52 protein-coding genes and 3 pseudogenes (1 of these 55 running past the window's edge) are annotated in these 57,671 nt (G+C 64.5%); 23 read left to right on the top strand and 32 right to left on the bottom strand.

What is annotated here, in order from left to right; translation table 11 throughout:
• The 5 genes from pyk to JWS13_RS04870 all read right to left on the bottom strand — a co-directional run.
• A protein-coding gene (gene pyk, locus JWS13_RS04890) for a pyruvate kinase (protein ID WP_241032092.1) crosses the window boundary here: on the bottom strand, positions 1-1,238 show its 5' portion. Its footprint begins 271 nt before the window's first position; 1,238 of the gene's 1,509 nt are visible here — the first part of the coding sequence; its start codon is at positions 1,236-1,238; the stop codon falls past the left edge of the window.
• Positions 1,235-1,510, bottom strand: coding sequence for a DUF3263 domain-containing protein (locus JWS13_RS04885; protein ID WP_206004764.1), 276 nt, complete (start codon positions 1,508-1,510; stop codon positions 1,235-1,237). Before JWS13_RS04885 ends, pyk begins: the two co-directional genes overlap by 4 nt.
• Positions 1,511-1,731: 221 nt before the next feature.
• Positions 1,732-3,534, bottom strand: coding sequence for a glyoxylate carboligase (gene gcl, locus JWS13_RS04880; protein WP_206004763.1), 1,803 nt, complete (start codon positions 3,532-3,534; stop codon positions 1,732-1,734).
• A 36-nt stretch (positions 3,535-3,570) separates the two neighbouring features.
• Entirely contained in the window at positions 3,571-4,455 is an 885-nt protein-coding gene (locus tag JWS13_RS04875; protein ID WP_206004762.1) for a 2-hydroxy-3-oxopropionate reductase, read from the bottom strand.
• Positions 4,456-4,489: 34 nt separating this feature from the next.
• Entirely contained in the window at positions 4,490-5,311 is an 822-nt protein-coding gene (locus JWS13_RS04870; protein ID WP_206004761.1) for a hydroxypyruvate isomerase family protein, read from the bottom strand.
• A gap of 732 nt (positions 5,312-6,043) precedes the next feature.
• On the opposite strand from JWS13_RS04870, the gene JWS13_RS04865 reads away from it, so the two are divergent.
• A complete protein-coding gene (locus tag JWS13_RS04865) occupies positions 6,044-7,417 on the top strand; it encodes an FAD-binding oxidoreductase (protein ID WP_206004843.1) in 1,374 nt (457 codons plus the stop codon).
• 99 nt (positions 7,418-7,516) lie between these two features.
• Positions 7,517-8,656: a glycerate kinase gene (locus JWS13_RS04860; RefSeq protein ID WP_206004760.1), complete on the top strand. Its 1,140-nt coding sequence runs from the start codon at positions 7,517-7,519 to the stop codon at positions 8,654-8,656.
• 1,095 nt (positions 8,657-9,751) lie between these two features.
• Here the strand turns inward: JWS13_RS04860 and JWS13_RS04855 are convergent.
• Complete coding sequence (locus JWS13_RS04855) at positions 9,752-10,387, bottom strand: GntR family transcriptional regulator (RefSeq protein ID WP_206004759.1); 636 nt, start codon at positions 10,385-10,387, stop codon at positions 9,752-9,754.
• 716 nt (positions 10,388-11,103) lie between these two features.
• Positions 11,104-12,480, bottom strand: a complete 1,377-nt coding sequence (locus JWS13_RS04850) for an NADP-dependent succinic semialdehyde dehydrogenase (protein WP_206004758.1) — start codon at positions 12,478-12,480, stop codon at positions 11,104-11,106.
• A 1,026-nt stretch (positions 12,481-13,506) separates the two neighbouring features.
• On the opposite strand from JWS13_RS04850, the gene JWS13_RS04845 reads away from it, so the two are divergent.
• The 4 genes and pseudogenes from JWS13_RS04845 (at position 13,507) to JWS13_RS04830 (ending at position 17,340) form a co-directional block, all read left to right on the top strand.
• Entirely contained in the window at positions 13,507-14,853 is a 1,347-nt protein-coding gene (locus tag JWS13_RS04845) for an MFS transporter (RefSeq protein ID WP_206004757.1), read from the top strand.
• Between the two features lie 67 nt (positions 14,854-14,920).
• Positions 14,921-16,219, top strand: coding sequence for a hydroxyacid-oxoacid transhydrogenase (locus JWS13_RS04840; protein ID WP_206004756.1), 1,299 nt, complete (start codon positions 14,921-14,923; stop codon positions 16,217-16,219).
• Positions 16,220-16,600: 381 nt separating this feature from the next.
• Positions 16,601-16,907, top strand: a pseudogene (locus JWS13_RS04835) (FAD-binding oxidoreductase); the annotation flags it as partial.
• Between the two features lie 133 nt (positions 16,908-17,040).
• Positions 17,041-17,340, top strand: a complete 300-nt coding sequence (locus tag JWS13_RS04830) for a hypothetical protein (RefSeq protein ID WP_206004755.1) — start codon at positions 17,041-17,043, stop codon at positions 17,338-17,340.
• A 205-nt stretch (positions 17,341-17,545) separates the two neighbouring features.
• Here JWS13_RS04830 and JWS13_RS04825 read toward each other — a convergent pair whose 3' ends face one another.
• From JWS13_RS04825 to JWS13_RS04810, 4 genes are all read right to left on the bottom strand, one after another.
• Positions 17,546-18,316, bottom strand: coding sequence for an IclR family transcriptional regulator (locus JWS13_RS04825; RefSeq protein WP_259375207.1), 771 nt, complete (start codon positions 18,314-18,316; stop codon positions 17,546-17,548).
• A 335-nt stretch (positions 18,317-18,651) separates the two neighbouring features.
• Entirely contained in the window at positions 18,652-18,855 is a 204-nt protein-coding gene (locus JWS13_RS46390; protein WP_476748551.1) for a glycerate kinase, read from the bottom strand.
• Between the two features lie 24 nt (positions 18,856-18,879).
• The gene (locus JWS13_RS04815) at positions 18,880-20,592 is read right to left on the bottom strand and encodes a class I adenylate-forming enzyme family protein (protein WP_241032091.1); all 1,713 of its coding nucleotides are present in this window, start codon (positions 20,590-20,592) and stop codon (positions 18,880-18,882) included.
• A 753-nt stretch (positions 20,593-21,345) separates the two neighbouring features.
• Positions 21,346-22,971: an FAD-binding oxidoreductase gene (locus JWS13_RS04810; protein WP_206004752.1), complete on the bottom strand. Its 1,626-nt coding sequence runs from the start codon at positions 22,969-22,971 to the stop codon at positions 21,346-21,348.
• A gap of 1,971 nt (positions 22,972-24,942) precedes the next feature.
• Between JWS13_RS04810 and JWS13_RS04805 the strand changes: the two genes are divergently transcribed.
• Positions 24,943-26,262: an Nramp family divalent metal transporter gene (locus tag JWS13_RS04805; protein ID WP_206004751.1), complete on the top strand. Its 1,320-nt coding sequence runs from the start codon at positions 24,943-24,945 to the stop codon at positions 26,260-26,262.
• A gap of 692 nt (positions 26,263-26,954) precedes the next feature.
• On the opposite strand, the gene JWS13_RS04800 is transcribed toward JWS13_RS04805, so the two are convergent.
• From JWS13_RS04800 to JWS13_RS04770, 7 genes are all read right to left on the bottom strand, one after another.
• Positions 26,955-27,155 carry a hypothetical protein gene (locus JWS13_RS04800; RefSeq protein ID WP_206004750.1) on the bottom strand — a complete coding sequence of 67 codons (201 nt, stop codon included), beginning with the start codon at positions 27,153-27,155 and terminating at the stop codon, positions 26,955-26,957.
• 526 nt (positions 27,156-27,681) lie between these two features.
• Positions 27,682-27,909, bottom strand: coding sequence for a hypothetical protein (locus JWS13_RS04795; protein WP_206004749.1), 228 nt, complete (start codon positions 27,907-27,909; stop codon positions 27,682-27,684).
• 35 nt (positions 27,910-27,944) lie between these two features.
• Positions 27,945-28,169, bottom strand: a complete 225-nt coding sequence (locus JWS13_RS04790) for a hypothetical protein (protein WP_206004748.1) — start codon at positions 28,167-28,169, stop codon at positions 27,945-27,947.
• 588 nt (positions 28,170-28,757) lie between these two features.
• The gene (locus tag JWS13_RS04785) at positions 28,758-29,414 is read right to left on the bottom strand and encodes an RES family NAD+ phosphorylase (RefSeq protein WP_206004747.1); all 657 of its coding nucleotides are present in this window, start codon (positions 29,412-29,414) and stop codon (positions 28,758-28,760) included.
• The gene (locus JWS13_RS04780; RefSeq protein WP_206004746.1) at positions 29,414-30,124 is read right to left on the bottom strand and encodes a hypothetical protein; all 711 of its coding nucleotides are present in this window, start codon (positions 30,122-30,124) and stop codon (positions 29,414-29,416) included. Before JWS13_RS04780 ends, JWS13_RS04785 begins: the two co-directional genes overlap by 1 nt.
• Positions 30,125-30,308: 184 nt before the next feature.
• Positions 30,309-30,503 (bottom strand): hypothetical protein, encoded by a 195-nt coding sequence (locus JWS13_RS04775; RefSeq protein WP_206004854.1) that lies wholly within the window; start codon positions 30,501-30,503, stop codon positions 30,309-30,311.
• A gap of 309 nt (positions 30,504-30,812) precedes the next feature.
• Complete coding sequence (locus tag JWS13_RS04770) at positions 30,813-31,088, bottom strand: hypothetical protein (RefSeq protein WP_206004745.1); 276 nt, start codon at positions 31,086-31,088, stop codon at positions 30,813-30,815.
• A gap of 1,151 nt (positions 31,089-32,239) precedes the next feature.
• Here JWS13_RS04770 and JWS13_RS04765 point away from each other — a divergent pair.
• The 3 genes from JWS13_RS04765 to JWS13_RS04755 all read left to right on the top strand — a co-directional run bounded on the left by JWS13_RS04765 (position 32,240) and on the right by JWS13_RS04755 (position 33,039).
• Positions 32,240-32,422 (top strand): hypothetical protein, encoded by a 183-nt coding sequence (locus tag JWS13_RS04765; RefSeq protein WP_206004744.1) that lies wholly within the window; start codon positions 32,240-32,242, stop codon positions 32,420-32,422.
• Between the two features lie 177 nt (positions 32,423-32,599).
• Complete coding sequence (locus JWS13_RS04760) at positions 32,600-32,809, top strand: hypothetical protein (protein ID WP_206004743.1); 210 nt, start codon at positions 32,600-32,602, stop codon at positions 32,807-32,809.
• Entirely contained in the window at positions 32,806-33,039 is a 234-nt protein-coding gene (locus JWS13_RS04755) for a hypothetical protein (RefSeq protein WP_206004742.1), read from the top strand. The genes JWS13_RS04760 and JWS13_RS04755 overlap by 4 nt, the downstream gene beginning before the upstream one ends.
• Positions 33,040-33,169: 130 nt before the next feature.
• Here JWS13_RS04755 and JWS13_RS04750 read toward each other — a convergent pair whose 3' ends face one another.
• Positions 33,170-33,526 (bottom strand): helix-turn-helix domain-containing protein, encoded by a 357-nt coding sequence (locus tag JWS13_RS04750; protein WP_206004741.1) that lies wholly within the window; start codon positions 33,524-33,526, stop codon positions 33,170-33,172.
• Positions 33,523-33,924 (bottom strand): hypothetical protein, encoded by a 402-nt coding sequence (locus JWS13_RS04745; protein ID WP_206004740.1) that lies wholly within the window; start codon positions 33,922-33,924, stop codon positions 33,523-33,525. The genes JWS13_RS04750 and JWS13_RS04745 overlap by 4 nt, the downstream gene beginning before the upstream one ends.
• A gap of 61 nt (positions 33,925-33,985) precedes the next feature.
• Here JWS13_RS04745 and JWS13_RS04740 point away from each other — a divergent pair, with 61 nt between their 5' ends.
• From JWS13_RS04740 to JWS13_RS45415, 5 genes are all read left to right on the top strand, one after another.
• Positions 33,986-34,519 (top strand): TIR domain-containing protein, encoded by a 534-nt coding sequence (locus JWS13_RS04740; protein WP_206004739.1) that lies wholly within the window; start codon positions 33,986-33,988, stop codon positions 34,517-34,519.
• Positions 34,520-34,664: 145 nt separating this feature from the next.
• Positions 34,665-35,381, top strand: coding sequence for a hypothetical protein (locus JWS13_RS04735; RefSeq protein ID WP_206004738.1), 717 nt, complete (start codon positions 34,665-34,667; stop codon positions 35,379-35,381).
• A gap of 489 nt (positions 35,382-35,870) precedes the next feature.
• The gene (locus JWS13_RS04730) at positions 35,871-36,881 is read left to right on the top strand and encodes a hypothetical protein (RefSeq protein ID WP_206004737.1); all 1,011 of its coding nucleotides are present in this window, start codon (positions 35,871-35,873) and stop codon (positions 36,879-36,881) included.
• A 63-nt stretch (positions 36,882-36,944) separates the two neighbouring features.
• Entirely contained in the window at positions 36,945-37,835 is an 891-nt protein-coding gene (locus JWS13_RS04725; RefSeq protein ID WP_206004736.1) for an IS982 family transposase, read from the top strand.
• Positions 37,836-37,899: 64 nt separating this feature from the next.
• Positions 37,900-38,520: a hypothetical protein gene (locus JWS13_RS45415; RefSeq protein ID WP_241032090.1), complete on the top strand. Its 621-nt coding sequence runs from the start codon at positions 37,900-37,902 to the stop codon at positions 38,518-38,520.
• 138 nt (positions 38,521-38,658) lie between these two features.
• Here the strand turns inward: JWS13_RS45415 and JWS13_RS04715 are convergent, their stop codons facing one another.
• Positions 38,659-39,345, bottom strand: coding sequence for a hypothetical protein (locus JWS13_RS04715; protein ID WP_206004735.1), 687 nt, complete (start codon positions 39,343-39,345; stop codon positions 38,659-38,661).
• Positions 39,296-40,000 (bottom strand): PIN domain-containing protein, encoded by a 705-nt coding sequence (locus JWS13_RS04710; protein ID WP_206004734.1) that lies wholly within the window; start codon positions 39,998-40,000, stop codon positions 39,296-39,298. The genes JWS13_RS04715 and JWS13_RS04710 overlap by 50 nt, the downstream gene beginning before the upstream one ends.
• A 412-nt stretch (positions 40,001-40,412) precedes the next feature.
• Here JWS13_RS04710 and JWS13_RS04705 point away from each other — a divergent pair, with 412 nt between their 5' ends.
• The 4 genes from JWS13_RS04705 (at position 40,413) to JWS13_RS04690 (ending at position 44,243) form a co-directional block, all read left to right on the top strand.
• Positions 40,413-40,979, top strand: coding sequence for a DUF4238 domain-containing protein (locus JWS13_RS04705; RefSeq protein WP_206004733.1), 567 nt, complete (start codon positions 40,413-40,415; stop codon positions 40,977-40,979).
• A 128-nt stretch (positions 40,980-41,107) separates the two neighbouring features.
• Positions 41,108-42,844 (top strand): IS21 family transposase, encoded by a 1,737-nt coding sequence (gene istA, locus JWS13_RS04700; protein ID WP_206004732.1) that lies wholly within the window; start codon positions 41,108-41,110, stop codon positions 42,842-42,844.
• Positions 42,841-43,653 carry an ATP-binding protein gene (locus JWS13_RS04695; RefSeq protein WP_087555394.1) on the top strand — a complete coding sequence of 271 codons (813 nt, stop codon included), beginning with the start codon at positions 42,841-42,843 and terminating at the stop codon, positions 43,651-43,653. Before istA ends, JWS13_RS04695 begins: the two co-directional genes overlap by 4 nt.
• A 17-nt stretch (positions 43,654-43,670) precedes the next feature.
• The gene (locus JWS13_RS04690) at positions 43,671-44,243 is read left to right on the top strand and encodes a hypothetical protein (RefSeq protein ID WP_206004731.1); all 573 of its coding nucleotides are present in this window, start codon (positions 43,671-43,673) and stop codon (positions 44,241-44,243) included.
• Between the two features lie 517 nt (positions 44,244-44,760).
• Here the strand turns inward: JWS13_RS04690 and arsA are convergent.
• The 10 genes and pseudogenes from arsA to JWS13_RS04640 all read right to left on the bottom strand — a co-directional run bounded on the left by arsA (position 44,761) and on the right by JWS13_RS04640 (position 52,680).
• Positions 44,761-46,530, bottom strand: coding sequence for an arsenical pump-driving ATPase (gene arsA / locus JWS13_RS04685; RefSeq protein WP_206004730.1), 1,770 nt, complete (start codon positions 46,528-46,530; stop codon positions 44,761-44,763).
• Between the two features lie 15 nt (positions 46,531-46,545).
• Positions 46,546-46,965, bottom strand: a complete 420-nt coding sequence (gene arsD, locus JWS13_RS04680; RefSeq protein ID WP_206004729.1) for an arsenite efflux transporter metallochaperone ArsD — start codon at positions 46,963-46,965, stop codon at positions 46,546-46,548.
• 20 nt (positions 46,966-46,985) lie between these two features.
• Positions 46,986-47,402: an arsenate-mycothiol transferase ArsC gene (locus tag JWS13_RS04675; protein WP_206004728.1), complete on the bottom strand. Its 417-nt coding sequence runs from the start codon at positions 47,400-47,402 to the stop codon at positions 46,986-46,988.
• Positions 47,403-47,417: 15 nt separating this feature from the next.
• Positions 47,418-47,825 (bottom strand): arsenate reductase ArsC, encoded by a 408-nt coding sequence (locus tag JWS13_RS04670; protein WP_206004727.1) that lies wholly within the window; start codon positions 47,823-47,825, stop codon positions 47,418-47,420.
• Positions 47,826-47,870: 45 nt separating this feature from the next.
• A pseudogene (locus JWS13_RS04665) lies at positions 47,871-48,553 on the bottom strand (arsenate reductase/protein-tyrosine-phosphatase family protein).
• Positions 48,553-49,659 carry an ACR3 family arsenite efflux transporter gene (arsB, locus tag JWS13_RS04660; RefSeq protein WP_206004726.1) on the bottom strand — a complete coding sequence of 369 codons (1,107 nt, stop codon included), beginning with the start codon at positions 49,657-49,659 and terminating at the stop codon, positions 48,553-48,555. Before arsB ends, JWS13_RS04665 begins: the two are co-directional and overlap by 1 nt.
• Positions 49,656-50,045 (bottom strand): ArsR/SmtB family transcription factor, encoded by a 390-nt coding sequence (locus JWS13_RS04655; RefSeq protein ID WP_206004725.1) that lies wholly within the window; start codon positions 50,043-50,045, stop codon positions 49,656-49,658. Before JWS13_RS04655 ends, arsB begins: the two co-directional genes overlap by 4 nt.
• 206 nt (positions 50,046-50,251) lie before the next feature.
• The gene (locus tag JWS13_RS04650) at positions 50,252-51,100 is read right to left on the bottom strand and encodes a class I SAM-dependent methyltransferase (RefSeq protein ID WP_206004724.1); all 849 of its coding nucleotides are present in this window, start codon (positions 51,098-51,100) and stop codon (positions 50,252-50,254) included.
• A 156-nt stretch (positions 51,101-51,256) separates the two neighbouring features.
• Entirely contained in the window at positions 51,257-51,787 is a 531-nt protein-coding gene (locus tag JWS13_RS04645; protein WP_206004723.1) for a DinB family protein, read from the bottom strand.
• A 23-nt stretch (positions 51,788-51,810) separates the two neighbouring features.
• Positions 51,811-52,680: a helix-turn-helix domain-containing GNAT family N-acetyltransferase gene (locus tag JWS13_RS04640; protein ID WP_206004722.1), complete on the bottom strand. Its 870-nt coding sequence runs from the start codon at positions 52,678-52,680 to the stop codon at positions 51,811-51,813.
• Positions 52,681-52,783: 103 nt separating this feature from the next.
• Here JWS13_RS04640 and JWS13_RS04635 point away from each other — a divergent pair, with 103 nt between their 5' ends.
• The 4 genes and pseudogenes from JWS13_RS04635 to JWS13_RS04620 all read left to right on the top strand — a co-directional run.
• Positions 52,784-54,139, top strand: a complete 1,356-nt coding sequence (locus JWS13_RS04635) for an NAD(P)-binding domain-containing protein (RefSeq protein WP_206004721.1) — start codon at positions 52,784-52,786, stop codon at positions 54,137-54,139.
• 3 nt (positions 54,140-54,142) lie between these two features.
• Positions 54,143-55,369, top strand: a complete 1,227-nt coding sequence (locus tag JWS13_RS04630) for an MFS transporter (RefSeq protein WP_206004720.1) — start codon at positions 54,143-54,145, stop codon at positions 55,367-55,369.
• Between the two features lie 268 nt (positions 55,370-55,637).
• Positions 55,638-56,567, top strand: coding sequence for an ATP-binding cassette domain-containing protein (locus tag JWS13_RS04625; RefSeq protein ID WP_206004719.1), 930 nt, complete (start codon positions 55,638-55,640; stop codon positions 56,565-56,567).
• Positions 56,564-57,372, top strand: a pseudogene (locus JWS13_RS04620) (ABC transporter permease); the annotation flags it as partial. The gene JWS13_RS04625 and the pseudogene JWS13_RS04620, both read left to right, overlap by 4 nt.
• Positions 57,373-57,671 lie beyond the last annotated feature (299 nt).

Genomic DNA, 57,671 nt, shown 5'->3' with positions numbered 1-57,671 from the left:
AACCGGCGCACCGTGTCCCCGGACTGCGTGAACGCCACCAACGCCTTCGCATCCAACCGCTCCCCGATATCCCGGGCCGCGTACGAGATCACCCCCCGCTTGGTCCGCGGCACATGCGTCAGCGGCGGCACCTGCGTCGACTCGTTCTCCACCGCCTCCACGATCCGCGCCATCGTGCGCACCGTCTCCATCACATACTTACCCACCGACGTCTCAGCGGACAGCATCACCGCGTCCGCACCGTCGAGGACCGCGTTCGCGACATCCGAGGCCTCCGCGCGGGTCGGCCGGGAGTTCTCGATCATCGACTCCAGCATCTGCGTCGCCACGATCACCGGCTTCGCGTTCTCCCGGGCGATCTGAATCGCCCGCTTCTGCAGTAGCGGCACCTGCTCGAGCGGCAACTCCACACCCAGATCACCGCGCGCGACCATCACCGCGTCGAACGCCAGCACGATCGCCTCGAGGTTGTCGATCGCCTCCGGCTTCTCCAGCTTCGCGATCACCGGAATCCGGCGACCCACCCGGTCCATCACCTCGTGCACCAGTTCGATGTCCGCCGGCGACCGCACGAACGACAACGCGATGAAATCGACACCCAACCCGAGCGCGAACTCGAGGTCCGCGATGTCCTTCTCCGACAGCGCCGGCACCGACACATTCATCCCCGGCAGCGACACACCCTTGTTGTTCGACACCGGGCCACCCTCGGTGACCCGGCAGATCACGTCGTTGCCCTCCACCCCGGAGACCACCAGACCGACCTTGCCGTCGTCCACCAGCAACCGGTCACCCGGCTTGGCGTCCTCCGCCAACTGCTTGTAGGTGGTCGAGACCCGGTCGTGGGTGCCCTCGCACTCGTCGACGGTGATCCGCACCTCCTCACCGTTGGCCCACGTGGTCCGCCCCTCCGCGAACCGGCCGAGCCGGATCTTCGGGCCCTGCAGGTCGGCCAGGACACCGACCGCCTTCCCCGTCGCGTCCGAGGCCGCCCTCACCCGTTTGTAGTTCTCCTCGTGGTCGGCGTGCTCGCCGTGGCTGAAATTCAGCCGCGCCACGTCCATACCGCTCTCGACGAGCTCGCGAATACGGTCACCGGTGGCGGTAGCAGGTCCAAGTGTGCACACGATCTTCGTGCGATGCAGTGGGTTAGCGCTGTTGTTGGAGTGGGGTGGGGTGGCCGCCCACTCGCCTACGTGTCCTAGGTGGGGTGCGGTGATCGTGACTGACTCGGTCATCGCGTACGCGGCAGGATGTTGGCGTGTGCCATTGTGTTCCTGGCCGAGTGCGAGGCAAGCCGGACTTGGCAGATCAGCTGAAGCTGAGCCGAGACCGCAGGGGTGATCGCGAGACTGTGCATGAACCACTTCTTCTCCAGGATCTGCTGCAATCGGCGGAAGTATTGGGCGGGCGTGAGACCGAATTCGACAAAGATGTCGGCGTCGGATCCGCCGCCCCAGTGTCGCCACTTCTGTGCGAAGTCCACTATTGCAGTGGTGGTGTCGATCATTACTCCTCCTCGGATGGGGACGTACGTATGCGGTTGGAGTGCTGAACCGCGGTCGGTAGCGTCCGAAGATGATCGACCTAAGAAGGGGTGTGCCGGGGATCAATTCGGCGGTACGAATCTCTTCGTACCTTGCTACCGATGGAGCCCGGGAGATGACATTTGAGGGTTGGCTCCCGGACGCTGAGCATTTGATGTCCGTGCTTAGCGGCTTGTTGAGTGTGTTAGTCGAGCAGGGCGTGTGACGACGGTGCATCGTCGAGGCTCTCGGCGAGCGCCTCGAATTCGTTCACGTTGTCCAACTCGGTTCCCATGGCGATGTTGGTGATGCGTTCGAGAAACACCTCGACGATGACGGGGACTTTGTGCTCGCCTGCCAACGTCTTGGCGCGCTCGAGGGCCCCGGCAATTTCTCCCGGCTCGGTCACTCGGAGTGCCTTGCAACCGAGTCCTTCTGCGACACGCAGGTGGTCGACCCCGTAGCCTTTCGGGACTGCGATAGCGTCGTTTGCGCTGTTCTCCTCGGAGTTGATGTTGTCGAATCCGAGCGAGACGCAGAAGTTCATGTCGAACTGGCGCTGTGCCTGACGGATCAGTCCGAGGTAGGAGTTGTTCACGACGACGTGGACATAGGGCAGGTTGAACTGCGCGCCGACCGCCAGTTCCTCGATCATGAACTGGAAGTCGTAGTCGCCCGACAGGCCAACCACTGTGGCGGTCGGGTCGGCGGTCACGACACCGAGTGCGGCGGGGATGGTCCAGCCCAGCGGTCCGGCCTGCCCGCAGTTGATCCAGTTGCGATCCTTGTACACGTGCAGGAACTGGCCGCCGGCGATCTGCGAGAGCCCGATCGTGCTGACGTACCGGGTGTCGCGTCCGAAGACGCGGTTCATCTCCTCGTACACGCGCTGCGGTTTGACGGGCACGTCGTCGAAGTGGGTCTTGCGCTGCATGGTCCGCTTCCGGGTGGCACAGTCCTCCACCCAGGTGCTGCGGTCCGCCAGCGTTCCGGCGGCCTTGCGCTCCTTCGCGACGGCGACGAACAGTTCCAGCGCCGCCTTCGCGTCGGAGACGATCCCGTAGTCCGGTGCGAACACGCGACCGATCTGGGTGGGCTCGATGTCGACGTGGACGAACTTGCGTCCCTTGCGGTAGGTGTCGAGGCCGCCCGTGTGCCGGTTGGCCCAGCGGTTGCCGATGCCGAGGACGAAGTCGGATGCCAGCATGGTGGCGTTGCCGTATCGGTGCGCGGTCTGCAGTCCGACCATGCCGGCGGCGAGGCGGTGATCGTCCGGGATCGTGCCCCAGCCCATCAGCGTCGGCACCACCGGAACGTTCAGCAGTTCGGCCAGTTCGACGAGCAGGTCCGCGGCGTCGGCGTTGACGATGCCGCCGCCCGCGACGATCAGCGGACGATCGGCGGCACCCAGCATGTCGAGGGCCTTCTCCGCCTGCGCGCGGGACGCGGCCGGCTTGTACACGGGCAGCGACTGGTAGGTGTCCGGGTCGAACTCGATTTCCGCCAACTGCACGTCGATCGGCAGGTCGATGAGCACCGGGCCCGGCCGACCGGACCGCATCAGGTGAAATGCCTGCGCGAACGCTCCCGGAACCTGGGCCGGCTCGAGCACCGTCATCGCCATCTTCGTGACCGGTCCCGCGATCGAGGCGATGTCGACGGCCTGGAAGTCTTCCTTGTGCAGGCGCGCCACAGGTGCCTGGCCGGTGATCGCGAGGATCGGGATCGAGTCCGCCATGGCCGAGTACAGGCCGGTGATCATGTCGGTGCCGGCGGGCCCGGAGGTGCCGATGCAGATCCCGATGTTCCCGGCCTTGGCGCGGGTGAATCCCTCCGCCATGTGCGAGGCACCCTCGACGTGGCGGGCGAGGACGTGCTTGATCCCGCCGTGATCACGCATAGCCGAGTAGAACGGGTTGATCGCCGCACCGGGGAGGCCGAACGCCTGAGTGGCGCCTTCGAGTTCCAGAATCTTGACCGCTGCGTCAGCGGCGCGCATACGAGGCATATCACTTCTCCATCGAGGATTACGAGTTGAAACGGGTCACTGGGTGGGGCGGCCGGACAGCCGCTCCACTCCACGCAGCAGTCCCGAATGGTCCAGGCCGCCATCACCGTTCGCACGGGCGGAGACCATCAGCTGGGCGACGACGGCGCCGAGGGGTGTCACGACGCCGGCTTCACGGGCGGCGCTGGTCACGATGCCGAGGTCCTTGTGGTGCAGGTCGATGCGGAATCCGGGTTCGAACGACCGGTCCAGCATCTTCTGCGCCTTCTGGTTCAGAACGGCCGATCCGGCCAGCCCGCCACCGAGTACCTCCACGGCGGCCGCGGTGTCGACACCGTAGGCCTCGAGGAAGATGATCGCCTCGGCGAGGAGTTGGATGTTGCCGGCGACGATCAACTGGTTCGCGGCCTTGACCGTCTGTCCGGAGCCGTTCGGGCCAACGTGCACCACGGTCTTCCCGACGGTGTCGAGGATCGGCTTCGCGGCGGCGAAGTCCTCGTCGGCACCGCCGACCATGATCGACAGGGCCGCGTTCTTCGCGCCTGCCTCACCGCCCGAGACCGGGGCGTCGATCAGCCGGAAGCCACGCTCGGCCGCCTGCGCAGCGAGGGCGGTGGTGACGTCGGGCCGGATACTGGAGAAGTCGATGATCAGGGCACCGGCCGGGGCGTGCGCGAACACACCGTCCTCACCGGCGAGTACGGCCTGGACGTCCGGCGAGTCGGGGACCATGACGGCCACGACGTCGGCGCCGGCGACGGCCTTGGCAATGGAGTCGGCGGCGGTGCCGCCGGCCTCCACGAGTGCCGCGGTGCGCTCGGGTGAGAGGTTGTATCCGACCACCTGGTGGCCGGCCTTGGTGAGATTGACTGCCATGGGGCTGCCCATGATTCCGAGTCCGATGAATGCGATAGTGCTCACGAGTGTCCTCGATTCCGTCGAAAGTCGTGGTGTATCAGTGGGCGGCGCGGGTCGCGCGGTGTTCGCGGGGAAGCCAGTCGAAGGTGTCCGGCCGCGTCGCCTTGTATTCGAGCCCGACGTACCCGCGGTAGCCGTGTCCGGCGAGCCGCTTCAGGTAACCGTCGATGTCGAGGGTTCCGGTGCCGGGTTCGCCGCGTCCCGGAGCATCCGCGATCTGCACGTGCCCGATCCGGGCGGCGTAGGTGTCGATCGCGGCGCCGACGTCGTCGCCGTTGACCTCGAGGTGGTAGAGGTCGGCGAGGAGCCGGAGCGAGTCGACACCGTGCTCGGCCTTCACCCGGTCGATCACGGCGATCGCCTCGGCCGCGGTCTTCAGCGGGTACGCCGGTGTGCCGCTGACCGGTTCGATGAGCACGAACGCACCGATCTTCTCTGCCGCTCGCCCGGCAATCGCCAGGTTCTCGGCCGCGATCGCGTCTTGGCGATCTCCCTCGATCGCGTCCAGCCGGTTGCCGTAGAGAGCATTGAATGCCTTGGTGCCAAGCGATTCCGCAATGCCGATCGCGACGTCGACGTTATCGCGGAAGGCGGAGACGTGCCCCGCGTCGGACAAGATTCCCCGGTCGCCGGCGGGCATGTCACCTGCAGCGAAGTTCAGGCCGGTTAGCTGCACGTCGGCGTCCTGAATCGCACGAACGAAGGAGTCGACCTCCTCGTCGGAGGGGACGGGCGTGGAGAAAGGCCACCAGAACTCGACCGCGTCGAATCCGGCATCACGTGCCGCCTGCGGTCGCTTGAGTAGGGGTAGATCGGTTAGCAGGATTGAGCAATTGACGGCGTATGTAGGGCTAACCATCCGGGGACGTTCCTTTCGGAGGACGAGGGGTGAGGTTCTGGTTGTCATCGAAGTCAGGCGCGGTGGGCAACGGCAGCTGCCAAGACAACTGAGCCTTCTGCGGCACGCTCGCCGACTAGCGAAGGCTTTCATTCCGTAATGCGGAATAATTTTTCCGTTATGTGTTCGAGTCAACTCGGGTCCGGAGTGTCTGTCAAGACCCGGTTTTGGGTGCGAAGCATCGCGACCGAGGATGTCGGGCAACATTGAGGACCCCGTCGCGGTTCAACGTCCACGTTGTCGAGGCGCGCTGGAGTTGCACTCTCAAGGCACCTCGACGGAATCCTGAAACACCTGCGTTGCAAGGCAATCGTGAGCGGCGGGCTTGAACTTCGTCGTAGCCGGGCGAAGAACCGCGGGTATTGACATCGGAGAGAAACGCTGCCAGTCTCGTAATGCGAAAGTATATTCTCGAATTACGGAAACTCGTGGTATGGGGTAGCTGACGAAATCGCCGCAGCTTTCGCCAGCACTCTCAAAGATGAATCTCGATGAAATCGAGGTTCGGACGATGGCACACAAGTGCGTCGGTACTCCCAGGATCGAGCCGCAGAATGCGCTAGATGCCTGCCGACCGTCGCTGATCACCAGTCCTTTGAGGTGGCTCCATACCGGAAGCACCCGCCCCGAAAGCAAACCCGTCCGAAATGCGTCCTCCGGCCCGGCTGGCACCACCTTGATCAAGGAGATCCGATGACTGTGACAGATGAGCGACTGGGCGACCTGCAGACACAGATACCCAACGCGTCCATCATCACCGACCCCGATGTGACCGAGAGCTACCGGCGGGACTGGGCACGCGATCCCGACGCCGGCCGTCCACTGGCCGTCGTTCGTGCCACGTCCACTGAGGACGTCCAAGCGGTTATGCGATGGGCAACCGCGCATAACATCCCCGTCGTTCCGCGCGGCGCTGGATCGGGTCTGTCGGGAGGCGCGACAGCTGTCGATGGCGGAATCGTCCTGACAACCGAGTTGATGCGCAACATCGAGGTCAATCCGGTGACGCGGATGGCCGTTGTGCAGCCTGGGCTGATCAACGTCGAGGTAAAGCGCGCAGTAGCCGAACACGGACTGTGGTACCCGCCGGACCCCTCGTCATTCGAGATGTGCTCGATCGGTGGCAATGCCGCCACCAACGCCGGCGGATTGTGTTGCGTGAAATACGGAGTGACCACCGACTACATCCTCGGCCTGCAGGTCGTTCTGGCCGACGGCACGGCCGTCCGACTCGGAGGCCCACGTCTCAAGGACTCGGCGGGTCTGTCGCTGACCAAGCTATTCGTGGGCAGCGAAGGCACTCTTGGCATCATCACCGAGATCACAATCCGACTTCTACCTGAACAGGCGCCGGCAAGCACCGTGGTCGGATCCTTCGCCACCGTGCAGGACGCGACGAACGCGATCTTGGACATCACCAGGGTGATGCGTCCGGCCATGCTCGAGTTCATGGACCGGGCCTCCATCGGCGCCGTCGAGAGTGGCATGAACATGGGCCTCGACCTCAACGCACACGGCATGCTTATTGCCCAGTCCGACTCACCCGGTGAAGACCGAATCCGGGCAACCGAGTTCATGGCCAAGGTGTTCCACGACAACAACGCCTCCGACGTTTTTACAACCGACGACCCGAAAGAGGGCGAAGCCTTCACCGCAGCGCGACGGTTCGCGATCCCAGCCGTCGAGCGGTTGGGCAACCTTCTCCTCGAAGATGTAGGTGTCCCGCTCCCCGCTCTACCCGCGCTCATCCACGGCATAGAGGACATTGCGGCCCGACACAAGCTGCTCGTGGCCGTCATCGCCCATGCCGGCGACGGCAACACCCATCCGCTGATCGTGCACGACCCCACCAACGAAGATGAGACCGCACGTGCGAACCTCGCCTTCGGCGAAATCATGGATCTTGCGATCTCGCTCGGTGGCACCATCACCGGTGAGCACGGCGTTGGCCGGCTGAAAAAGGGATGGCTTCCCAACCAGATCGGCGAGGACGTCATGGAGCTGACCCGGCGCATCAAGTCCGCGCTGGACCCGCAGCACATCCTGAACCCGGGAGCCGTGATCTGATGTTTCGCTCTGACTCCGCTTCAGTTAAGGGATCGCTCATCTGGAGCGATGATCGCTGCGTCCCGCCTCGCCGAATGTTGAACTGGATGGTGATCTGAGATGCCCGGTCATGTCGTCGTCGCTCCCGACAAATTCAAGGGGTCGATCTCTGCGGCAGACGCCGCGGCGCAGATCAGTCGAGGCATTCAGCGGTGCGATCCGACGATCCGGACTATCGAGTGCCCGATCGCGGACGGAGGCGAGGGAACCCTCGCCGCTGCTCTGGCGGCAGGCTTTGAGAGGATCCCTGTGGCTGCGCCCGGGCCAACCGGACAGAGGACGCTGACTGCCTACGCGCGGAAAGGCACACTCGCCGTCGTCGAAATGGCAGACATCTCTGGCCTGCACCGCCTTTCCGGCGGGGTACTGCGTCCTCTGACCGCCTCAAGCCGTGGTCTGGGCACGGTCGTCGCCCGTGCCCTCGACGACGGATGCCGGGAGATAGTGCTCGGTATCGGTGGCAGTGCCTGCACCGACGGCGGAGCCGGCTTTCTGCGTGCACTTGGCGCCGAAGTCGTCAACGTTCACGGGAGCCCGATCCCAGACGGAGGTGGCGCCCTGTCTCAAGCGACGATGCTGGATGTGTCCTGGTTGCACCCGGGACTCGGACACGCGAAAATCATCCTTGCAAGTGACGTGGACAACCCACTGTGTGGCCCCACTGGTGCCGCCGCAGTCTACGGACCACAAAAAGGCGCCACCCCCACCCAGGTTGCCGAACTCGATGCCGCATTAGCACATTGGGCCGACCGAGTTGCAGCGGCCACAGGGCGCGATGCCCGCGACAACCCGGGGGCAGGGGCGGCCGGTGGAGTAGGATTCGCTGCAATGACCGTGTTGCAAGCGGAGTTCCGCTCCGGAATTGAGCTTATTCTCGACCTGGTGGACATCGATCAGCACCTCGACGGCGCGTGCGCTGTCATCACTGGTGAGGGCTCCCTCGATCACCAGTCCTTGCACGGCAAAGCCCCGATTGGGGTGCGCCTTCATGCCACTGCTCATGACGTTCCGACATACGCCATTGTGGGAGTGTCACGCCTTTCCCCAGAAGAGCAGGCGGCTTCCGAATTTTCCGCGATCTACTCCCTACAGGACCGCGAACCGGACGTAACACGGTCGATGGCGGACGCTGCAGATCTGATCGCCTCAGCCGCCGAAGATTTGGCGGCCAACTATCTGCTCGCGCTCGATCGATCGTGAGAATTGTCGGGAGTTCTCCGAACCAAGATTCCCATCAGCTCGGCACCTTCACCAGATCTGAGCACTCACCCGGAATCTGTTCCTTTACCCCTGTGAAAATCGAACCTAGTGTCCTCACTGGCGTCGGTTTAGAGCGGCCCTGGTACTCATGGACTCCACCGCAACCTGGGGAGTGTGCCGCGCGAAACAGAATCCTGCAGTTACGTCGGCCAGGTGGGTCCCGAACTCGTATCTCGGTAATAGGGGAGTGCGCAGTCGGAAGGAGCGTGATTCAGAACCAATGCTCCCGACGTCATCAACGCAAATTATGGACGTGATCGGGCAATCCGAGGAACTAGTATATCCTCAAGGTCTTCTGAGATTCATTCTGATCCAGGGCGATACCAGTCGTATTCCTCCGTTCACGAGGTGTCCAGAGGGCTCCCGCGTAGGACTCGATCCAGCTTGCCACCTTGTTGACCCGGATCCTGACCGATGACACCGAACCGAACATCAACCGGCGTCGGTGGGCCTGTATGACCCGACCCGTCCCGCGATGCAGACCCGGGAGGTCTTCCAAGTGCCGTTTCTCTTAATTCAAGCTGCAATTGCGTGCATCAGTCTGTTCGCACCCCGTCGCGCCACGGCTCTGCTCAACGGAATCGTTACGAGCATCGCCATCGGACGAGTCAACATGAGATGGTTGGCTGTGACAGCGGGAGCACAAAACGAGTTGTATAGCGAGTTTCAGTTCGAAAATGCACCGGCCGAAACGCATCGCGTTATGTATGTAGATCAGTCACTCACTCACTGAAGTGCAACCGCGGTCAACTCCGTTGAGTCCTACAAGCGTTCTTCACAGTTGAAAAGGATGTTGTCCCAAATAGCAGCTCTCAAGCCGCTTCGCCAGCGCCACATTGGATTGTCGGGCGGCGGGTGCCGGCACGGATCCGACGTGTGTCAGCGATTAGACTGCTGTGGTTCCGTGAGATCCGCCGTGCCGCTGTATGCGCTCGAAGACTAGCGTTATTCCGCACCCGAGCATCGCCGCGGTAGCAAAGGTGACCGACTGGGATTCGGCGTGCTCACAAGGGTACTTCGGCAGCTGCTGCAGAACTATCGTCCCCCAGTCAGTTGATGAACCTCACGCATATGGCGACCGAGCAAAGACTTGAACTCCTCGACCTGCCCGTGTTCGACAAAGCTCGCAAGCTGGGCATGATCGGCGAAGACTCGATCGAGCTGCATCGGATCCCTGCCGACCGAGCATGCCGTCATACGGCGCTGTCGGTCGCGAAGGCCTATGTAGAACGCCGCGAGCAGGGGGTTGGCGCCGTACCGCACTACCACCGAATGGAAATCGGCGTCCTCTCCTGTGAACGCTGCACGATCGGCGGACTTGGCAAGATCAAGCTGGCGAATCACGCTGGCGCGCATTTCCGCCGCGGCGTCCTCACGACGCCCTGCATCGGATCTAATGGCACATAAACTCCCGGCCTCGACTAGCAGCCGCGCCTCAACGATGTGCTCGGCCTCGCCGTCCGCGATCGGAACGACCAATGCGCCGCGCTTCGGAAACAACTTCATCCATCCTTCGGCTTCGAGCCGAAGAAATGCTTCACGAACCGGTGTCCGACTCGTGCCCACCTGATTGGCGATGTCACCTTCGCTGATCAGCTCGCCGCCCGGAAGTTCGGCCGACAAGATGAGTTCCTTGACAGTCGAGTACACCAGGTCGGACACCGTTCGCATAGACACAACTAGTATCTAAACACGAGTTTGCCTCACTGACAATGAAAGTCGCGTCACGATCGATCGGAACGTTCGGTGGCTCGCAGTGCCACCTCGGGGGCACCTCGACCTGCACCGATCATCGCTCCGCGAGGCCCAGCGATGCCCCTCTTCGCGCAGGGAACTGGGCCACGAGTACGGCGCATGTTGGCGCATCAGTTACACCTCGGCGCAGTGGCGGGAGGCCAGACGGCGATGTTGTGGTGATCTGCCGGCGCCGGAACGACGCACCGATCGTCTGGTCCCGGCACAGGTCGCCAATGGTGCAAGCGGCATCGCGATCGGCGCGAGCGCACCAGGTATTCCGGCAGCTGCAGGTGGCGTGCTGATCATCGGCACTCGGTGTTCGTCTGCGTCAGCAACAGCAGCAGCCGCGACCGCCTCGGCGACAGGGGGGCGACGCGAGGATGCAATCGAAGGAGTGCCCCGTTCAAGTGGAGGCAGGCGTCCCACGGGTCTCGATGCCGCACTGCTGCAGCGGTGGTGTGCGCCGCCGAGTGCCTGAGGACGCCCGCCAGCAAGTCTGCGTAGAGCGCGACTTGGCTGTTGACTTCGTATCGCGGCCTCCTGGGCGCTGCACGCCGCCACCGCGATTGGGAAGTGCCATCCACTTGGGGCTTAAGTCAGGTTTGTCGCTGCAGGGTCACCTCCGGGGCCTGAGGGGCCGCCTGCCATGGTCATGCACCGATCCAGACAGTTTTGAGATTGCAAAATTCACGAATGCCGTGCCCGGAAAGTTCGCGTCCGTACCCGGACCGCTTTGTGCCGCCAAAAGGCAGTTCGTTGTATGAGCCTGTCATCCCGTTGATGAACACCTGCCCCGCCTCGAGTTCGTGAATGAATCGCTTCTGCTCGCTGGCAGCGGTGGTCCAAGCGTTTGAACCTAGACCAAACGGCGTGGCGTTGGCGACTTCGATCGCCTCATCGATATCTCTGACGCGGTACACGGCCGCTACAGGACCGAACGCCTCCTCGGCGTATACGCGCATTTGCGGCGTGATGTTAGCGAGCACAGTCGGCGGATAGAACCAGCCCCGACCATCGGGCAGACCGCCACCGCACAGCACTTGCGCGCCACGCTCGATTGCGTCGGTCACCAGTGCGTCGACATCGAGCCGGTTTTGCTCGGTGGCCAGGGGCCCTACTTGTGTATCCGAGTTCAGGGGATCGCCGACTCGCAACGCCCGCATCTTGGTCACGAATGCGTTGGTGAATGCGTCGTACACATCGGTGTGCACAATGAAACGCTTGGCGGCGATGCAAGTCTGACCGTTGTTCTGGACTCGCGAGGTGACCGCAGCGTCGACTGCTCGATCCAGTTCTGCTGAGGGCATCACCACAAAAGGATCGCTGCCGCCGAGTTCTAGCACAGTGCGCTTGACCTCATCACCGCAGATAGCGGCAACCGAGCGGCCGGCCAGTTCACTGCCGGTGAGCGTGGCCGCAGCAATCCGCGGGTCACGCAGCACCGATTCCACCTGAGCCGAGGTGATTAGCAAAGTTTGGAAGCAACCGTCCGGAAATCCACCGCGTCGAAACAAGTCCTCGAGATACATCGCGGTTTGAGGCACGTTCGACGCGTGTTTGAGCAGGACAACGTTGGCCGCCATCAGCGCGGGCGCGGCAAACCGGATGACCTGCCAGAGGGGAAAATTCCACGGCATGACCGCCAGGGTCGGGCCCAACGGCTCATACCGTGCATACGCACGATCCGCACCTACCGATTGAGCGTCGACCAACTCGTCGGCCAGAAGTTGTTCGGCATGGTCTGCGTAGTAGTTCAGGGCACGAACGCATTTGCTGATCTCCGCGCGTGCTGCATCCACGGTCTTGCCCATCTCGGTTGTCATCAACCGGGCGACGTCTGCAGTCTCCGTGTCCAGCAGATCGGAACTGGCTCGCATCCACGTCGAACGTTGGGTGAAGTCGGTGGTTCGGTAGCTCTTCCATCGGGAGTACGCACGCCCGATGGCGATCTCTACCTCGGTGTCAGCGGCCGGCTGGAAGGTCTTTAGCGTTTCTCCGGTAGCCGGGTTGGTCGTCGCGATAACCATCGTTCTCCTTTTTTTGCAGTGCTATTGGCGGATCCCCCATCACAATCGGTGGAGGTATTTTCAGTCAGCTCAAGCCCGAGCCCTCTTGACCAAAGGCTCACGTGGGCCTGCGGCGCAGGCCTCCACGAAGCTGTCCTGGCCCCGTAGACGTCGTCAGATCCGGACGTACGCGTTCCAACATTATGGCCAGACCATCATCTCGATGGGAAGACTAGGATTCATATCGTCAAGACGCAAGGCAAACTCGCGAGCCGTTAGCAGATGGCACCAGCACGCGCAGCTAGTGGTCGAACAGAGTGATGTACTGATACGAGCTGGCGCAGCGCTCTGTGATCGGGCATCGCAGCAGACATGCATCGAAATCCTATCGGCCCAAACAATTCGCCGAGGTCCATGGCGTACCGACGCGATACACGTTGAGCAATAGGTAGTCCGTGCGGCGGCCACGCATGCTGACAGACACCTGAGGAACTTTCTGCACTATGCGAGGTGAATCGAGGACAGGGCGGCCCTGCGGGATGCCCGCGTTGGCCCTCGCGGACGTCCTTATGGTTCGCACCAGGACCCGCCAATTGTCAGTTAGAGGTTGCAACGAACACTTCACAGGTCTTTCGCATTATGGAAAAGAGTTCCCATCATTTGAAATTGACCCTTGCGGGTGATGTGATCCATGGCATAGCGTGTGGAACACCAGCTGATGGCCAGACCTGCTTCGGGCCGGTCGTGTGGTTCTTGTTACTCTTCCTTCGCCACTAGGAGGTGCGGGGTTATGCGAGCGGTATCGCCGCGCATGGGCTGGTGCGACCACATCCGCCGCTGTTTCATGGCAGCGCTGAATGCTGTGACACATGCTGTCGAACATATGGTGATGAACATCTGGGTCCCCGTTGATTCGAGACAACCGGTCGGCCGTGCTTGGGCGGGTTGCGTCATCGTCCCGCCCCAGCTGGGGAAACCCTTCGCAATCTAAGTCAACGTTCTCGCCAAGTTCGCAACGAGAAGCATTGGCCTACTAAAGGAGTCAGCATGCCCGGCGAATCCGCCCGGACTGTCCGTTCGGCACCACAGTCAGTCGATACACAGAGCATGCGACGAGTCATTTTCGGCGCGGCGATCGGACAAGGCGTCGAATGGTACGACTATGCAATCTACGGCTACCTCGCGGGCAGCGTCGGAGCTGTGTTCTTCCCCAGCGAAGACCGTAACGCCGCTCTGTTGTCGGCATACGCAGCATTCGCCGTGTCATTCCTCATCCGTCCGCTCGGTGGTGTTCTGTTCGGTTACATCGGCGACCGAATTGGCCGAAAAAACACCCTTGCCGTCGTTATCTTGCTCATCAGTGGTTCGACGTGCTTGATCGGACTCCTACCGGGGTACGCGGCAATAGGAATTGCCGCGCCAGTCCTGCTCCTCGTGCTACGCCTACTGCAAGGCCTGTCTGCCGGTGGCGAACTTGCCGGCGCGGTTGCTTTCCTTGCTGAGCACGCCCCCGTGCGCAAGCGAAATTACATTGTCGGCTTCGGTGAGATGGCAGCCAATGCAGGACCGCTGATCGGTGCATCAGTGGTGGCGTTTCTGGCGACTTCGCTCGGTGACACCGCCATGGACGACTGGGCATGGCGCATACCGTTCCTCATCGCGGGGCCGATTGGACTCGTCGGTCTGTTCCTCCGCCTGCGTGTCGACGAATCTCCGATCTTCCAGGAGGTCGTGGCTGCCGGAAAACGAGCGAAGTCACCACTGCGGGAAGCAGTACGGCAGGAGGGTGGCGCAATTCTGCGCTGCACCGGAATCGCGGTTACCCACATGGTGCCGTACTACTTGATTCTTGCCTACCTGCCCAACCACCTCGAGGAAAGCGGTCGGCTACCTGCAGGGAGCGCGTATTTCATCGTCGTGATTGCATTGCTGGTGAAAATCGCTGTCACGCCGGTCGCCGCTCGTAGCTCAGATCGCTTTGGGCGTAAGCCTGTAATGGCCCTTGCTGCAGTCGGTTACATGGCTCTTTCCTACCCGATCTTCGCCTGGATGAACACCGGCGGATTGGTTGCCGTCGTGTTGTGTCAGGTGATACTCGGAATCATCTTCGGCATGTACTCGGCGTGCGTGTTCGCCATGATGGTCGAAATGTTCCCGACGCAGACCCGCTTCACCTCGATGGCCATCGGATACAACGCGGCAGCTGCGCTAGCCGGCGGAACTGCACCGTTCATCGCAACATGGCTGGTCGCAGTGACTGGAAACGGCAGTGCACCTGCCTTTTACTTGATCGGTGGCGCGGTTGTGTCACTGATCGCGCTTGCCGTCTCGAGAGAAACCGCGGGGATCAGCCTGAGGGAGGTTCCTGGACGGACCACACCATCGCAGGCCTGAGCCGCGATGCCTCAGCAGCCTGGATGAGCACCCACTGAGAAATCCCATCTACCGAGAAAGAGAGCGTATGAAAACCCAATCGCAGATCCTGCCGGCCAACCCCGAAAGCGTCTTCACCTATGGTGCGCCCCTGTTGAAATATGGACCAGGTGCCGCGGACGAAATTGGCTTCGACCTCAGCCTGACAGGCGCGAAGCGCGTCCTGGTCGTTACTGACCCCGGGGTCGCCGCTGCCGGGATCCCGCAGCGGGTAGCTGAACGAATCAACGAGTTTGGCATCGATGCGATTGTCTACGACGGCGTCCACGTGGAACCAACCGATGCCAGTCTCGAGCAAGCGATCGCATACGCCCGTGACACAGGTCCGTGGGATGCCTTCATTGCAGTCGGTGGCGGATCGAGTATCGATACAGCCAAGGTGATTAACCTACTCACCACCAATGGCGGTGACCTGATGGACTACGTCAATTCGCCAGTAGGCCGGGGCGTTTCCCCGGATCAGCCACTCAAACCCCTCGTCGCCGTTCCGACCACGACGGGTACCGGCGCCGAGAGCACCACAATCTGTGTGCTCGATGTGCTGGATCTGAAGGTGAAGACCGGAATCAGTCACGCTCGCCTACGCCCGACCCTGGCCGTGGTTGATCCCAAACTCACCATTAGCCAGCCGTCTGGCGTCACTGCTTCCTCCGGCATGGACATCTTGTGCCATGCACTGGAGAGCCTTACCGCGCGGCCGTACATGGCCTACGAACGGAAGCGTCCGGAGCAACGCGTTCCCTACTGCGGTTCCAACCCCATCTCGGACATGTGGGCAGAAAAGGCCCTCATGCTGATGTCCACCTCGTTCAGGCGGGCGGTGCTCGACGGCGACGATGAGGACGCACGCGCTTCGATGGCGCTCGCAGCCACTTTCGCCGGCCTCGGTTTCGGAAATGCCGGCGTACACATCCCGCACGCCAACGCATACCCAATCGCTGGACGAGTGAAGGACTACAACGCCAAGGATTACCCGGCCGACAAGCCGATGGTGCCGCACGGCATGGCCGTGTCCCTGACCGCGCCCGAGGCTTTCCGGTTCACCTTCTCCACAGCTCCCGAGCGACACCTCCGTGCCGCCTCGCTCCTCGCGCCCGATGCTGACAAGCCCAACGACTTGAGCTCGTTCCTGCCGGACGTACTCACTGCGCTCATGTGTGATATTGGCATCCCCAACGGGATCGCCGAGGTCGGCTACAAATCCTCCGACGTCGACGCACTCGTCGAGGGCGCACTGATGCAGCAACGTGTGCTAGCCGCTGCACCATGCGAGGTCCATGATGAGGACCTCGCCTCGATCTTCACTCGCTCGCTGGATCTATGGTAAGAGGATAATTCGACCGGACCGACCTCCGCCGTTCCTGTGCAGTGCGATGATTCTGCACACGACTGCAGCCCCTGGTCGGTGTTTGAAGCGGTTGTGATGCAACGAATCACTTAAATTCGGCTGGTTTGAGTGGTCACTCGCTGGGATCACGGTGGCGACTGAACCCGAGCAACCAGCACCGGTTCTGCGCGGTGCTTACAGTCGCCACCGCCGACGGCGTCGACGACGCTGGCGTTGATCGCCGAAGCATTAGCGCGATCGGCGCCGCCGAGCGGGGTGCGGACTTCTGACGGCAAGCTTGAGCGGCGCGGTTGCCCAGGTCGTCGTGCACGCGCAGGACGACAGGCGGTCGTCCAAGCCGTTGCGGGTTCATCATTTGGTGATGGATGGAGTCCGGACGCACAGTTACTCGAGAATGGCGGGCGCCGAGGTGCAGCGGTTGGGCGGATGCTGTGGCCTCGCCCGGAACTTCGACATCGAGAAAGGCACGACGAGGTGTCGGCGGCCGTCGCCGAACAGCAACTCCTATCCGCCGTGGCCGGGGTGGACGCGGACACCACGATCCTGGCGGATGGCTACTCCTGCCGAAACGCAGCTCTCGGACCTGACCGATCGTCGCGGTGACCACCTGGCACAACTGCTCGCCGCGCGGCTCGCAGCCGAGGTCGCCGCACGCCTGCGGAACTGACCCTGGTGCAGCGCAAGGTCAGAGACTTGACGGTGAGGGCGAGGACAAAATGGCATTCCCTGTAGATACCCTCGCTTCGGCGAGGACACCCCAATTCCGAGGGCCTGCTCGGTACGATCAGAGGTGAAGTCCCGTGAACTCTCGTGAGTATCGTCAATTGCGCCAGAGGCGCCGCGCCGGTTGGATCGAAGCAAACCGCAAACACATCCATCCTGACGGCGAGGCTGAGCGCCTCATCGGGTTCGCCAGCATGTGGGCGCCGTACGGGGGCGCGTGCGAGGAGGAAGTCCTTACGCAGTTCGGGATGACGCGGCGCCGGTTCCTCGACAGATTGTGGCAGGTCATCCCTGAGTCGACCTGTTCCGAAGCCGAGATACGCAGTTTGCTGAACGCGTATCCGCACCGCCGGCGCGGTTCCTCACCGATCCCGTAAACCCGCGGGGATCTATCCCGTGGACTTGCCCGTCGGGGCCCGCTTGATGGGCCGGGCCCTCTCCGGAAATTTTGCGAGTGCCTTCCCGATCGATGTCAGCGAGTACAACGACAGGCGAGTTTCCGTGACGTTCCAGTTGGCCGACTCGAGCAAGGCATAGCACCCTCCCGGTCGCATTTATGGGCCGTCCGCCGCCGTGCAACAGCTAGCGCGCCGTGCCCTTGCCGAATTCCGCGGACAACTCCGTAGCAATCCGCTGTAGCAGGGGAGCGTTGTGGTCCGCCGACTCGATACTGAGCCGAGCAGCCGGACCCGAGATCGACAGCGCAGTCGGTGTCGGAGCATTGAGCACTGGTACGGAGAAGCACCGCACCCCGATCTCCTGTTCGCCTTCGTCGACCGAATATCCGCGCCGCCGACTCTCAGCAAGATCGGCGAGTAAGGCGTCGATATTGGTATGTGAGTTGGGGGTGTACGCGAGCATCTCCACCCGGCCTATCAACTGCCGGACGGTGTCGTCCGGCAACTGAGAAAGGAGTGCTTTGCCCACGCCAGTGCAGTGCAAGTGCACGCGCCGACCTACCTCAGTGAACATGCGCATTGTGTGAGGGGATGGCACCTGGGCCACGTATACGGCCATGCTCCCGTCGAGCACTGCCATGTTCGCGGTTTCTCCGGTGCTGGCCACGAGGTCCGACAAATGCGACGCCGCCCAGGCGCCGATCCGCTTTGTTGCGGATTCACCTAACGGAATGAGCTTGGGACCGAGCGCATATCTGCGGCCAGGCAACTGCCGAGCGTAGCCTCGGCTGACCAGAGAGCGGATCAAGCGATGCACGGTCGGAGGGGGTAGTTTCGTGCGGTCGGCGAGTTCGCTCAGAGCTACTGATCCCTCGGCAGCCGCCATCGCCTCGAGCAGGTCGAAAATCCGGTCGACGGATTGGACGCCGCCTGACGCACCTGGCGTACTTGCCACCTTCTCACCTCCGTACTTGCCCGGCTGTCTGCGGATTCCGTCTAGTGAAAAAATACACTCACTGCACGATAGGCCGAAAGTATTCGGGCGTGTCATCCGGGAAGGGCTGGAGCCTAGGTGACGACGCCCTGGTCACCGTCTCGGCAACGCTCGGACGCGACGCGACGCGACGCGACGAGACGAGACGAGACGAGACGCCGGCTCGGCTCCGGTGCACCGGGTGCGTCGCGACCAGCGAGATCGGGCGACCACGACCGCCCAATGCCTCAAAGTCGCATCCCATTGCGCCACGTTGCTGCCGTGGCACGTTGTGCGGCTGTAACGCTGCGGCACTGTTACGTCCCGCACAGTGGGTTGTCGACGTCGCTGGTGATCGTAATGGGTGGGTCACGGAGTCTTGAGTGCAATGGCGTCAGATTCAGCGCCGCCGCAGAGGCGAAATGGCGCCCACAGTCCGGCAATGGCCGACCATGATTGGATTTGGCGCCCGGCCCAGTGAGAAGTCTGGACCTGCCGTAGGGGCACGCACTACCGCCGATTTCGATGCTTCGACAGCCTTGATGTCAGTCATCTCGATGACCGTGTGTGTTGGTCTTGTCGGGATAGCTCTGCGTATAAAGAGATTTCACCAGGTTTCGGTCAATCTTATTGGAGCCGCTCATAGGGAATGGATTGTGCTGGATACTGATGGTTTTTGGAACCTTGTATCCGGCCAACTGGGTCCGGCAGTGTGCTCGAAGTTGGTCAGAACTTATCTGAGCATTTGCCGGAGCGGACACGCAGGCGTACACAGCCTCACCCCATTTGAGGTCGTCCATACCGAAGACCACTGCCTGATGGACCTCAGGGTGGTTACAGAGCGCAGCTTCCACCTCGCCGGGCGCCACATTCTCGCCACCGGTGATAATCATGTCTCGGATCCTGCCCACCAAGTGCAAGTATCCGTCATCATCGAGATAGCCGGCATCTCCAGTCGGATACCACGAGGTGCCCGTATGATCTGTCTTCAGCGGGGGTTGATTCCAGTATCCGCGCATCAGGTTGTCACCAGACACCGTAATCTCACCGACGGTGCCGTGACTGACGGGCAAGCCGGCCTCGTCGATGACCCGGACGCCGATCCCCGGCATGGCGCGTCCGCATGACGTGAGCCGGCGACCACCAAGCTTGTGGTCCAGTCCGTTGAGGACGCTCACGTGACCGCACGTCTCAGTCATGCCGTACCAATTGACAAACTCTGCCTTGGGAAAAGCGCTCATCAGTCGGCGGAGAACTGCGGGATGCATCGGAGCGCTGCCGTATCCGATCGTTGTGAGACTGGGCAATGCCGTGCCATGGAATCCAGGAAGTTCGAGCATGTTTCTGACCGTAGAAGCGATGAAACTTGTTGTATTCACATCGTGCGCTTTGATCTCTTGAATGATGCGCGGCGGATCAAATCGAGGCAAAAGCACGACCGTTGAGCCGGTGGCAGGGGCGAGACCGAAGCCCCGTATTGAGGCTATATGAAACAGGGGAGCATGGAGTAAAAATGTATAGCCTTGGGTGAGGGTCGTCACTATTCCGGTTTTATAGATATCGTTGGCCATCGCGGCGTGTTCTATGACGACTCCCTTCGCTCTCCCAGTTGTACCGCTGGTGTACATGATGAACGCAGTATCGGATCCATCTGGACGCTTGGGAAGCCATTCCGTCGCTTCCTGTATTAAGCCGCGATAGGCGGTGTAGGAGGGTTGACTATCTCCGATCTGGATGATGTGCTCGACTTCCGTGACGTCTTTGAGTCGTTGCGCCACACCGCAGAATTCATCGCTAAAGAAGAGGGCCCGGCACCCCGCATCCCGGAGGACGGCCGCAAGTTCGGGTTCAGATGATCGGACATTCAAGGGTACAACTATTGCCGCGCCCAGAAGTGAGGCGTGGATAAGCTCCAAGTAGTCGACGGAGTTGCGGGATAAAATTGCAAAGCGGTCATTGGAGGCCAGGCCTAAGGTCATGCGAAGGAGGTGTGCAGCCCGACTGATCCGGGAAAAGTGTTCTGAGAATGAGGAGGCCTCATTGTCGCAGCGAACGGCGATTCGCCCCGGGTTCTGCTCACACGCATTGACTAGAAGATCGAAGAATGGCACTTCATCACCGCCTGAATTCGGTAGGAGTTTGCTTGTACTGTTCAGTTTTGCACGGCCTGCGAGGCCGCCGTAACTTGCTAAGCACCGGGCCCGGTGGCTCACTTTGAACGGCGATAGGTGACTGTTCAGTATGTTTCTAATTCGCATTCGGGCGGGGGTAGGTCGTGATGACCTCGATCCGCTCCAGTTGCTCGTGAGGCTGCAGCAGCCACCGAGCTGGGTAAGCATCGGCTCCGTTCCATCGGTGCACTTCGAAATCGGTGATCCAACCGATGGCGGCAGGATGGTCCATCGTGCGGCAGAACTGCCAGACAGGAGGGTTCGCGAGCGGTGATCGGCTGTACCTGTGGAGGCTGTAGTGAGGTTTCGCGGCAATTCGTTCGAGGTTCGGTTGCGGGTGTCTAGCTGGCCAGCTGTGATCCATGTCGGTCCGCAACTGACAGCGCGACAGCGGTTTTCGAGGAGACCACTTCAACGAAATGGCCGAACAGAATATGCCCGAGAGACGGATGCATGACACGGTAAATGCTGCGTATGCGCAGGCACGTTGACCGAACGGTCCTCAGTGGGATTGGGAACGCGGCTCCGATACCGCGCGAGGTATCCCTAGATTGCGTCGTCGAATCACTCGACGCCGTGCCTGACTACGGCATCAAAGGGACGCGCCACGTACTCCGCTCCTCTATTGCGCACGCCCAGGGTGACGCGTCGCATGCTTCGCGCATCCAATGCGGGGTTGCCAACTGGTCGTCGGGGTAGATCCGCTGGGCATGGTGACTTCCCTTGCTAGACCAGTTCTTTCGTGCGTACCTATCCAGGATGCGTGGGAATATTGCGAAGCGTGTGCCACCCAAGTTGGGCGGGACGCTGACGCGCCCCGGCCCAAGCCCGGCCGGTTATTTATTTCGGATCAATGAGGACCCCAGGGTTCATCACCATGTTGGGGTCGACAGTCTGCTTCACCGCACGCAGTGCTGACGTGAACAGCTCCGGACGCTGCTGGTCATACCAGGGGCGGTGGAAGCGGCCGACGGCGTGGTGGTGGGTGATGGTGCCGCCCGTGGCAAGGACTGCATCAGATGCGGCCTGTTTGATCGCGGCCCATTGCTGTAGTTCGCCGCCCGGCTTCGCTGACGCCACCACGGTGTAGTAAGGGGCGGGGCCGTCGGGATAGACGTGGGTGAAACGGCACGCGACGACGCCGTCGCCACACTCGCGCTTAACGGCCTCGGTCGTCGCCTGCATCACCCGTGCATGAAGCTCGGGGAACGCGCTCCATGTGCACGCGGTCTCAAAGGTTTCTCGTAGTACGCCCATGCGGGAGTAGCCCTCCTTGTAGTGCGGGCCGCGCACGAAGAAGTTTCGCCATTTGCCGGCAGCGCCGGCGTGGCCGGCTTCGGGCGCCGAACGACCTTGTAACGCTTCAGCGCTAACCCGGCCACCGTGGTCGGCGCAGATCTGAGCGGCACGTTGCATCCATGTATCCAAGGGATGGTCGGCCGACTCGAAGGCGAGGACCAGGATCGAGTCGGAGCCGTCCGACGCGCCGGACAGCAGGCTTTCTGTTGGGTCGAGCAGTCGGCAGTTGGTCGGTGCGAGACCGGATTGAGCAAGAGCACGGATGGCGTCTACGGCCTTGTCGAAGTCACTGAACGGCACCGATGTGGCGACCTTGAACGTCGGCTTGTCCTGCAGCCGCATCCACGCTTCGGTGATGACGCCAAGCGTGCCCTCGGAACCGATAAACATGCGGTCGGGCGAAACCCCTGCCCCGTCGGCAGGAATGCGTCCGGTTTGCAGTGTTCCTGAAGGGGTCACTACACGCATGGCTTGAACGTAGTCGTCGATCTGGGTGAATCCAGTGGCGAAGTGTCCCGCTGCCCTGGTCGCAATCCACCCGCCGAGGGTAGAGAATTCAAAGGCCTGCAAGAAGAACCGCATCGACAATCCGTGTGGTCGAAGCTGGTTCTCCATGTCGGGTCCCAGGACGCCACCCTGGATCAGCGCCGACCGCGAAGCCCGGTCAATCTCCAGCACTCGGTTCAGGTGCCGCAGGTCGAGGCTGATTGCGCCGCGGTAGTCATCGGACACGATCGGCTCAATGCCCTGGGCTACGGAGGACCCCCCGCCGTACGGAACGACTGCGACGTCGTTGGTGTGGGCCCAGTCGAGCACAGAGACAACATCGTGTTCAGTACGTGGGAACGCGACGAAATCCGGTGGGTTGTCGAATTGTTTGGCCAACCCACGGACGAAGTCGCCCAGATTCTTGCCCAGAGTGTGCTCGGCTCGCGCCCACGTGTCGTTCTGACAGATTCCGGCCAGCGATTCCGGCGCGTGGACTCGCGGCTCCCGCAGTTCGATTTCGCTGATGTCGGGGGCCTTGGCCAGCTCGCGGAGTCGGAGCCCGAACTTGTCCCGAAGCATGCCCCCGATTTCGAGAATCTCCGAGTCGCTGACACTCGTGTCTGCATAGCCCCACCCCCAGAACTTCCGCTTCCGTCTGTCGAGGTGTTCCTCAGTCATAGTGTTCATCGTTCCTTCCTAGACAGAGGTACCTGGCGGTACCCAAACGGGGCGGGCCAAATTGGACGCGCCAACGGAGGCGAGATGGTTCGGTTCCAGGAGGCGAAACCCCGTCGATCGAGCCGCTCACGGCCCATCGGGATCTCCTCATATCGCGGTGTGTGACGCTCGGCGAGACAACCGCCAGCGTTTGTGGGCGAATCTCAATCTCATGGTTCTACGTAGAACCGGCCGAGCGTTGGTCTGGCCATGGTGTCGGAAGAAAACGTTATGCCATGAGTTTGTCAATCGCAAGGGTTCATTTCGTTTGACGGAAAAAAATTCCGTATGGCGGAATTAAGTAGCCTGGGTGGAGTCTCCGGTGGCCTTAGTGGAGGCGGTTGGCCAAGCTGTGTCTCCAGCTTCAAGTCACCGCCAGCTTGTCATGCTGTGGCCAACTGTGAAAGTGGCGCTGAGCACTGGGATCTCGGACACCCAGCCTGTCGAGCGGCAAGAGCTCTTAGCGGCCCTGCCACAAAATAGTTCGACGACCAGGTTATGTGCGCATACCGGAAATGCACCTGCTCGCCGGGTAGGTGGTCAATCTGAGTTGTGCTAGCTCATCGCACTGTGCGCCTACGCTCCGATGCGTGTTGATGGTCTGGCCATGCCCGCGGTGCAACAAGTAAGCGTGGCGAGGATTCTGTTCCCCTACAGACGCATGTGTGACTCGGCCTGCGACTGCGAAAATCACGCGCCCAATGAGTAGCTGAAGTCCACGGGAGTATGGCAGCGGATTCACGACGCGTAACGTGATCGGGTGCGGATACAGGGCGCCGACACCCGCTGCCGTCCGACACGATCGTTTACTCCAAATCGGTGCAGGGCGCACGACGCGGTGGCCCGGTCGAGCCGAGGATACGACGCGGGCACTGAACGGCCGCAAACGTCTTCGCGGCCGACGTCAACGGGCTGCTAGTGGCGGTCGTGGTAACCATGGTCGGAATCCGGGACCGTGACCGCGCCATCCGGCTGCTGGCTGCGCTGCGTGCCCCTATTCTCGACGATCAGCCTGGTGTGGGCGGACGGTGGCTACGTCAGACGGCTGATCGACTGGTCGAAACGGGTTGTGTCCCTCACGGATCAGGTCGTCAAGCGCACCGGTGATGTTAAGGGTTCAACGTGGTTCTCCGGCGTTGGGTCGTCGAGCGAACCTTCGCCTGGATCTGTAAGCACGCCGTTGCGTCCGCGACTACGAGACGCAGCCTGAACATCAGGAAGCGATGGTCTACATCGCCATGATCGCCACCATGTCACGCCGACTCGCCCGCACGGCGTGGCCCATCCCGAAGCTTTCAGACGCTCTGTTCGACCTAGACCGCGTACCAACTGAGATCGATGTAGGAGACTTAGGCGCATCCGGGGCGGTGACCGCTTAGCGCGAACAATTGCCTATTTTTCGTATCGTGAAACATCTTCTGAATTCCGGGATTCCCTTGCGCGGGTGTGATGTCGGTCATACCATAGCCACTGTTCCGGACTGATCAGGTGGCTGAGAGGACCGCAGCCGCGACATTGCCGATCCCGGCGCGGCGCCCCAGCAGTTCTCGTCAAGTGGAGCTCGGTCAATCGAACGGAAGGACGATGACGGACCTATGGCAGCAAGCCGGGCTCAAGTGTCGCCCCTGGGAGCGCCGGAGGCGGCCTTCGAAGGCCGCCACGGCAATATCGCCGCGTGACAGAGCGACAATTCGTCAACCCCGCCATTTGGTCTTGCCGCTAAAGGCGGGAACTCAAGCCGGGCGGTCGGTTTCAAGAGAATCTATTCTCGCCACCTCTTAGCCGGCGACCGGGGCGTGTTCAGTGCTTTGGTTTAACTGAGCCCATCATGATTTATCGCTCGCCATTTATAGATTGCCCGTGCGGACAGCGATAGTAGCGTTGCGCGTTTCACCGCCTGCGGGTTCGCCCCGTCGGAATGAAGGAGAGAGTATGGAACAGACCAAGCAAATGGCGCGGCCAGCCGGGAGATTGCCTAAATGGGTATCGAACGTAAGGCAGATTGGACCCGGGTTCGTCGCAGCGATGACCATGCTCGGAGCCGGCGAGCTTATCGATGTAACGGTCGCTGGGGCGAACTATGGATACGCCTTGATGTGGGGCTTTGCATTAGTCCTACTCAGCAAATTCTTCTTCATGTTTATGTTGACGAAGTATCAGCTCCTTAATGGGAAGGGGCTGACGATTATGCAAGGTTTCGGAAAACTGGGGAAAGTATTCCCTTTGGCTGCAGGGATGGGTCTCCTGCTCGGCATATTTGCGTATGGTGCATTTTACGTGCCTGCTGCGGGCACTGCACTGGTCGAACTCGTGGGGTTCGAGTCACCGTTTGCTGTATTCATCGGCTCGGTTGTAACGGTGGCGCTTGCAGCGTTTATGCTAAGGGCCAAGCGAGCCTATGCAATTTTCGAAAGCGTCAGCCGATTAGTTGTGCTGCTACTTGTGGGCACATTCGTCTATACCGCAATTTCCCAAGGACCCTCACTGCTGGCGCTAATTAAAGGGCTGCTGTTCAGCGTGCCATCTGATAAGGGTATGTTCGGCTCTCTTTTCGTCGTGGTGGCGCTGATTGGGGTAGCTGGAGTCACCCCCGCGGCGATAGTCTACAACTATGCGATTTACGAGAAGGGCTGGCGTTCCCCACGGCACCGTGCCACGCAGGTGCTTGACCTGCTCGTAGCGATCGTAGCCATCGCCATCATCGATTTCAGTATATGGATTGTCGCCGCCGAAACTGTGCACGGTACCGGATTTTCTATAAGCGACACCGATGATCTCGCCAGGCTAATGCAACTCGCAATTGGTGACGTTGGGCCGCCACTTCTGTGGGTAGCGATCTTTTTTGCCTCATTCACATCCATAGTCGGTACGGTCTTCCTCTTCAGTAGAGCAGTCGTCGATGCGTTACACAACGCTTTTCCTTCGCGTTACGAAGGCAATGTCGATTTGGAAAAGAGCCCAATCATTAAGTGGCTGACCATCTTGGGGCTCCTGCTGCCGCTGCTCTGCGCTACTCCCTGGGCGCCTAACATGGTGGTCCTTGCCATCTCTGCTGTCACGATTCCACTGGTAGCAACACCGTTCATGCTTATCGGGCTGATACGCCTTACCGGTAGTACCCGGTTTCTACCTGCTGAATTTGTGCGTCGGTGGCAGTCAGGATTGCTGGTCATTATGACAGTAGCGGCGCTCGTATCACTAGTGATTGCCGCGCACGGCTTGGTCGGGGTAGTGCGGACGCTCGCGGGATAAACCTGGGTGTGCCGATTCGGATGAGTCCGTGGGTGGGTCGCAACTGCGAAATGCCCTGTCGTAGTGGAAGAACGTAACTTGTCATAGAAACAATTCGGCCGCGACGAAGGGCATCTCGTAGGAGAAGCTATCTCACACCCGACCCGGAGCTGCGGCGAGGTTCGGCGACCCAATCTGATCTCGACCGCGGGACTGGTCCCCGGTGATGGCATTGGCGCAGGCAGCGGCCTGGGGGCTGTCCTGGAACCGCGAGGCGACGGCATCAAGTTGCCGGACATGACCGAAGGTGAGTTGGCGGAGAGAGATCCCAGCGTTTGTCGGTGCGCGTCCTACGGCTCACCCAGCCGACACAACATGGCTTACCGTCCAGGTAACACGCGAGATGCTGGTGTCTCGGAGTGAGTCAGGGGTCGCCCCTCAGGCACTCGTGAACGGGTTCTGGGTCAAGAGTGTCTCCTTCGAGGCCATCCGAGAGCTCTGCGGATAGCGCCATGACGAGGTGACGGGTGTTGCGGAGGCGGGGTATGTGCGGTCCCTTCTCGCCCTCGCGAGGTATCGCCCGGTGGTCGGTTGAGGTCAGGGCCTATGGTTGCGGGCCGACAGAACTGATCGCGGCGGGTGGGCCGACTCACCCCTGGGGACCGGTCACATCGTCGTCCTGCGTGGCGGTGGTCGGTGTCGTCGGGAGACGATCAGTTGCGGGGGTGGTCGTCCACCCAGTAGGTGAGGGTGTACCGGCTGAGGTCGGGGTTTCCGGTGGTCAGGGTCGTCTGGAGGGACAGATCGGAGAAGGGGCGGATGCCCTGGGCCCGCAACGACGCGGCGGCCTTCGCCTCCACCTCATCGAGAGCCGAGCCGGTCGGCAGCTCCAGTGATATTCGTTCGATTCCCACCGGGAACACAGTAAGGCAGCGGTATGAGCCCACCTCCCGTGACCGGTGGCCAGGGGGGACCGCGCACGCACCGCGTTGTTCCCGCGTAGTGACGCACGGCAGGTGCGTGGCGCAGGATATGAACAGTGTCGCGAGAGGTCGATGGTGGACGCGAGCGGTGCCGGAAAAGGTGACGGCGGTACCGGCGCGACGTAGCCGTGGCCCGGGGTGTGGCTGCGAGAGGTGTTGTGGCGCAGCCAAGCGCAGCCCCCGCCAACGATGAAGATCAGCTGGCAGGGGCGCTACACGGACAACCTGCACGTGATGACGAGCGGCGCATTTCTGATTTTCGTGAGCGGCGGCATCGAAGTCCAGGGAGTGTGATCCACACCATCACACTATTTTCGGCCAGCCCGGGCCGCGGATTGCTGCGAGGGGCGGTTGGTGTACGGCGCCGAGTGCGAGCGGGTACTGGAGGTGACCGGCGCGGGGCCGGCCGGCGTCGTCTTCGACCGGTTCGGGGCGGGGTGTGTCCGGCGCAGGCTTGTCAGAGTGCGGCGGCGGTCAGGGCGGCGATGCCGGCGACTGCGACAAGTATCAACAGGGCGAGCGGTGACGAGCCGAGGACAGCGGCCCACACCAGAATGGTCAGCAGCGCCAGGCCGAGGGGTATGGCGATGCCAGCTTCCCGGCCCTCGACCAGGGCCGGGACCTCCGGTGTGGCGCCGTCGCTGCCGGTCTCGGGCCGGATCTGGGCGGCGGTCACCGGCGGCACGGATTCTTCCCATCGAGGAGGGTTGGGTGCTCCTGTCACAGGTATTCGAGTAGGGGGAAGAGTGCGATCGCGGACATCATGATGCCGGCGACTCCGGCGACGATGCCCAGCAACGCCCGCAGGGAGGCCGCCTCGTCGTCGGCGACGGCGGTCCGGGTGGTGGCGACGGCCCCGCACATCACCGCGCACAGGCCGAGGGCGAACCCGAGCCCGAACACCCAGAACGACGGAATCGACAACGCACCCAGCACGATCGACACGGTGGGTAACCGTGAAGCACGTCGCCTCGGGCGCTGAGGTGCGTCTGCGGAGGACCACCCGTCGCTGGTGGCAGGTGGTTCACACGGGGCGGCAGGGGCGGTCATGATCCTCCTTACGAGGGCGTGGTGTCGGGGCTGGTGAGTGCACCTCGGTGCGAGGGACGCTCACGGTTTCGTGTGTGATCGACTCTGGAGAATTTAGCACTCTCCATGTGAGAGTGCTAACAGTTTTATGGCATAAGTGAGCGTGCACACACCTCTCCTCACCCATGGGCGGTAATCCGCGAGTCTGGGTGAAGCGGCCGCGACCATTCTGTGGTGTGCCCGACCGTGAACGAGCCGGAATCGAACTCGATGACACGGCTGCGCATCTGGGGCTCGGTCACGCCGAGGTCGTGTTCACGAATTCCCGCGGATCCGGAGCGGCAGGCCACATCAATGCCGCTGGAGGTCCTGGTGACGTACTCGTTGCGGTCGGTGCTTGGTTCCGTGTGTCGGACTGCGGATCTGGCCGCGTGTGAAGTGTCCGTGCGTAGGCGAGAGCACATACTCCATGTGCGTCGGCCGCGGCCAGGGCCGTGCTCCGGTTCAGGTGGGGGAGAGGATGGCGCTGTGGTCGGCGACGATCCTGGCGGCCAGGTCACGGCCGGGCCCGCGGTCGAGCGGCAAGGGCGTGGTGGTGGGGTCGAGGGTCAGGGCGGGGTGGGGTGTGATCGCCGGATCACTGGTGAGGACCCAGGCGAGGGTGTCTTCGTTGTGCCGGGGCCGGTAGGCGAGCCCGTCGATATCGGGATCGGCGGCAAGGATGGCGTGCGCCCACCGGCGGGTCGTGACGTAAAGCCGTGCCTCGCATTTGGTGAGCCAGAGATCTTGTCCGACCGCCGAGAGGTGGGGGCCGTGCAGTGCGGCGACGGTGAGGGGGCGGGTGACGGTCAGGGCAGTCAGGGTGCGGCCGGCCACCGCACTGGCGGGCACGATCCGGGCGATGGTGGGATCGAGGGGCAGGTCCCGGCAAATGGTTTCGGCGATCGCCCCCTCGGGGCTGTCGGCGAGGTAGAGGTAGGCGTAGCTGCCGTCGAGGGAGTCGAACCGCCCGCCCGCGAGCTCGTCGGGCTGCGCGCTCGGGTTGGGGACGTGTGCGGCACGGTGGCTGCTGTGCACCCGCCACACCACGGTTCCGGCGTCGAGCACGGTCCGGTGCGCCGGCCGGAGTAAACCTGCGGCCGGTGGTTCGATATTCGGCATCAGTCGGGCAGCACCGCCGAGGCGAGCCGCTCGAGCTTCCCACGGGCTGCGGGGTCGGGGTCGGCGGCGAGGTCGGCCGGGGTCTGCCCCTTCGGGAGGCGGGTGGACGGGGTCAGCCACCACGACGCCACCCCCCACGGGTCGGCGGCCGCACCGAGGAGCTCATTCACGGCGGCGACGGCCTCGCGGACCGAGGCAGTCGCGTCGTCGAACTGGAACGCCGGATACCGGTAGCTGTTGCCGACCGGGAGGGCGACGACCTTGCCGGTGGTGCGCAGGCGGGAGGCGACGGTGCGATCGGCTGCGGGTCGGTGCAGGACGGCGGCGACCTGGCCGGCGGTGAGCATCGGGTGGTCGAGGATGTGCCGGCGGGCGGCTTGCTCGATTTCGGCTTGTTCGATGGCGTCGTCGACGAGGTCGGCGCCGATCCGGGCGGCCTGGGTGCGGTCGGTCAGGGTCGGTGCCATCGCCAGCAGCGCGGTGACCTGGTTGCGGACCAGGTGCATCTCGGGGCGGGCGGCGAGTTCGGAGGCGACGACGTCGATCAGTTCGGGCGTCGACAGATCGGACAACCGCCGTTCGTCCGGCGATGGAGTGGTCTGCGGGTTGTCAAGGACGTACGTGGAGCGGCCGGTCACGGTGTCTCGGCGCAGGCGGTGCCCGGCAAGCTTGTGGTGCCGCCTGGGAGGGGTTGATCGGTAGGTGGACATCGAGCGCTCCTTGCTACGTTTGCACCACTATCATACACCGTTGCATTCGTTGCGCCGGTCCGGAGTGCCCGAAGCCCGTACCGGTGGTGGCGTGTACGTCACCAGGGGTATGTCGTTCCGGGGTGTCGACGATGCGTTTGAAGGTGATGGCCTGCGGATTCGCCCGGACGCCCCCGGGTGGCCGCTACGTAGACCGTCCCGGGCGTGCTCGGGTCGGAGTCACGGTTGGATCCCTGTAGCTGTAGCGCTCGTCGAGAACGTGGTCGACCGCGGTGGTCGGGATGCGGAAGTCGTCGCCTTCCGAAGATCGGAGGCGGTCGCGGACGGAGGCGAGCATGGCGAGTTCACGTTCGAGGTCTGCTGCGGTTCGGTGGTTCACGATCCAATCCTGCCCCGAGTCGAAAAGTGCCCGTTCGGCGGCGGCGCGACGAATCTCGGCGGTGCGACAGTCACAGCCGATGTCCTGCGGGGGACATGCCGTCGCCGCCGGTCAACACCCCCAACGGCGAATCCACATCGGACAGCGCGCGAATCAGATTCAGCTCATGCTGTCGGCGGCAACGCAGACGCGTGGGAGTGAGCGCTGGTTTGATCAGCGGTACAGCCGCTTCCGCGGCTGACCGCCCCTTCGGTGTCGCGTCCGAGCGTGGCAGGCGGTCAACCGGGAAACCTTATCGCCCTCGGTGCTTCAATCCCACGGCGTGTCCTCGCGCAGGTGTAGTCCTTCCTTGTGCCGGATCCGACATTGCACTCCGGTGCCGCCGTTCTTGCACGGCAACCGCATAGACGTTGGTTGGCCGCAGATGACGTGCCAATCGCCGGTGAATTCGTTGCGCGCCAGCAATATGTGCTCGCCGCTCTCAGTAGTACCGCCAACCGTGTGGTTGGCGTAGGTTCGCGCAACAGTGACGCGGTGGGGGATGTCGGGAACCTGCTCCCATGCCGGGGCCCGGCCGGCTTCCATCGCTTGATCTCTAGCATTGCGCCGACGACGGGTGGGGTAGCCATATCGTGTTTCCACTGCTCGGCGGCTTCGGCTTCCTCACGGGCGATCCGGTCCGCTTCCTGTGCTCGCTCGATCTCCCAGCGGCTGCGCCCGTGGGACCGTTTACTGTGGGTCGCACAGGGCTGCCCCTTCTTGTTCACGCACCCCGCACCGGGCAGGGCGTTGCAGACCGGGCACTGGTAGTCCTGTCTGGCGGGGTCGTCTACAACGATGGCAGCGTCGTCATCGAGCCCGGTACCCCGTGGGTCCACGAACCGGGAGACGAACCTCGTGGCACCGTAGGTGACCGACTTGAAGCCGCCGTTCCGGCCAAGGATCACCTCTGTGACTGGGCCGTATTTCCGTACCGCTTCGGCCGGGCCCAGACGCCCGGTAATCGCTACGTGACCGTGCTCGGTCCACTCATGCCCGATGACAGGCTCCATGCCCGATGACAGGCTCGCCGACCCGCGCCCAGGCGATGGGCTCACCGCAATAGCCGTCATAGAGAACTCCGTCGCTCATAACCTCATCCTGCCTCGTGCTGTCGTCGGCCAGCGTGGGGCGCGATTCGCGGCCGGAGGCCGAGTACACGGACGTAGCATGCGGAAATGCCAGCGAAGTGGGACGGGCAAGGCCCGACGGGACGTGAGACACACTGGACACGGTCAGGTCAGTCGCTGCCAGGTCGCCGCGAGTGTCAAGCCCTACAGATGCGCAGCAGTTGGAGAAGATGAGCTCGCAAGGTGCAGCGGGCGGACCGGGAGATTCAGACCGTGGAACGGTGGGGCCGCCGCGGCCACATCCTGGACTGCGCGGTCACCTTCCCATTTCGGGCTTGCCGGCGCAGCCGGTCTCCCTTCTGCAGTGGGGACATGTCGTTTCCGCAGCTCCGCGCGCGACTTTCGGCGGCGCGGACCGCCTCGGGATCGCGGGGTCGTAGGTATCGGCGCCGGGTGTGCGCAGTCTTCGCAGGACCGTCAGGTCCAGACCGGGTTCGGGTGTGTTCCCCACAACTGACCAGGCTACGGGCACTGCCCGAAGCGGTGCCGCCGGCGCGGTGTGTAGCGCTGGGAGTGGCGGTACCGATGTCCAGCATGGGTCGGGGCCGAGCCTGAAGGAGCAATGTCATGACTGGCATCGTGTTCGACGTTCCGAATCAGGTCGGTGACGTGACGTTCTGGCCGTGGACGTGGTGGAACGCGTGGCGACCTGGTGGAACCAGTTCTGAGGAGACGGTGATGATCGGATTGCTTCCCGACCTGTTCGGTGCGAATCCCCTCGAGGGCCGGTGTGTGGCCGCTGATCGCTGAGTGGAACGCCTTCGTCGCCTGGTGGAATCCGCTCTGAACCCCAGCTGGCCGAGCGGACCGGGTAGGGGATCTGATAGCCCATATGGGCGGTAATGCGCCGGCATCACCAACGGTCGGGGTGTGGTGAGGTGCGACGCGACCGATCCGGCTCCCGCACTGGTGCGGTTCAATAGCGGTATGGGGTCGTCCGCGGTCGAACAGCTGTGGCAGGCGTTGTCGGAGAACGAGTTGGCGTTGGTGTGCGTGCGCGGGCCGATGGCCGCGTGCGTGGACTTGTCGACGGTGGGGGATGACGGGTTGGGGGAGTTGACCTGGATGGCTCGGGAGACTGGGGAAGTCACCGAGCAGTACCTCGACGCCGCCGGCTGCGGCGCGCCGGCGACGTGACAATCTCGGCGCCGCTCGCTGCGGATGCCGCTCGGCTGCAGGTGATGCGCCGGCTCCGCGCACATGGCCTCACCGAAACGATGCTCCGCGACGATTCCCCGAGCTACGCGCTGTTGCAACGGATTCCCGCGGATCAATGGGCGATGTTCTTCGACGACTGGGAAGAGTTGAGTGCGTGGCGCCGTGCCGATCCGTGGTGGCAGGTCGGGATCCGTGCCAGTCGAACGTGACAAAGGGCCCCTTGTCGGGCCGTCTGCGGACCGTGGCGTGGATGGTGCCTGCCCGGCGATGGTGGTTGCCGGCCGCCTGTGCGGCCTTCCTACGTCGGCTGGAGGTGGGCTGTGGGTTTGCTGGCGATGTTCAGGCGAAGGCGTCGAGGTCGAGGGTGATTTCGACACCGTCCTTCTCGATGACGATTTTCGGGTGCTCGGCGCCGGTCGCGGCGAGATACTGCCGCAGGGTCGACAGCAACAGGTCGTCGCGGCGTTCGATGCGAGAGACGGTTCCTTGGTCGGTGTCGAGGGCGGCGGCGACTTGCTGCTGCGTGAGATTGCTGGCCTTACGGATGTCGGCGAGCCCTTCGGCGTGGATGCGGTTGACGGTCTCACGCTCGCCGCGGTAGCTGCGCACCTCGTCGGCGATCAACGGGTCGCTCACGAGCTTGTCGATGCGGTCGTTGGCGCGGCGGAAGCGGGTGCGCGGGGTGGGTTCGGTCATGACGGGTCCTCTCCTCGGGTTTGGTGGAGCCATTCGCGGATCGCGGTGTCGGCCCGGGGGCCGACGCTGTTGTAGAACACGTCTCCCATGCGTGCTTTGTCGGCGGCGAAGAGGGCGACGACAACGGTGTCGCTGTTCGGCGGGAACCAGCAGATCAGCCGGAAGGCGATGGACGGGTCGAAGGGGTGGGCGGTGCGCCATACCTGGTAGTTGCGGGACTGGCGGACGCGTTTGAGGTCCGGGGTTTCCGAGGTGGGTGGGCCGTCGAGGTCTCGGAGCTGGGACAGTGCATCGGCGGCGCGGGCGAGTGTTCTGCGGGCGTGCTCGTCCCCGCCGCGAGCTTTGGCTTCGATGCGGTCGAGCCAGTCGAAGAAGTCCTCGGGTGCGTCGACGTTCACACACCCAGTATGTATCTGAAACCATATGGTGTCAACGCCATGTTTGCGGTAAGGTTGCCCGGTGACTTCGCCGATGCCACCCACTGCTCTGGTCAGCTGGGCGCACAAGAACACCGACTGGAGCCGCGAGCAGGAGAAGGAGTGGGAAACCGCGGTCCGGTCCCTCGTGGAGCGTCTGCGCGCGAACGGGATCGACGCGCACATCGACCTGTACTACCAGAGCGACCCTTCGATCGACTGGACCCGATGGGGGCAGGAGATGGTCCGCGACAGCGACTTCGTCATCGTCGCGGTCAGTACGGCGTGGAAACAGCGGTGGGAGGGGACGAACGTACCCACCGCCGGCGCCGGCGCGGTCGTGGAGGCCGACACCCTCAAGGGCCGGTTCAACGAGAACCAGCACGACTTTCAGAAGAGAACCTTGATCGTCGTACTTCCGGGTTCCTCCGAGGATGCGCTTCCTGCGGACCTGCACCGTCTCAACCGGTTTCACGTCACAGAGTTCGCCGATACCGACGGCGGCATCCAACGTCTGCTGCGCATGCTGCTCAACTGGCCACGGCACATCCTCCCGGAGTTGGGTCCCTGTGCCTGATCTGCCTGCAGAACCTTCAGTGTTATTGCCGAAACCCACCCCGGCTTCGGCCCGTGTGGAGCCCCTGCCGTTTGGGTCAGCAGCCGGAGGTAGTGAGCACTCCGATCCGCTGCCCAGTGGCAGCACGCCGCGAGAGACGGTCAGTGTGATCGGCGACGGCAACACGGTCACCGTCGGCGGCCACCACGTGCACAACACCCACGTCGTCACGGCAGCCACCACGCCGTACGAGAACTCGGACCGACCCGTGTACCTCGACCGTCTGAACTCGGTCTCTCGGGGACGGCTCGAACACCGGCGCCTCGGTGCCGGACTCTCTCCGGAGCAGGTCGCTCGGACCCTCACCGAGCGGGTGCAGGTTCCGCGGCAACTCGGTGAACTCTCTGCCGGCGACTACCGCCTGCTCGTCGGGCCGCTGGGATCGGGGAAGTCCGATATCGCCGAAGAATGGTTCCGGAGTCGCATCGAGGACGCCGCGAAGAACCCGGCAGCGCCCGTGCCGGTGTGGTTGCCGGTCAGGGAAGTTGACGGGAAGATCAGTGATTTCATCGTCGGCGAGGTCGGCCTCGACGTCCTCCCCGGTCTCGGTGTCGACGTGGTGGTCGACGGCCTCGACGAGCGCACCGACGAGGCGGCAACCGCGCTCCGCCAAGCCTCCGAATTTGCCGCCAGGTGGCCGAAGTCGAGGATCATCTTGACGTCGAGATTGCAGGAGAAGGTCACCGAGCGAGTCGTTCCGGTGCCCACCCTGAGCAGGACGAGCGCGGACCGGTTGATGCGACTGGTCGCCGGGTACCGGATCGGCCATCTGGGCCGGCACCTCGAGGACGCCATCGAGCGTCGTTCTTCGCCCTGCTGGTAGCCCTGCACGCCAGTGCCACCGAGGGCGCGACCGGGATCCCCGAACTGATCGATCGCGTCGTCGAGAACGCCGTCGCTGCCGAAGGCCACGACCTCTACACCGGCCTGCGGCGCCTCGCCGTCGAGACCGTGCGCACCGGAAAGGCTGTCGACCCCGCCCGGTTCACCACAACCGACGTGGCTGCACAGATTCGGAACTCGTCACTGGTGACGACAACTGGGCGGAACTGCGCCTTCTCCCTCGCCATCTTCGAGCAGTGGTTCGCCGCGAAGGCTCTGCTCGAGGAGGAGGAACACGTCGATAAGCTGCTGACGTCGCTGCGAGCCTTCGACCGCTGGAAATATGTGTTCGCCATGGTCCTCGCGGCAGGAGAACCCACTCGGGTGGACCCGGTGATGGCGACGATCGCGCGATGGAATCCAGGTGCCGCATCCTGGGTGATTCTTCCCCTTCTCGATCATCAGATCACAGGACCTCGACAAGGTGACCGTGGCAGTCAACATCAAACACTCCAAGCTGTCGGTGACCTGGCTGGAGTCCGATGCTGGAACGAACGACGTTCTTCCTCCGGTGATTTCAGGCAACATTCCGATGGACCGTCCGATGATCTCGCGCGGGCACGCCGTCCCGACCGGGCTGAACGGGGTATGGGAAACCTCGCGAGATCACCTCGCCAGCGACGTGACGGACCGCTTCGTTCGGATCGCTCAACGAATCGGCCAGCAGCAACCGGGAGTCGCGCAGGATGAGGCGCGAGACGAGACCAGAATCCTAGGCGCGCAATTCGCCTTCCCCGGACAGCTCAAACCTGAAACTGAGACGACTGCACCCCTGTACCCGGAGGGCGATATCGCACCGACGTATGCGACGCCCTGGGGGTCATTCACACCCGAGCGGATGCTTGACCGCGTGCAGCAGATCATCACTGCGGCGATGACCTGCTATCTCGAACTCGCTCAGGTCGTGACCCCCCGATTCGGAGACACTCTCGGACGCCGCGGTCTCATGCCCGCAGAGTTCTACGGGAACATCTCCTACCACCCGCACCGTGAGCGCGGTGCGTTCGAATTTCCGGGACCGATCGAGCCGGGAATTCGGTGGTTGCTCAAACCGACCGGCACCCCGAGCCCGGACGGACGTCGCCCCGGGGTCAAGACGGTGTCGCTGACCTTGAACGACGAAGCACGGGTCCAGGAGATCGACGACGACCGCGACACGCTCTACGGCTCATTCAGGGCCTACGTCGAGGCATACCCCCCGTACGAGGCTTTCGCTCCCAACTTCTCCACCCACTCATGGTCGCTTCGACATGCAGAGCGGCAAACCAGCGACCAAACTCGCATTGTCATGGCTGTGGAAAGACCTCACCGATCTCGGGTGGGTAGACGGACACTTTCCGACGAGTCTCTGACCCTCGAGAAGACGAAAAATCCTGATCAACTCCACACTCCACACTCCGCGCGCAAATGCGGCCCTCGGCGAGCAGGTGCGACTCACTAGATGATTGATTCCTTGAAGCGTGTCGCGGAGGAGGAGTAGGCGGAGGGTTTCCAAGATCAAAGCGTGACCAAAGAACTGGAAACCCTCCTGACCGAACTGTATGTGCTCATCGACGATCATGTCGTCGAACCCCGCTCCGGTCGGGGTCGGCGGCCCGTGCTCAGCGATGCCGAACTGCTCACCCTGGCCGTGGCACAGATGCTGCTCGGGTTCGATTGTGAACGCCGGTGGATCCGGCACGCCCACCACAGCGTCGAGTTGCGTGCCCTGTTTCCCTACATTCCCGGACAGTCGGACTACAACAAACGTGTCAGGGCGGCACGAGGGTTGCTGTGCAAGGCAATTCAGACGCTGGCGCGGATCTCACCATCCTGGTTCGACGACCTGTGGATCACCGACGCCACCCCGGTGCCCTGCGGGATGTCTCGTGAAACGGTGAAGCGATCGGACCTGGCCGGGCACGCCGGGTACGGCTATTGCGCTTCCCATTCGCGCTTCTACTGGGGGCTGAAGCTGTATCTGGTCTGTGCGGGCGACGGGATGCCGATCATGTGGTGCCTGGCGAATCCGAAGCTCGGTGAGCGTGAGGTGGTGACCGCGCTGCTCGAACGCGATCATCACCTGATTCGGTCGGGGCAGATCTTGCTCGCCGACAAAGGCTTTTCCGGCGCACAGTTCGCCGATACCACCGCCGCGATGGGTCTGCAGCTGCTGCGACCGGACCGTAAGGACGAAACGTACAAGAACGGCAATCTCGGCGGGGTGCGGCAGTGGATCGAATCGGTCAACCACACGTTGAAAGGGCAGCTTGGCCTGGAGGAACACGGTGGCCGTACCACGCACGGGGTGTTCGCCCGCGTCGCCCAGCGTGTGCTGGCGATGGCCGCCGGCATCTGGCACAACTGGAACATCGGCGCCACTGCCAAGCGATCACTGATCGCCTACGACCACTGATCCGTTCAAGGAATCAATCATCTAGACTCGAGAAAACTCCATATCTTCTCTAGGATCTGCGCTGATGGAAATTCTGGGGGAGCATAGGTTTCCGGTGACCGACCGCTGGCTGGCCGGGGTTCCGCCACTGCCGACGTTGGCCGATCCGGCCGCGCAGTTGGCGGAGCGCTTGGTGTTGCTGCTGCACTATGGGATCGACTGGTCGGAGAACAACTGGGTGGCGGCCCGCCGCGGCGACTACTGGGACAACTCGCTGCCCACCCGGGTCCGGTTGGCCACCTACAACAGCATCAACCTGCACCAGTGGTGGACAGCCTCCGCGGCCCGGCTTGGGTCGGCCCCGCGCACTGACGAGCAACGCTCCGAGCTGGCCATGCTTCTCACCAGTGAGGCGCGGCCGGTGCTGCAGGTGATGCGCGACCAAACGACCGCATTGACTCTGCTGGCCCGGATCGTGGCCGATGCCGTCCGCCCGGACCGGCGACGCCCGGAGGTTGGCGTCGTGACGGTCACGCGTATGTGGGAGCTGGAGATGACCGCTCGGTCGCCGATCTCGCACCACCGTGATCGGTCGGCGCACGAAGATCCTGCAACCCGACGGGTCAGCGGAGCTGCGACCAAAATGTTCCGAGGTATGCCGAAGCGCGTCCTCCCGTCGCTCAGTCAGCGTAGAACTGGCCTATAACTGCACCCAGTGTGGGGATGAGCAGGCGCCCTCACCCCTTGGTGTCGGTACCCGAACCGTCCGTCGTCCCTTCAGTCGGCCGCGTCGCATTCCACGCCCTCCATGCACGCTCCATCGCTTCCTGAACCTCAGGCTGCTTCACGAAGATTGCAAGGTCCCGCAAGTTTGTGGCGGTTCCGCATCTCCCATCTCCCGGGTTATCGCATCCATCAAGGCAGGCGGCGTCTGAAACCCGTCCGCCATCCGCCCGATCGATTCTTCTGGACTCACCGCACCACGGAGCATCTGATCGATCATCTTGAGTGCGTCATCCGAGAACGGGAAGAGCCAAGCCTCGTCCGTGTAGTCGCGAGGAACCCGTTGCCACGCGGCGCGGCCCACGTCATCCGGCAGGGCCTCCACCCCATCAACCACTAGGTCTGTGACTGAACCATCCTCCGCGACTGTGAGACCACCGGATACACGAACTGGCTTCGACACATCCGTTGGCATATCCCTCGCACCGGCCACACTGATCACCACCGGCACATCCACTCGGAACCGAGCTGTCCACGGCCCACTGGCACGTGCGCCGGACGCATCATTGAACTGCCACCCTTCAGCCGGATGACCGACATCGACAATCTGCGAGCACACCGTCGTCAGTGGCAATCCGCCACTCTCCGGATCGATTCGGCCACCCAGCAAACGGTCTCTCAACTGTTCAGAAATCACATTCGATGTCTCGCACCTCTCTAGCCGCTGAGCGAACTCCTCGACCGGCACCGGCGCATGCTCACTCGCGAGATGCTGCACCAACCGATCCAAGCCGAGCACGTACTGCACCCGATCGATTAGGCCAACCTCGCTCAACTCTCCCTCCAGCCTGTCGATGCCACGGAAACGGAAAAGTGTCGAGGGTAGGCCCGTTCGGGTCGTCTCTGCCCTTGAGGCGTCTCCCGAAGTCGTGCCGATTCGCACTGACGAACCACACCGCCGCGTTCGGATTGTCGGCCGCAGTTGCCAGAAGCGTGAACCAAATCAGCGTGTCCCGGTACCCGTCTTTCAGTGACGCCGCGGAGGACTTCTTCTCCGTATCCGATCGGTTGTCCACGTACGGGGCTCGCCGCTCCGACGAACGCCGCGCGATTTCGAGGTGATCGATGCTCGTCGGCACCGGTGCGATACACGCCCCGAGATCTGACAGTGATGAGCGCAACTCCTGTGCGTACGCAACGCACTGGCGGCGGATCTCCTCGACCATAGCCCCCACGGCGTCCGCCAGGCCTAGTTGGTCGAGTTTGAGCGCTTCGAGCTTCTGTGCCTGCACCCGCCAATCTCGGACCACCACATTCACTGTCTCCATCGCCACGATCTCGGGCACCACTACCTGCACACCCCGCCCCGACGCCCACTCGCGTAGTTGCTGCCACGGCTGCGATCGCAACCGTGGCGACGCCGACAGGATGTTCGTATCAACAACGATGATCGTGGTGTTCACCTCGCCTATTGTGGTGGCATCTTCGGATGACCGGGCGGCGTGCGTCTTTTCTGCATCGACCAGCGGGACACCGTGGACCTGACTCTCGGCGCACTGAGTACTCGGACGGCGGACCTGTGTCGGGTCCGGTGTCGTGCGCCGCGCTGGAGGTCTCAGTCTTGAGCTGGTAGGCAGCCGACCTCCGTGCTCGTTTGAGCCCTGGGTGTGGGGCTGAGGGGCTGATTCGGTGGGGCGGTCAAGAACCGAATATGGTTGGGAGGACCGGTTCCGGACTTGTGTCGTCCGAGCGACTTGGTCAGCAACGCAAGGGAATCCTGTCGGTCCTCATTGCTGTAATTGACCCATGATGGAGGTCGGCGAAGCGTGGCTGCGGTCGATAGATCGGTTCGGGAAGGTGGGTTCCCGTCACCACGTGATCCCGAAGTTCCTGCTCGAGAAGTGGGCAGATTCGAATGGGTTGATCTGGGTGAAGCAGAAGCAGGACCTCAAGGAGGGTGTCCGCAACATTCGGGACGTCGGGATCACCGACTTCTACACATTCCTGGCGACCGACGGACAACTCGACTCCAGTATGGAGGAGTTGTTGAGCGTGGTCGAAGGGCAAGCTGCGAGAGTGCTCGAGCACCTGAACAACCCCTACTCGGTGTCAACAACCTTGACGCCTGAACAGTTCGAGCACCTGGCGACATTCGTTGCGTTTCAGATGGCACGCAGCCCTCGTCGGCGACGTGAGTACGAATTGATGGCCGACTGGTACGGCAAGACGATGGCTGCCGGCCAGCTGGCCTCGAATATTACCGAGGACGAGCTACGGACTCTCGAGTTCGTACCACATCAGAACGAGCACATCAGCACCATCGGCCCGATGGCCAACACACTGACCGATCTGCTGATGGACCGGCCCTTCTGTCTGATCACCATCGACCGTCCGCTGTTCCTGATTGTCGCCTGCCATGAGCATGGGACCGTCTTGACCTGATTTCTGCCACCCTCATGGGACCACTCGGATTGCCAGTCATGGGACCACCCGGCGCGTCGCGCCGAAGTCCCGTCGGATCGCTCGTTTGATCGTCGTGTCGGTATCCCCGGTCACGAAGGCGGACGGGCATGGCGTTTCGGGAGGTCAATGTGAACGAAGTCAAGGAAGTGCTCCGGATCTGGCTCGGGGTGCCCGGGTCCCGGCCGCCGGGATTGCGCACGATTGCGGCGCACTGCGGGGTGGACCGCAAAACGGCCCGGCGGTACATCGAGGCCGCCCAGGCCGCGGGGCTGCAGCGCGGCGACTGTGTCGACGCCCTCGACGATGGGCTGATCGGCGCGGTGATCGAGGCGGTGCGCCCGGCCCGCCCGAGCGGACACGGCGCCGCCTGGGACCAGCTGCTGGGGTTCGAGGACCAGATTCGGGCGTGGGTCGCGGGCGACGGGCCGCATCCACCGCTGACGATCACCAAGATCGAAACACTGCTGGCCCGTCAGGGCTGTGTGGTGCCGTATCGGACGTTGCACCGATTCGCCACCGAGCGGTGCGGTTTCGGCCGCAAGGACACCACCGTCCGCATCGTCGACGGCGATCCCGGCAGCGAATGCCAGATCGACTTCGGCTACCTGGGCTATCTGACCGACCCGGACACCGGGCGGCGCCGCAAGGTGCACGCGCTGATCTTCACCGCCGTGTACTCGCGGCACATGTTCGTGTGGCTGACGTACTCGCAGACCCTGGCGGCGGTGATCGCCGGCTGCGAAGCGGCGTGGACCTTCTTCGGTGGTGTGTTCAAGGTCCTGATCCCCGACAACCTGAGACCGGTGGTGGCCGACGCGGACGCGGTCAATGCGCGGCTGTCGCAGGGGTGGCTGGACTACGCCCAGCACACCGGGTTCGTCACGGATCCGGCCCGGATCCGATCGCCGAAAGACAAACCTAGGGTCGAAAGAGCAGTTCAATATGTACGTGGAAACTACTGGGCTGGTGAGGAATTCGCTGATCTAGCCGAGGCGCAACAGCGTGCCGAGGCGTGGTGCCGTGACACCGCGGGGATGCGGACGCACGGCACCACCGCCGCCCGCCCGCTCGAGGTGTTCGACGAGGACGAGGCACCGATGCTGCTGGCCGTTCCGCCGGTTTACGACGTGCCGATCTTCAAACAGGTGAAGGTGCACCGCGACTTTCATGCCGAGGTCGCCAGGGCGTTGTATTCGATCCCGGGACAGTGGATCGGTTCGATCCTCGAGGTGCGGGCGGACAGTGCGCTGGTGAAGTTCTACGCCCGCGGAAACCTGGTGAAGGTGCACCCGCGCCAGCCCGCCGGTGGGCGCAGCACCGACCCGGAGGATCTGCCCACCGAGAAGATCGGATACGCGATGCGAGATCTGGACCGGCTGATCGGCACCTGCGCCGGGCACGGCCGCTGCGTTGGGATCTACGCCGAAAGACTGCTCGACGATCCGTTGCCCTGGATCCGGATGCGGGCGGTCTACCGGCTGCTCGGGCTGGTCCGCCGCTACGGGCCCGGCCCAGTCGAAGCGGCGTGCAGCACGGCGCTGGATCTGGATGTGGTGTCGGTGAGCAAGATCGCCTCGATGCTCGAACGCGCCACCGAGACCACCGCACCGCTGCTGCCGGCCGCCGGGTCGGCGGCACCGTCCCGGTTCACCCGCGACCCCGCCGAGTTCGCCACCGACAGGACCACCCCCGCCACCTCTGGGACCGGTGTTGCCACTGCCGGGACCGGTGTTGCCACCGAGAGGACCACCGTCGCCACTGCCGGGACCGGCGTCGCCACCGAGAGGACCGGGCATCTGACGGTGATCGCCGGGGGCAACACCGACACGAAGGAGACACGATGACCACCCCACACACACCCGCGGGGCCGGTCGATCCGATCGGCGCCGACCTGATCGCCCTTCTCAAGGCCCTCAAGCTCGGCGCCCTCAAGGACACCCTGCCCGAGCGACTGGCGCTGGCCCGCCAGCACCAACTCAGCCACGTCGCGTTCCTGGAACTGCTCCTCGCCGATGAGGTGTCCCGGCGGGAATCACGTTCGGCCACTTTGCGGTCGGCGAAGGCCGGTCTGGATCAGTCGATGCGGATCGACACCTGGAACGCTCTCGACGACCTCCGTTACGACCGATCCCTGCTCTCGGATCTGGTGTCGTTGCGGTTCGCCGAGGCCGGCCACTCGGTCCTGGTTCTGGGTCCGGTGGGGGTCGGAAAAACGCACCTGGCGACCGCCCTCGGGCACGTCGCGATCCGGCGCCGGATGACGGTGCTCTGCGCGCGGGCGGACAAGCTGTTCGCCCGGCTGCGCGCCGCCCGGCTGGACAACTCGGTCGAGGCGGAGATGCGGCGCATCGCCACCGTCGATCTCCTGGTCCTCGACGATTTTGCGCTTCGGCCCCTGGACGCGACCGAGACCAACGACTTCTACGAGTTGGTCGTGGAGCGGCATCGCCGCAAGGCGACGATCGTCTCCTCGAATAGGTCCCCTGATGAGTGGCTGTCGATGACCACCGATGCCCTGCTGGCGCAGTCGGCGATCGACCGGCTCACCTCCGCGGCGCACACCCTCGTCATCGAGGGCCCGTCCTACCGGCAACGCACCCGTCCGGGGCATGGCGCGGTTGACAGTTCAGAAGGCGAGGTCGATGCTCGATGACACCTTCGGGTGGTCCCATGCTCGTGGCAACGAGGTGGTCCCATCACCCTGGCAAGCGACACCTGATCGGTGACGAGCCGGTCGTGGTGATCACCGCCGATGACGATGTCCATCACTCGCCTGACTGCTCGATGAGCGAGGAAGAGTTCGAGCAGAAACTCAAACGCGCCGCCACGCGGAAGGGCCGTCGGCGACGCGAGATCCGCCGACTCGTGCATGTCTACCCGACGCAGCCACGAAGCATTGCGACAGCCCTCGAGATCGTGATGCCTATCAGTCCTCGCACCGTGATGTGGTTCGGGCCTGCAACGGGCTGGGATGGTGTTGTGGAGAGAGAGCGAGTCGTCGGAGCCGAAGCCGACGAGCTGGCAGACAGAATCAACAAGCGCATCACCGAGTACGCCCTGGACGTGGTTGTCGGTCGAGTAGCCGACCAGAAGTTCCGCGCCTTACCGATCCCCGAGCGCACTCCGTTGCTGGTTGTCTGCGGTTCTGACGGAGCCGCGAGAGATGCCGTGATGTCGGTACCCAAGCGTCTCAGGCCCAGGCGGTTGGACCGCAACATCGGTCTCTCCAGTTCAAAGTCATAACGTGCTGCGGAGTCGGGGTGTTGGCGCGGCCTTGCGCGTGGCGCTGGGCTGCCGAGCTTCGATGTCGTGCGGCTGGGGGCCTTGGCCTGATATGTGGCGCGGCGACGAGGGCATATGCGTGGCCGACCCGGTGGTGAGTCGGGTGGCGGCCCCGTATTGCCCGGGTCCACGGTTCACCTGGCTGCCGTATGGCGGTCCGGTGGTGTTTCGCGACGGGAGGCGCAGTCTCTGGTGGGGGCCATGTCAGCGGCTATCGACTCACCCCCGAAGTAGGCGCTGAATCCAGCCCCAGCGCTGCTGCCTTTGACCTCCGGCTGAGGGCGGGACGCCAGCGTGCTGGATCTGCGTTCCGGCGAGTCCGCCGCCCAGGTCGGTGAGCAGCAGCCCGTCACCACGACCCCCTGCTGCTGACCAGCACTCGCCCAGTGGGCTGCCGGCGCCCTCGGTCTCGGCGGATGGGCACAACCGGGTCGGCGAACGCGGGCATTCACACGGCGGCGACCCCGCCGACGACGCGTCAGTTCACCGGGACGGTCCGAGCGGGTTCGACTATCGCGGCCAGGGCATCGACTCCGACCGGTTCGGTGGCCAGCATCGGTACCACTGCGATCCGGTGGTGCGCGGCGGTGATGGCGTCGATCTCACTGTGTTCGGTTGCGGCCCGCCGCCGGAGCAGCTGCGAGGTGGGGTGGGCGACGGTGAGGGAGTTGTTGACCACCCACGCCCACGGCTCGATGCCGGCGCGCTGCAGGTCGGCCTGCAAGCCTTCGGCTTCGAGGCGGGGGGTGGTTTCGGCGAGCGTGACCAGCAGGACCTTCGTCTCATGAGGGTTCTGCAGCCGCATCAACGGGGTGGTGAAATTCGTGTTGTCACCCATCTGCCGGGCGATCTCCCGGTGATACGACCCGGTCGCATCGAGGAGGAGCAGGGTGTGCCCGGTGGGGGCGGTGTCGACGACGACGAACTTCCGCCGGGATTCGTGAATGACCCGGGAGAAGGCCTGGAACACAGCGACTTCCTCGGTGCACGGGGAGGCCAGGTCCTCGGCGAGGGTGGCGCGGCCTTGTTCGTCGAGGGCGGCGCCCTTGGTGGCCAGCACCCGGTCCCGGTACTGCGCGGTGGCGACGGCCGGATCGATGCGGGAGACCTGCAGGCCGTCGAGGTTTCCGGCGAGGGTGTCGGTCAGGTGGGCGGCCGGGTCGGTGGTGGTCAAATGCACCTGGTGGCCACGCTGAGTGAGGGCGACGGCGATCGCGGCGGCGAGGGTGGTCTTGCCGACCCCGCCCTTGCCCATGCACATGATCAGCCCGTGATCGGCGTCGGCGAGTTCGTCGATCAGGGCGGACAGGGACGCGTTCGGCACCTCGGACATGGGGGCTGTGGTGGCCGGCGCGGCAATGGAGTCGGCGTGGGTGAAGAGGCTCTCGAGTGCGCGGATGCCGACCATGTTGGTGGCCTTGAGCTGCACCCGATCGAGCGGCAGGCCGGTCAGGGCTGCGGGCAATTCTGCGAGGGCGGCCTGTTCGCGTCGGTGGATCGCGGCGGCGAGTTCGTCACCGTCCTCCGGTTCGGGGAGCAGGCCGTTGATGACGAGGTGCTGGTGGCTCAGGCCGATGTCGGCGAGTTCGGTGTGGGTGCGGGCGATCTCGGCGAGCGCCGCCCGCTGCGCCCTGGCGACGAGGACTCGCCGGGTGCGCTGCGGATCGGCAAGGGCGGCGACCGCGTCGGCGTAGATGCTGCGCTGTTTCTCGAGCCCGGACATCGGGCCCAGGCAGGAGGCGTCGCCCTTGCCATCATTGAGGAAGTCGGTCCACGAGCCGGGCAGTTGCAGCAACCGGATGGTGTGCCCGGTCGGGGCGGTGTCGAAGAGCACGTGGTCGAACCCTGCGACGGTGTCGTGGTCGGTGAGCAGGGCGGTGAACTCGTTGAACGAGGCGATCTCGGTGGTGCACGACCTGGACAGCTGCTCGGTGATCGACGCCAGTTCCTTCTCCGGCAGCAGCCCGCGCACCGGTCCGACGATCCGTTCACGGTAGGCGTCGGCGGCCTGCTCCGGGTCGATCTCGAGGGCCGAGAGCCCGGGCGCGGCGGCAACGTCGGTGATGGTGTTGCCGATGGTCAGCCCGAAGACCTGCCCGACGTTCGAGGCCGGGTCGGTACTGACCAGCAGCACTGTGCGGCCGGCGCGGGCGAGGTGAATCGCTGCGGCGCAGGCGATCGAGGTCTTCCCGACCCCGCCCTTACCGGTGAAGAACAGGAAGCGGGGCGGGGCGTCGAGAAACTTCATGACAGGCAAAGCCTTTCAGCAGCAGCTGGTTCCGGTGGTGTCGGTGGGGGCGCAGCAGGATCCGGCGTCGGTGGTGTCGGTGACCCCGAGCATCGCGGTCGCGGCCGGTACGACCGGGTCCGGGGTGTCGGTGATGATGCCGGCCCACTTGGCGAGCTGGGTCCGGTCGGGGTAGCGGCCGGTGATCGCGGTGACACCATCGACGAGCACCAGGGGCAGGCCCTCGGATCCGGAGACCTGCAGGAACGCGGTGACGGGTTCACGCTCGGCGAAGGCGAGCGGTTCGCTGGCCAGGTTGAATCGGGCGATGTTCCCGCCCTTCGAGCGGACCCAGTCCATGTCGGCGGAGAAGGTGACCAGCGCCTGGTCGACGTCGTCGCCGCAGACGCCGGTGTTGCAGCACAGGGCGGGTTCGAAAATTTCGATGGTGCTCACGAGCGGGTTCTCCTCGGGTATCAGGGCTGGGTGGTGCGGAGCTGGGCGGCGAGCTCGTCGATGCGGGTGGCGATGTCGTCACGCACCAGGCGCATCCGCTCGATGCCGTCGATACCGCGCTCGGACGGCTCAATGGTGTCCCAGTTCTCGAACCGGGTGCCGTCCACCGGGTCGACGCGGGCTTCGCGGCCGAGGGTGACCACCAGATCGACGTCGCGGACCAGCTGCGGGTCGATCAGCGTCGGGGTCTGCCCGGTGATGTCGACGCCGACCTCCAGCAAGGATTCGGCGGAGAGGGCGTTGACGGCGGCGCCGGGTGTGGTGCCGGCGGAGTACACGTCAACGGCATCGCCGGCGGCCTTGCGCATCAGGCCGGCGGCCATCTGGGACTTGCCGCCGTTCTTCACGCACACGAACAACACGGAGGGCTTACTCACGATGGTCACCCGGGTTCAGGCGGTGGCGGGGACGAGTTCGGCGATCAGCGCTTCGACCTTGGACTTGATCTGGTCGCGGATCGGGCGGACCGCGTCGACGCCCTTACCGGCCGGGTCCTCGAGGGCCCAGTCCCGGTAGCTGATCCCGGGGAAGACGGGGCAGGCGTCGCCGCAGCCCATGGTGATGACCACGTCGGAGGTCTGGACAGTGTCTGGGGTGAGGATCTTCGGGGACTGGGCGGAGATGTCGATGCCGATCTCGGCCATCGCCTCGACGGCGGCGGAGTTGATGGTCTTCGCGGGGGCGGACCCGGCGGAGCGGACCTCGACCCGGTCACCGGCGAGATGAGTGAGGAATCCGGCGGCCATCTGGGAGCGGCCGGCGTTGTGGACGCAGACGAACAACACGGAGGGCTTGGACATGAGGGAAGTCCTTTCGAAAAACGGGTCGGGGACGTCTGGTCCGGGTCAGGCCGGGACGGTGGTGAGTTCGCGCAGCAGAGCCCGGACTCGGGTGTCGAGGTCGTTGCGGATGACCCGCACGACGTCGAGCGGTTGCGCGTCGGGGTCGGCGAGGGCCCAGTCCAGGTACCGCTTGCCCGGGTAGATCGCACAGGCGTCGCCGCAGCCCATCGACACCACCACGTCGGCGGCGGCGACGACGTCGTCGGTCAGCGGCTTCGGGTACTCGGCGCCCAGGTCGATCCCGACCTCGGTCATCGCCAGGGTAACGGTGGGGTTGATCGCGTGGATGGGGGCGGACCCGGCGGAACGGACATGCACCCGCCCGCGGGCGTGGTGGTCGAGCAGGGCGGCGGCCATCTGGGAACGCCCGGCGTTGTGCACGCACACGAACAGCACCTCCGGGACGTCCTTCGGTGCCGCACCCTGTGATTGGGCCAGGGCGGTGAGCCGGTCGGCGGCGAACCGCCCGGCCAAGGTGGTCAGGTGGGTGTGCACCTTGGAGGTGCGCCGCAGCGCGGTGTAGGACTCGAAGACGTACCGCTCCACCGTCTGCGGGGAGAAGACGCCGGTGTAGGTTCGGCCAGGTCTGCGGCGGTGCGCGAGAGGACCGCCTGGGGCATCAGCAGTTCCGGCCCTGCCCGGTGGAGCGAGGGGAACAGTTCCTTCTCGAGCGGGCTGTCGGACATCAGGACTCCTTCGTCACAGATGCAGATTCGGGGGTGAAACCAGTCGAGTGGGTGAAGCGGTTACGGAGCGCCAGGGACACGTAGACCAGGGCGACGAGGACGGGGACCTCGATCAGCGGTCCGACGACACCGGCCAACGCCTGACCGGAGGTGGCGCCGTAGGTGGCGATGGCCACGGCGATGGCGAGTTCGAAGTTGTTGCCCGCGGCGGTGAACGCCAGGGTGGTGGTGCGCTCGTAACCCAGACCCATGGCCGCGCCGAGGGCGTAGCCGCCGCCCCACATGATCGCGAAATACGCCAGCAACGGAATGGCGATGCGGACGACGTCCCACGGCTGGGAGGTGATCTGCTCACCTTGAAGGGCGAAGAGGATCACGATCGTGAACAACAGCCCGTACAGCGCCCAGGGCCCGATCTTCGGGATGAACGTGGACTCGTACCACTCACGGCCCTTGGCCTTTTCGCCGAAACGGCGGGTCAGGTAGCCGGCGAGCAGGGGGATGCCCAGGAAGATCAGTACCGATTTGGCGATCTGCCACGGCGAGGTGTCGATGGTGGTCTGTTCGAGACCCAGCCAGCCGGGAAGGACCGAGAGGTAGAACCAGCCGAGGACGGCGAACATGAGCACCTGGAACACCGAGTTGATTGCGACCAGCACGGCGGCGGCCTCGCGGTCACCGCAGGCGAGGTCGTTCCAGATGATCACCATGGCGATGCAGCGGGCCAGGCCGACGATGATTAGGCCGGTGCGGTACTCGGGCAGGTCCGGCAGCAGCAGCCAGGCGAGGGCGAACATCAGCGCGGGCCCGAGCACCCAGTTCAGGACCAACGAGCCGACGAGGAGTTTGCGGTCGCCGGTGACGGTGTCGAGCCGGTCGTAGCGGACCTTGGCGAGCACCGGGTACATCATGATCAGCAGTCCGAGCGCGATCGGCAACGAGATGCCGTCGATCTCCACCGCGGACACGGCGTCCCCGAGGCCGGGAATCATCCGGCCCAGCAGTAGTCCGGCGACCATGGCGACGCCGATCCACACCGGCAGGAACCGGTCGAGGGTGGAGAGTTTCCCGACGACGGCCGGGTGTTCGGTGGCGGTCTCACTCATGCCGGCACCTCCGTGGCGCACGCTTCGGACGGGACGACGGGTCCGCCCTCGGTGAGCAGCACCGCCGACAGTTGCTGCAGGGCGGAGGGGATCACCCAGTAGTACACCCAGGTGCCGCGGCGTTCGCAGTCCAGTAATCCGGCGTGGCGCAGCACCTTCAGGTGGTGCGAGATCGTCGGCTGGGACAACTCGATCGTGGCGGAGATGTCGCACACGCACGCCTCGCCGCCCGCGTGGGAGGCGACGAGGCTGAGCAGGCGCAGCCGGACCGGGTCGCCGAGGGCCTTGAACATTCGGGCCAGATCCCCGGCCCAGTCCTCGGTCAAGGGTTCGCGTGCCAGGGGTGAGCAGCAGGCACCGCTCTCCGACACCTCTTGTTTCGACATGCTTCGATATTGACAGGAATCAAATCAGGCCGCAAATCGGTAGTCGGTGGACCTGTGTCCGGGTAGGGAGTCGACGATCCCGGCTTGACCTTCGAGTCGAGTCGATGGTTTGCCGTCGGCGTATGGGGTTCTTTCCGCATCTCACAGCTGGCGGAGTGTTCCGCGATCCTCCCGGTGCGCTGCCGGTGACCGAGGACCGATGCGGACTACCGTTTGCGTGCGGTGACGAGAAGGTATTCGGCTTCGTAGTGTGTCCGACCGGGCGCATCGGCCCGATTCCATGCGGTGAGGAACTGCAGGAAATCCTGTTCGAGGTGCGCGATCCGATCCGGGTCCGCGGCGTTGTGGCGGTAGACGGCGATCGTCGGGCCGTAGTTGCGTTTCCAGAACTCCCGGAATTCGGTCGGGTTGGCGAAGCGGTCGATCACGAGCGACTGGCGGTGCGCGTCGAGGGCGGTCACCCGGTCGCCGAACAGGTCGCGGATGTGTTGCTCGTCGCCCCACAGCGGCGGCGGGTTCGCACCGGGCGGCGGGGGCGGTGCGTAGGGTCCCATGGTCTTGAACAGGTTGCCGATCAGGCCCTGCGGTGTCCAGTTGATCATCGCGATGGTGCCGCCGGGCCGGCAGACTCGCAGCATCTCGTCGGCTGTCCGCTGATGGTGCGGCGCGAACATTGCTCCGACGACCGAGATGACGGCGTCGAAGCTGTCGTCGTCGAACGCCAACGCCTCTGCGTCGGCCTCGACCCAGTCCAGCTCGACGCCGCGCTGGTCGGCGATCGCTCGCCCGGCGACGAACAGTTCCGGTGTCAGGTCCGACGCGACGACGGTGGCGCCGCGCGCGGCAGCCGGGATCGCGGCGTTGCCGCTGCCGGCGGCCACGTCGAGCACCCGCTGGCCGGAGCGGATATCGACTGCTTCCACGAGCACCTCGCCGAGGGTCGGGATCAGCTCGGCGGCAACGGCCGGGTAATCGCCGGAGGCCCACAGCGCCCGGTGCTTGGCCTTGAGCGCGCGGTCGATGTCGATGTGGGTATCGGTGGGAATGGTGGTCATGAAAGTTTCCTCGTCCTCGATGGATAGCCGGGATGTCGGCACACCTATAGACGCCGGCCGGTCCGGAAGGACGCACCCGAGCTGATGTCGGCGGGGCCGGCGCCCGTCGGTGCGTACCGGGCCAGTCGAAGGCACCGGAGTTCCGACGGTGCGGCGTCAGCCGAGAGTGAGCTGGGCGCGGTGGAAGTCGAAGTGCTTACCCGGATACCGGTAGACCTGTTCGAGGGTCATGGTCTCGGTGAACAGCGGATCCCAGCGCACCGGAAAAGCCATGCTGCGCAGCAGGTTCGCCTCCGTTTCCCGGGCGAGGGAGCGTTGCAGATTCGCGATGACGCGGTCGCACTGGCGGCCCATCCGGCGGCGATCGAAGACGGTGGCCGCCGCGCACGAGCCGAGGTAATTGACCTCGTGGAACGCCGGCGTGGCGGCGTCCAGTCCGCGGGCGAATCCTCGGCCGACCCGGTCCGGCAACCGGGAGAACACCCGGACCAGGATCAGCAGTCGGCGCACCACCATGTAGCCGAAAACCATGTGGAACAGCAGTTGTTCATTGGTCCAGCGGGTGCCGGCGGAGCGTCGATCGAAATCCGCTGCGGTGGCGCGGCCGAGGATTTCGTGCAGCGTTCGGCGGGCGCGTTCGAGGTCGGCGGCGATCTCCTGGCGGTCGACGGGTGGCGGCTCGGACATGATGCGCCTCAGTCGGTTCCGGGTTACCCGGCGACGGGGCTGCGGCGTTCGAGGAAGACGGCGTCGCGCCAGATCCCGTCGAGCTGGGCGATGCGCTCGCGCACCCCGAGGGTGCGGAACCCGGCGGAGTGGTGCAGAGCGATGGAAGCCCGGTTCTCCGGGAAGATCGAGGTCTGCAACGTCCACAGCCCGGCCTCGTCGGCGGCGATCACCTGGGTGCGCAGCAAAGTCTTCCCGACCCCGCGCCCGCGCATCCCGTCGGCGACGTAGATCGAGTTCTCGGCCACCCCGGCGTAGCAGTCCCGCCCGGACACCGAGGACAGGGCGGCCCAGCCGACCACGACGCCGTCGATTTCGGCGACCCACCGATGCCCGTCGAGCCACTGGGTGTCCAACACCTCGTGGGCGGGGACCTCGGTGGTGAAGGTGGCGATGCGGGTGGCGATTCCCTCGCCGTAGATTCGGCGCACATCGTCCCAATCCTGCTCGGTCATGGCGCGAACCACGACGTCGTCGGGGAGGTCGTCCGGGCAGCACGGGCGCGGGGTGAGCACACCCATCACCGCGTCGGCGGCGTGCGGGAGACCGGTGCAGCAGGACGGGTTGACCGTGACGACGGTGCTGGTGCCGTTCTTGTGTACCGAGACGAACCCGACGTCGGCGAGCTTGCGGACGTGATGGGAGACGGTGGGCTGACCGATCTCCAGCGCCGAGGCGAGATCGCCGACCGTGATCCCGGCCGGGCGGGAGGCGACGTGGTGCAGCAGCCGCACCCGGGTCGGGTCGGCCAGGCAGGCGAACCAGCCGGCGTAGGTGACCGCGTCCTCCGGCGCCAACGCATCCACCTGCTCGGCACCGGGGGCGCGGACGACCGGCATGTCCAGGGAAGTCATGCCCTTCACTATATCGATATCCATCGATGGTTGCATTAATCGACGCACATCGATACTCTTCGATCTCAATGGATCGATGAACGTCGATGAAAGGATTATCCAGATGAACACCTTGCCCGTAGTCGTCGTAGGCGCCGGCCCGATCGGCCTCGCAGCCGCGGCACAATTGCGTGAGCGCGGCCTGACCCCGCTGGTCTTCGAACGCGGCCCGGTGGCCGGTGCGGCGATCTCCGAGTGGAACCACGTGCGGCTGTTCTCCCGCTGGGGTGAGCTGATCGACCCCGCCGCCCGCCGCCTGCTCGTCGCCACCGGCTGGGTGGCCCCGGACGACGAGGCGTACCCAACCGGCCAGGACTGGACCCGCGACTACCTTTCGCCGCTGGCCGCCGCCCTTGGCGACATCGTGCAGCTGGGCACCGAGGTGGTCGGCGTGGCCCGCCGCGGCCGGGACCGGGTCGTCGACGCCGGCCGCGACACCGAACCGCTCTCGGTGCACCTGCGCCGCGCCGACGGCACCGCGGACCGCATCCTCGCGCAGGCCGTCATCGACGCCTCCGGCACCTGGACCACCCCCAATCCGCTCGGCGGTGAAGGTCTGCCCGCACTCGGCGAGAAGTCCGCGGCCGACCGGATCGAGTACCGGGTGCCGAACATCGACGACCCGAAGGTGCGGGATCGGTACGCGGGCAAGCACATCGTGATCGCCGGCAGTGGGCACTCGGCGCTGACCGCCATCGTCGCGTTGGCCGATCTGGAGAAGCAGGCGCCGGGTACCCGGATCAGCTGGGTGCTGCGCCGCGGCGACGCCGGCTCCGCCTTCGGCGGCGGCGAGGACGATCAGCTGCCCGCCCGCGGCGCCCTCGGATTGCGCGCCAAGGCGGCGGTCGACGACGGGCTGTTGCAGGTGGTTCCCGGATTCCGCACCGCAGCCATCGAGTCCCACGGTGAGCGGGTGGTGTTGGTGTCCGACACCGGCGCCCGGATCGAGGACGTCGATCGGGTGGTGGTGCTTACCGGGTTCCGGCCCGATTTGTCCTGGCTCTCGGAGATTCGCCTGGGCCTGGATCCGGTGCTGCAGGCCCCGACCCAGTTGGCGCCGTTGATCGATCCGAACGTGCATTCCTGCGGCACTGTCTACCCGCACGGGGTCGCCGAACTGTCGCATCCGGAGCCGAATGTGTTCCTGGTCGGGATGAAGAGCTACGGCCGCGCCCCGACGTTCCTGGCGATGACCGGGTACGAGCAGGTCCGCAGCATCGCGGCCGCCCTGGCCGGGGACCACGACGCCGCCGCCCGGGTCGAACTCACGTTGCCGGAGACCGGAGTGTGCGGCGGCGCCGGGGTGTTCGACGACGCCGACACCCCTGCCGACACCGTCGACGCCGAGGAAGCACCCGCTGGGTGCTGCCCCGCACCGGACCTGGCGCTGATCAGTCTCGCCACCCGCGCGGGCCGATAACCGATGACGGACACCAGGACCCTGCCGCAGACCGCGTCTCTCGACGGGACCGGTCTGCGGCGGGTCCTGGCGGTGCTGTGCCTGACCGAGATCACCAGCTGGGGCATCCTCTACTACGCGTTTCCGGTGCTCTCGGTATCCATCTCGGCCGATACCGGGTGGTCGCTGCCGCAGATCACCGCCGCGTTCTCGATCTCCCAGCTCGCCGCAGCACTCACGGGCATTCCGGTGGGGCGGATCATCGACCGGATCGGCCCACGGACGGTGATGACCGCCGGCTCCGTCCTGGCCGTTCCGTCCCTGCTGGTGGTGGCGGCGGCCCCGAGTCTGCCGATCTTCTACGCCGGCTGGATCGCGGCCGGGATCGCGATGGGCGGCGTGCTGTATCCGCCGGCGTTCGCGGCGCTGACCCGCTGGTACGGCGGCGGCTACGTCAAAGCGCTGATGATCCTGACCCTGGCCGCCGGGCTGGCCAGCACCGTCTTCGCCCCGCTCACCGCCGCGCTGGTCGACCGGTATGACTGGCGCACAACCTATCTCGTCCTCGCCGCCGTCCTTGCCGTCGTCACCGTGCCTGGGCACCTGCTGGGGTTGCGTGGGCGGTGGCCGCGCCCACCCACCCCAGTGGGGGACCATCCGGTCGATCACCGGGATGCCTCTCGCAGCCGCGCGTTCCTCGCCCTCGTCATCGCACTGAGTCTCGGGGCGTTCGCCGCGTTCGCCGGGGTGTTCAACCTGGTCCCGTTGCTGATCGAGCAGGGCTTCTCCCCGTCGCTGGCGGCCCTCACCCTAGGGTTGGGCGGTGCCGGGCAGGTCCTCGGCCGCCTCGGCTACCTTCCGATCGCCGCCCGCACCACCGCCCGCACCCGGATCGTGGTCATCCTCGCCGCCACCGCCGCCAGCACCGCATTGCTCGGGATCGCCTCCACCACCATCGCGTTGATTTCGGTGGCCATCGGGGCCGGGCTGATCCGCGGGATCTTCACCCTGATCCAGGCCACCGCGATCACCGACCGATGGGGCGCCACCCACTACGGACGCCTGAACGGGCTGATGTCCGCCCCGGTCGTCATCGTCATGGCCCTGGCCCCGTGGGCCGGAACCGTCCTGTCGGCGTGGACCGGCAGCTACGCCCGCACCTACCTGATCCTCGCCGCCCTCGCCGTGGTCGCGGCCCTGATCGGGGCCGCCAGCATCCCGCATCACCGCAAGGCCGACATCGCCGCCTGACACCACCTGGGATTGGAGTGGCAACGGACGCTGTCGTCGGCGTCGCTGCGCGGGGTGGACCGCGACGCCCACCACCTGGTGAGCAGGCTCGCCGGCGTCCGATAGAGAGCTGATTCGGCGGTGGGCGCGTCCAACGCGAAGTTGCTTCGTCTGAGGAAGCGGACTCTCATCCAGAACCGGGTGAGAGCACACCCTTCTTCGAGAGGAACCCTGCGATGACCACGCACCCGACTACCCGCCCGGCCGGAGACCACCGCGGGGGTGCGAGATGACCGCCCCTGCCGTCCTCGTCGAGGACCTGCACGTCGCCTATGGCACAACCTGGGCTCTCGACGGCGTCGACCTGGAGGCTGCCGCCGGGACCACCCTCGGGGTCCTCGGCCACAACGGTGCCGGCAAGACCACCCTGATCCGCACGTTGACCACCCTGGTGCGGCCCACCGTCGGCCGCGTGCAGATCGAGGGTCTCGACGTCGTCGCCGCCGCCGACCAGGTGCGCCGCCGGATCGGGGTGACCGGCCAATACGCCGGGCTCGACGAATTCCTCACCGCCCGGGAAAATCTGGAACTGATCGGCCGCCTGACCGGGCTGCGCCGCACCGCCGCCCGCGTACGGGCCGACGCGCTGATCGACCGGCTCGGATTGGACGAGTACGCCACCCGGCGGGTCGGGGAACTCTCCGGCGGCTCGCGCCGCCGGATCGATCTGGCCGCCAGCCTCGCCGGCTCTCCGTCGGTGCTGTTCCTCGACGAGCCGACCACCGGCCTGGACCCGATCGCCCGCACCGGGCTGTGGGACGTCGTCGACGAGCTCACCGACGCGGGCACCACGGTCGTGCTCACCACCCAGTACCTCGAGGAAGCCGACCGGCTCGCCGACCACATCGTGGTCCTGAGTCGGGGCCGGGTCGCCGCCCGCGGCACCCCCGCCGAGCTGAAACGGATCGTCGGCGGCAAGGTCGTCAGCGCGACCGTCCCCGCCGGTCAGCTCGCCGCGCTGCCGTTCATCCCGGACGCCGACCGGGTCGACGCCGACCGGGTTCGGGTGTCGGTCACCGTCGACGACGCCCCCACCGCGACCGAACTGGTCGCTCACCTGCACCGCGGCGGCATCGAGGTCACTGACCTGGACGTGACCTCCCCGAGCCTCGACGACGTCTTCACCCACCTCGCCCACACCCCCGGAGCCCACCGATGACCACCATCCGCACCACCACCACCACCGCCCAGGTCGGGCGTCCCTCGGCCGTGGACCAGCTCGCCGCCCTCACCGTCCGGAACCTGCGCACCAGTGCCCGCGTCCCGCAGTTGCTGATGTTCTCGCTGACCATGCCGATGGCCATGTTGGTGCTGTTCAGCCAGGTCTTCCGCAGCGTCGCCGCCGGACCCGGTTTCCCGGCCGGGGTCAGCTACATCGTCTTCCTCACCCCGGCCATGCTCGCCGTCTCCACGGTGATGGCCGGCACCAACGCCGGCGTCTCCGCCGCCATCGATCACACCAACGGCCTGCACGACCGATTCGCGGCCCTGCCGATGCGGGCGGCGTTGCCGGGGGTGGCCCGCACGATCAACGAGGCCGCGTTCACCCTGGCCCGGGCTGCGTTGCTCGGGATCGCGGCCGTCGCTTTGGGTTTCGAGTTCCACGGCACCGCCGTCGATGCCGTCGCCGCGGTCGTGGTGCTGGTGGTGCTCGCGGGGGCGATGAGCGCGCTGTTCGGGCTGATCGGGGACCGGCTGCGGCGGCCGGACGTGGTGCAGTTCGCCGGGATGATGGTGATGATGCCGCTGATGTTCGTCTCGAGTGCGTTCGCGCCGATCGAGACCATGCCCGTGGATGCAGGCCATGGCGACGGTGAATCCGGTCGCGCACGCCACCGACGCCCTGCGCGGGCACGTGCTCGGCACCGCCACCGCTGGTGACACCAGCCGCGGCCCTGTCGCGGGCGATCGGGTTGTGGGCGGTGGTCACCGCCGTCCCCGTCCTCACCCGTCTGGTGCGGTCGTACGCACCCGCTGACCGCGACACACCCGCCCCGTCCTTCACCGAAGGATGGGGCGGGTTCTTCTGTGTGTGCTGTCCGTCTGGCTCGGGCACTCTTTCCGGCCCCTACCCCAATACAGAGGGGGTAAGGGCTAGGAGAGTGCTGTGGTCAGCGGATACGCCCGGTGCGGCGGCGACGGCGCTCATGCGGCGGCGTCGAGCAGATGCAGTTCCTCCGCCACGATCAGATCGACCTCTTCGTCGTCAGACCCGAAAACAATGTGTGGGTCAGCATCGCTCTCACCTCCTCACCGCGCTTCT

Source organism: Rhodococcus pseudokoreensis (genome assembly GCF_017068395.1).
In the GTDB taxonomy this organism is placed as follows: domain Bacteria; phylum Actinomycetota; class Actinomycetes; order Mycobacteriales; family Mycobacteriaceae; genus Rhodococcus_F; species Rhodococcus_F pseudokoreensis.
The sequence above is the reverse complement of the archived record's forward strand: the minus strand, read 5'-3'. Positions and strand labels throughout refer to the sequence as shown.

Bases quoted from the DNA above. Each gene is read 5' to 3' on its own strand.
- JWS13_RS04885 (WP_206004764.1), bottom strand. From the start codon at position 1,510: ATGATCGACACCACCACTGCAATAGTGGACTTCGCACAGAAGTGGCGA.
- gcl (WP_206004763.1), bottom strand. From the start codon at position 3,534: ATGCCTCGTATGCGCGCCGCTGACGCAGCGGTCAAGATTCTGGAACTC.
- JWS13_RS04870 (WP_206004761.1), bottom strand. From the start codon at position 5,311: ATGGTTAGCCCTACATACGCCGTCAATTGCTCAATCCTGCTAACCGAT.
- JWS13_RS04865 (WP_206004843.1), top strand. From the start codon at position 6,044: ATGACTGTGACAGATGAGCGACTGGGCGACCTGCAGACACAGATACCC.
- JWS13_RS04860 (WP_206004760.1), top strand. From the start codon at position 7,517: ATGCCCGGTCATGTCGTCGTCGCTCCCGACAAATTCAAGGGGTCGATC.
- JWS13_RS04855 (WP_206004759.1), bottom strand. From the start codon at position 10,387: ATGCGAACGGTGTCCGACCTGGTGTACTCGACTGTCAAGGAACTCATC.
- JWS13_RS04850 (WP_206004758.1), bottom strand. From the start codon at position 12,480: ATGGTTATCGCGACGACCAACCCGGCTACCGGAGAAACGCTAAAGACC.
- JWS13_RS04845 (WP_206004757.1), top strand. From the start codon at position 13,507: ATGCCCGGCGAATCCGCCCGGACTGTCCGTTCGGCACCACAGTCAGTC.
- JWS13_RS04840 (WP_206004756.1), top strand. From the start codon at position 14,921: ATGAAAACCCAATCGCAGATCCTGCCGGCCAACCCCGAAAGCGTCTTC.
- JWS13_RS04815 (WP_241032091.1), bottom strand. From the start codon at position 20,592: ATGCGAATTAGAAACATACTGAACAGTCACCTATCGCCGTTCAAAGTG.
- JWS13_RS04810 (WP_206004752.1), bottom strand. From the start codon at position 22,971: ATGACTGAGGAACACCTCGACAGACGGAAGCGGAAGTTCTGGGGGTGG.
- JWS13_RS04805 (WP_206004751.1), top strand. From the start codon at position 24,943: ATGGAACAGACCAAGCAAATGGCGCGGCCAGCCGGGAGATTGCCTAAA.
- JWS13_RS04785 (WP_206004747.1), bottom strand. From the start codon at position 29,414: ATGCCGAATATCGAACCACCGGCCGCAGGTTTACTCCGGCCGGCGCAC.
- JWS13_RS04780 (WP_206004746.1), bottom strand. From the start codon at position 30,124: ATGTCCACCTACCGATCAACCCCTCCCAGGCGGCACCACAAGCTTGCC.
- JWS13_RS04770 (WP_206004745.1), bottom strand. From the start codon at position 31,088: ATGGAAGCCGGCCGGGCCCCGGCATGGGAGCAGGTTCCCGACATCCCC.
- JWS13_RS04765 (WP_206004744.1), top strand. From the start codon at position 32,240: ATGACTGGCATCGTGTTCGACGTTCCGAATCAGGTCGGTGACGTGACG.
- JWS13_RS04760 (WP_206004743.1), top strand. From the start codon at position 32,600: ATGGGGTCGTCCGCGGTCGAACAGCTGTGGCAGGCGTTGTCGGAGAAC.
- JWS13_RS04750 (WP_206004741.1), bottom strand. From the start codon at position 33,526: ATGACCGAACCCACCCCGCGCACCCGCTTCCGCCGCGCCAACGACCGC.
- JWS13_RS45415 (WP_241032090.1), top strand. From the start codon at position 37,900: ATGGAAATTCTGGGGGAGCATAGGTTTCCGGTGACCGACCGCTGGCTG.
- istA (WP_206004732.1), top strand. From the start codon at position 41,108: ATGGCGTTTCGGGAGGTCAATGTGAACGAAGTCAAGGAAGTGCTCCGG.
- JWS13_RS04695 (WP_087555394.1), top strand. From the start codon at position 42,841: ATGACCACCCCACACACACCCGCGGGGCCGGTCGATCCGATCGGCGCC.
- JWS13_RS04690 (WP_206004731.1), top strand. From the start codon at position 43,671: ATGCTCGTGGCAACGAGGTGGTCCCATCACCCTGGCAAGCGACACCTG.
- arsA (WP_206004730.1), bottom strand. From the start codon at position 46,530: ATGAAGTTTCTCGACGCCCCGCCCCGCTTCCTGTTCTTCACCGGTAAG.
- JWS13_RS04670 (WP_206004727.1), bottom strand. From the start codon at position 47,825: ATGTCCAAGCCCTCCGTGTTGTTCGTCTGCGTCCACAACGCCGGCCGC.
- arsB (WP_206004726.1), bottom strand. From the start codon at position 49,659: ATGAGTGAGACCGCCACCGAACACCCGGCCGTCGTCGGGAAACTCTCC.
- JWS13_RS04655 (WP_206004725.1), bottom strand. From the start codon at position 50,045: ATGTCGAAACAAGAGGTGTCGGAGAGCGGTGCCTGCTGCTCACCCCTG.
- JWS13_RS04650 (WP_206004724.1), bottom strand. From the start codon at position 51,100: ATGACCACCATTCCCACCGATACCCACATCGACATCGACCGCGCGCTC.
- JWS13_RS04645 (WP_206004723.1), bottom strand. From the start codon at position 51,787: ATGTCCGAGCCGCCACCCGTCGACCGCCAGGAGATCGCCGCCGACCTC.
- JWS13_RS04640 (WP_206004722.1), bottom strand. From the start codon at position 52,680: ATGACTTCCCTGGACATGCCGGTCGTCCGCGCCCCCGGTGCCGAGCAG.
- JWS13_RS04635 (WP_206004721.1), top strand. From the start codon at position 52,784: ATGAACACCTTGCCCGTAGTCGTCGTAGGCGCCGGCCCGATCGGCCTC.
- JWS13_RS04630 (WP_206004720.1), top strand. From the start codon at position 54,143: ATGACGGACACCAGGACCCTGCCGCAGACCGCGTCTCTCGACGGGACC.
- JWS13_RS04625 (WP_206004719.1), top strand. From the start codon at position 55,638: ATGACCGCCCCTGCCGTCCTCGTCGAGGACCTGCACGTCGCCTATGGC.